Genomic DNA, 57,671 nt, shown 5'->3' with positions numbered 1-57,671 from the left:
CTGCGCGAGCTGTCGTTCCAGCTGTCCGGCACCCAGCTCGGCATCACCATCACCTCCCTGGTCGTCGGCATGCTCGCCGAGCCCGCACTCGCCGAGCTGCTGAGCGGGCCGCTGGCCGCGGTGGGCATACCCGCGGGTGCCGTGTCCGGTGTCGCCGTGGTCATAGGCATGCTGCTGGCTTCAGCGGTCCAGATGGTCGTCGGCGAGCTCGTCCCGAAGAACTGGGCGGTCTCCCGGCCGCTCCAGGTCGCCCGGTTCGTGGCCGGTCCGCAGCACCGTTTCTCCGCCCTCTTCCGGCCGGTGATCGCCCTGCTCAACTCCGTCGCCAACCGGCTGGTGCGGACGCTGGGCGTCGAACCGGCCGATGAGCTGGCATCGGCCCGCACCCCCGGCGAACTGGTCTCCCTCGCCCATCACTCGGCCCGCGCCGGCGCACTGGAGCAGGACACGGCCGACCTCTTCGTACGGACCCTCTCGCTGGGCCATCTGACCGCCCAGAACGTGATGACGCCACGGGTGAAGATGAGCGCTCTCCAGTCCGACGCCACCGCGGCGGACGTGCTCAACCTCACCCGGGCCACCGGGCTCTCCCGCTTCCCCGTCTATCACGAGCGCATCGACGAGATCGTCGGCATGGTCCACCTCAAGAACGCGCTCGCCGTACCGGCCCACGCGCGCCTGCGTACCCCGGTCGGCCGTATCGCGGTGCCGCCCCTGCTGGTGCCGGAGACCCTCCCGGTGCGTACGCTGCTGGAGCGGCTGCGCAGCGAGCAGCCCATCGCCGTCGTCGTCGACGAGTACGGCGGCACGGCCGGTGTCGTCACCCTGGAGGACATCGTCGAGGAACTCGTCGGCGAGGTCCGCGACGAACACGACGTGCACGAGGCCGACGAGCGGCCCGAGCTGGCCCCGGTCGCGCCGGAGGACGGCAGGCCCGCCTGGGAGGCCGACGGCAGCTGCCGGGTGCTCACCCTGCGGCGGATAGGACTCGATGTGCCCGACGGTCCCTACGAGACCGTCGCCGGTCTCGTGGCCGACCTGCTCGGCCGCATCCCCGCTCCGGGCGACAAGGCGGAGCTGCCCGGCTGGAAACTCTCCGTACGGCAGGTGGACCGCTACCGGGCGGAGCGCGTCAAGCTGGTGCGCACCGTCGAGGTCCCGGCCGTCATGGAGGTGGCCCGGTGAGCCTGCTCCAACTGATGTTCGCCGTGCTCCTCGTACTGGCCAACGGCTTCTTCGTCGGAGCCGAGTTCGCCCTGGTGTCGGTGCGGCGGAGCCAGATCGAACCGCTGGCCACCGGGGGCTCGGCACGGGCCCGGCAGGTGCTGCACGGCCTGGAGAACCTGCCGCAGATGATGGCCGCCGCACAGTTCGGCATCACGGTCTGCTCGCTGACGCTCGGCGCGGTGGCCGAGCCGACCGTGGCGCATCTGCTGGAGCCTCTCTTCCACACCGTCCACGTACCCGACGCCCTGATCCACCCACTGGGCTATGTCATCGCGCTGGCCGTCGTGGTCTTCCTGCACCTCGTCATCGGTGAGATGGTCCCGAAGAACCTGGCGATGGCCGCCCCGGAGAGGACCGCGCTGTGGCTGGGCCCGGCTCTGGTCGGCTTCGCCCGGCTGTGCCGCCCGGTGACCGTGGGGCTCGGGGCGTGTGCCCGGGTCGTGCTGAAGCTGTTCCGGGTCGAGCCCAAGGACGAGGTCGAGGCCGTGTTCACCAGCGACCAGCTGGGCCAGCTGGTCGAGGACGCAGGCCAGGCCGGTCTGCTCGACCCGGAGGAGCAGGAGCGCCTCGAAGACGCCCTGGAGCTGGGCAGCCGCCCGGTGACGGACGTCCTCATCGCCCGGGCGTCGCTGGTGACGGTGCCGCCGTCGGTGACTCCCCGGCAGATCGAGGAGCTCACCGTACGCACGGGCTACTCGCGCTTCCCGATCAGGGGCGAGGGCAGTGGGCCCTTCATGGGCTACCTCCATGTCAAGGACGTCCTCGACCTCGAGGAGGACGACCGGGCCGTGCCCCAGCGCGTATGGCGCCCCATGGCCACCCTGCGCGCGGAGCTCCCTCTGGACGACGCCCTGACCGTGATGCGCCGCGCCGCCACCCATCTTGCGCAGGTCGCCGACGGGTCTGGCCGGGTGCTGGGCCTGGTGGCGATGGAGGACGTGCTGGAGACGCTGGTCGGTGAGGTACGCGACCCGGCGCACCGGGCCGCCCCCGCCCCGCGCCGCCCGGTGACCGGGCCGGTCCTTGCCCCCCATCCCGGGGGCGGGCCGGTGGTCCCGGCGGACGCGGTATGGGGGTACCTGGGTACGGAGACACCGGCCCGCTGAGCCGGCGGAGTCCTAGCAGGAGCAGGAGCAGGAGCAGGAGCAGGAGCAGGAGCGGGGCCCCGCTCCTGCTCCTGCTCCTGTGAGGTCGGCTCGCCCGGCTCACGGCCCCGCGGGTTCCTGCGGGCCGCGGTCCGCGGGACCCCGGCCCGACAGGACCTCCCCGTAGGCCTGCATCAGATCGGGCAGCCGCAGCGTCGCCAGATCGTCGCGGGTCGGGGTGCCCGGGTAGCCGGTGAGGCGCAGATCGCGGTAGGCGCAGCTCTTCTCGTACAGCGTCCGCAGAAAGCGCCCGTTGCCGAGCTCGTCGATCCAGCCCTGGTCGACCACGTGCCCGCTGATCGAGCACAGCTCTTCGATCGCCTCCTCGTCCCAGCCGTCGCCATTGGCGGCGGCGAGCACCTCGCCGATCGCCGTCAGCTCCAGCGGGCGGTACGAAGGGAAGTCCACCCGGGTCGTGAACCGCGAGGACAGCCCGGGATTCGCGGCGAGCAACCGGTCCATGCCCTCGGGATAGCCCGCGAGGATCACCACCAGATGGTCGCGGTTGTCCTCGGCCCGCTTCAGCAGGACCTGGAGGGCCTCGTCGCCGTAAGCGTCGCCCTTGCTGTAGCCGCTGTTCGAGAGTGAGTACGCCTCGTCCACGAACAGCACCCCGCCGAGCGCGGAGTCGATCAGTTCATTGGCCTTCACGGCGGTCTGCCCGAGGAACTCACCCACCAGGTCGGACCGCTGCGCCTCCACCAGATGGTCACCGCCGAGCAGCCCGAGGGCGTAGAACACCCGGCCGAGGATGCGCGCCACGGTCGTCTTGCCGGTGCCGGACGGCCCGGAGAAGACGAAGTGACGCTTGGGCGGCTGGACCGGCAGCCCCTGGCCTGCCCTCAGCCGGGCCATCTCCAGCTGCGCGGACAGCGCCTTCACCTGCCGCTTCACCGGTTCCAGGCCCACCATCCGCTCCAGCTCCGCCAGTGCTTCGGCGAGCAGCGCGGGGTCCGTGGGCCCGGAGGGGTACGTGGGCGGCGCCGACTGGGCGGGGACGCCCTGCTTCTCCCGTACGCCCGGGACCGGTGCGGCCGGGACCGGCCCGCCGTACTGCGGCTGCTGCTCACCGCCGAAGCGCGGCTCGGACCCGAGCGGCGCCTCCGCTTCGGCGGGCGGGCCGTCGACCGTGTCCTGACCGTAGCCCGAGCCCGCGAGGGAGACCGCGGCGAGCCCGGCCGGTCCGCCCGGCCCCTCGAAGTCGTCCATCCCGTCGAAGCTGCCGCCGCTGTCGTACTCGGCTATCGCGGCCAGTCGCGCCGAGGTGTCCATGAACGCCGGATCGACCCGGTGCACCGCCCGGTACAACGGCAGCGCGGCTGCGGTCCGCCCGGTGCCCTCGTGGGCACGGGCCAGCCAGTAGCGCAGCTCCTTGCGCTGCGGCTGCTCGCTGCGGCAGCGCATGAGCGCCGCCGACAGCAGAGGCTCGGCCTGCCCGTACATCTCCAGCCGCACCCGGGCCATGCCCCCGAACAACCCCGCCTCGATGCCCAGCAGGGGGTCGTTGACGAGGGTTTCCGTATGCCGGACGAGCTGCTCCCAGTCCTTGACCAGATACGCACGGCAGGCGTGCAGGAAGCGCACCTGGGGGTCCGTGTCGACGGGCGGCAGCCCGGCGAGCGCCCGGTCGAGCTCGGGGACATGGCGGCCGTCCAGCCAGTGCGAGGCATGCGCGAGCAGCAGATCGCGGGGGCTCTCCAGCACCGGCTGCACCCACCAGCCCAGCCAGTACCAGGAGTTCAGCGTGCGCCGGTGCCGGGCGCGCTGCTCGCCGAAGCGCTCCTGGTGGCGGTACATCCGCAGCAGCGCCGTCGTGGTGTCGACGCGTAAGGCGTGCAGACCGAGCCAGCCGTCCGCCATTCCCGGGTCGCTCCGGACCGCGGCTCTGAACTCCTCTTCCGCCTGTGGGTACGCGCCCATGGTGTAGGCGTCCACGCCACGCAACCAGGCGAGGTCGGCCGGGGCCGTCGAGCCCTGCGTGCCGATGTCCATCCGGTCCCCCACATATGTGCCCCCGTGCCCTCCCGCCGGGCGGGCGCCCGTCGGAGCGTGCTGAACCACCGTGTCGCGGACGGGAATTGACCGCACTGAGGTGCATCGTACCTGCGCAGGAGCAGGTGAATAAGGGTGACGCGGGCGGCGGCCAGATGGTGACCCAGGGTGAGCGCGGGGGGTCGGAAGCCGTGCCGGGGCGCTGGGTGTGCGGGCAGAACGAAGCCCCCGATCACGGGGGAACAACCGGGGGCTTCGCGTCCGGGCGACTTCGTAAAGCCGCACATTGAGAACGTAAGACCTGTATGGCCCTTGGGTCAAGCGGAGTTGAGGCACTCACCACGGCCGATTTCCGACTGCTCAGTACGGTGGCTGAAGCCGATCACTTTCGGTGAGGAACTGACTCGTGCTCGCTGTCATACCAGGTCCCGGGCGCCACTCGTATCCCTCGGAACACTCCCGCACCACAGTGTCGGCGAAGGGGCGCGAAGGGTCATCGGCGAAATGGCGTGTCTCCGCCGCGGTCCACGCGTCCCAGAACTCGGTGAGCGCCGGACCGTCGCGGAGACGGCCGCGAGCCCAGGACTTCCCCCGCTCCCGGTCCATCCAGAGGAGGCGTGCGAGATGGGGGCGCAGCGCGCGCCGGCCGGCCCCGACCCCCTCGACGAGCACGACCGGTGCAGGGTCGAGCACACGCGGTGGTCCGAAGCGTCGCAGGTTCCAGTCGTAGGGCTCGTAGCGCGCGCGGCGGCCCTGCGACAGGGGTTCGATGACCTGACCGAGCAAACGGCCCGTCCAGGCGAAGAGCTCGGCGTGCGTGGCGATGTCGTCGAGATGCAGCACCGGGGCGCCCCCGAGGGCCCCGGCGAGCTGCGCCGTGAAGGTGCTCTTGCCGGAGCCGGCGTGTCCGTCGACCGCGACCAGCCGTACCGGGCCGCACGACGGCTCAAGAGTGCGCAGCCCCGCTGCGGCGCGGCCGAAATCGAGACGGGCGCCGGAATTCACAGGGCTCACCCTACGGTGCGCCCGCGTGCGTCACGCCCCCGGATCACGCGGGTGCGGAGCCGCTGTGCACCCCGTCGTTCGGGTGGCGCCGTGCGCGTCCCGGGCCGAAGGGGACGGAAGCACCCGCTGACCCGGGATAGTGGCACCGGCGCCGCGCTCCCGGCCCGTGCGCCCCGACTGCCCTGACGCGCCCGACTGTCCTGCTCACAAGACGGAGATCCCATGACCGGAGCCGCTTCGCGCAGAACCGTCCTCACCGCCGCCCTCGCCGCCGCGGCCGGAGCGGGCGGCGTCCCGTCGGCCGCACCCGAGGCGGCCGCCGCCGCCCGGCACGTGGACAACCGCTTCTGGGCCACCCACGCCGACTGGTCCGGCGGGTCCACCGCGGGCACCCGTGTCGTCGCCGGAGCCCGCCCGGGTGTGGTCATCGGCTCGCCCGTCCGCCGGACCACCTACCGCGACCCGCACACCGGTCGGACGAGCGCCTGGGAGTGCGCCAGCTGGACCTCGGCCCCGCACCGCCCCGGCGTGCCCGCGAGCGAGATCATCGTCTCCTGGAACGCCCACACCCCGGCCGGCACCTGGTTGCAGGCGGACGTGTCGGGCACCTACTCGGACGGCACGGCGATGCCCTGGTACATCATGGGCCGCTGGGCGTCCGGCGAAGCCGACATCCGCCGTACCTCCGTGGATGGGCAGAGCGACGGCAAGACCAGCGTTTCGACGGACACCCTCTCCGTGAACTCCCCGGCGAGCGGCCTGCGGATCGCCTCCTACCGGCTGCGGCTCACCCTCTACCGCACTCCGGGCACCACCCGCACCCCGACGGTGTGGCGCGTCGGAGCGATGTCCTCGGCCGTCCCGGACCGCTTCACCGTGCCCCCCTCCACGCCCGGCCTCGTGCGCGAGCTGATCGTGCCGCGCTACTCGCAGAACACGCACCTCGGCCAGTACCCCGAGTACGACAACGGCGGCGAGGCCTGGTGCAGCCCCACCTCCTCACAGATGATCATCGAGTACTGGGGCCGGAGGCCCACCGCGAAGGACCTCGCCTGGGTCGATCCCGACTTCGCCGACCCGCAGGTCTGCCAGGCGGCCCGCTACACGTTCGACCACCAGTACGAGGGCTGCGGGAACTGGCCCTTCAACGCCGCCTACGCCGCGACCTACCGGGGGCTGAACGGCGTGGTGACCCGTCTCCAGTCGCTCACCGAGCTCGAGAGCCTCGTAAGGGCCGGGATCCCGGTCATCACCTCGCAGTCGTTCCTCAAGCAGGAGCTCACCGGGGCCGGGTACGGGACCGCGGGCCATCTGATGACCGCCATCGGCTTCACCGCCGGGGGTGATGTGATCGCGAACGATCCGGCATCGCCCAGCAACCCGGCCGTCCGCAGGGTCTACCGGCGGCGCGAGTGGGAGAACATCTGGCTGCGCTCCAAGCGCCACAACGCCGGCGGAAAGGTGGTCTCCGGCACAGGCGGCGTCTGCTACCTCTACTGGCCCGAGTCCCCGACCGCCGCCCAGCGCAGCGCCCTCGCCGCCCTCGGCATCCACTGACGCGACGCTGCGCCCGCTGTGGGGCAGTGACAGCGGTCACTGCCCCACAGCGGCCCGGCTGGCACCCTGGTCCGGCCAGGCCGGGGGGCCATGACCGCGACGACGACCGAGCGAGACGCCATGACCGCGACCACCGCAACCCGCACCCGGGCCCGCACCGGAGGCCCCGAGGACAACGGTCCCAAGATCCTTGAGCACATCCTGGGCTGGACCCTCGTGGTCGTCATCGCCATGCTGGTCACCCAGACCGGTCTGCTCTGACCTTCTCCGGCCCTCTGCGGTCCCCTCCGACGGATCCGTCAGCCCACTCAGCGCGGGCAGGAGCTCACTCAGCCGCAGGCAGGCGGCCCGGCCGACGAGTGACGGACGCCCTCCGATCGGGCATACTCATCCCGCCACAGCCGCTGGTCAGCCACTTCCGTGATCCGGGAGGGCAGCATCGGCGCACCAGGTGACATCCGGCGGCGCCCGTCCCACCCCGCGCGCGCCGCCGTAGCGCCCGACAGGGAGGAGAGCGCCGCAATGCCCGACCGCGCCCCGCAGCCGGTGGACCGCATACTGCCCACCGAGGAGTCCAGGGACCTCATCGCCCTGGTCCGCGAACTCGTCCAGCGGGAGATCGCCCCCCGCGCCGCCGAGGAAGAGGAAGCGGGCGTCTTCCCGCGCGACACCTTCACGCTGCTCTCCGAGTCCGGACTGCTCGGACTGCCGTACGACTCCGAGTTCGGCGGCGGAGACCAGCCGTACGAGGTCTACCTCCAGGTGCTCGAAGAGCTCGCCGCCGCCCGTCTCACCGTCGGTCTCGGCGTCAGCGTGCACTCCCTGGCCTGCCATGCCCTGGCCAACTACGGAACCAAGCAGCAGCAGGCCGACTTCCTGCCGGCGATGCTGGGCGGCGGACTACTCGGCGCGTACTGCCTCTCCGAGCCGTCGTCCGGCTCGGACGCCGCGTCACTGCGCACCAAGGCCGTGCGCGACGGTGACGACTGGGTCATCAACGGCACCAAGGCGTGGATCACGCACGGCGGGGTCGCGGACTTCTACACCCTGCTCGCCCGCTCGGGCGGCGAGGGTCCGCGCGGGATCACGGCCTACCTGGTGCCGGGCGACGCCGTGGGGCTGAGCGCCGCGGCACCCGAGAAGAAGATGGGGATGAAGGGCTCCCCGACCGCCCAGCTGCACTTCGACGGTGTGCACGTCCCGGACGCCCGCCGCATCGGCGAAGAGGGCCAGGGCTTCGCGATCGCGCTGGCGGCACTGGACGCGGGGCGCCTCGGTATCGCCGCATGCGCTGTCGGTGTGGCCCAGGCGGCGCTGGACGAGGCGCTCGCATACGCCACGAGCAGGCGGCAGTTCGGCCGTCCCATCGCGGATTTCCAGGGACTGCGCTTCATGCTGGCCGACATGGCGACCAAGGTCGAGGCAGGCCGCTCGCTGTACCTGGCCGCCGCCCGGCTGCGGGACGCGGGTAAGCCGTACTCCCGGCAGGCCGCCATGGCCAAGCTGTTCTGCACGGACGCGGCCATGCAGGTGACCACCGACGCGGTGCAGATACTGGGCGGCTACGGCTACACCGCCGACTTCCCGGCCGAGCGGCTCATGCGCGAGGCCAAGGTGCTCCAGATCGTCGAAGGGACCAACCAGATCCAGCGGATGGTCATCGCCCGTCACCTTGCGGGGCCAGAGTCCCGCTGACCCATACGGTCTGCCGCGTCCAGGTCGGGGCTGCAGTCAGCCTGTTCCATTCCTGGTCGCGGCGGCCCGGCAGGGTCCGGCCGGCCTTCGCCCAGTTGCGCATCAGATCACGGTAGATGGGCGGATCCACCGACCGCGGAACCGATTCTTCGGCGTGTGGTGTCATCAGCCGCCGGCGGCCGGTGCCGCCCGTGGAGTGCTGAGGGGTCATGCCCCAAGAACGCGCGTCGGCCCTGCGGGGTCACCGTCTGACCGATGCGAGAGCCAGTTCGTGCTGTCCCCGTCGCGAGGTGGGGCGGCACCTGCCCTGCACCACGGGGACTCGGCGCCATGGTGCAGGGGGAGTGGGTGATCCGCGGGGCCGCTTCAGGCCGCGCGACGCGCCGGCGGGGTCTTGATCGGGCGCGAGCCCGGGCCGCCGACGTGCGAGAAGGGCTGCATCCGCCAGTCGAGGCCCTGGGGGAGCGTCAGCAGCAGCGCGGTGTCCTGCTCCTGGACCTCCAGCGACTCGTCGGCGGGGCCGGCGTCCGCGGCGGGCCGGCCGGTGCCCGCGCACACGGACAGCACGAACGGATTCCACGGCGTCGGGGCATCGCGTGCTCCGGGAGGGCGTCCTCGTCGGCCAGGAGCGCGATCGGCTGGGCGCAGTCCGGGCAGATCACCCGGTACATCTCGAAGGTGTCGAAGGTGTCGTAGTCGTCCGCGCTTCCCGCCCTGTCCGGGTTGTCGCAGTCAGAGCCGACGAAATCAACGGGCTCCGGTTCGGTGCGTCCGGAGCGCTTCACACTGTGCATGGAGAATCTCCCCCTCGGGTGGGCCGACCAGGCAGATGCGGCCTCGACCACACCAAGCACTTCCCTCGCGGCTCCCTGGATAACCGTGAGGCCTCGAAGGACACGGCCACCATCTTGTGGCATTCGTCACACGGCATCCGGGAGCGCCTGCCGCAGAGGGTTTTCCGGCCCCGTACGAGGTGGCCGACTGTGCTGGAAACCGCCTGGGGGAATAGGTTGATCCGCATGGAGGAGCTGGATCGTCAGATCGTCGAGTTGCTCGTCAAGGACGGGCGCATGAGCTATACCGACCTGGGCAAGGCCACGGGCCTGTCCACCTCGGCGGTGCACCAGCGCGTGCGACGGCTCGAGCAGCGCGGTGTCATCCGCGGATACGCCGCCGTCGTGGACCCGGAAGAGGTCGGCCTGCCGCTGACGGCGTTCATCTCGGTGAAGCCCTTTGATCCCAGCGCCCCCGACGACATCGCGGAACGGCTCGCCGGGGTACCCGAGATCGAGGCCTGCCACAGCGTGGCCGGGGACGAGAACTACATCCTCAAGGTGCGCGTCGGCAGCCCGATCGAGCTGGAGGAGCTGCTCGGTCAGATCCGCTCGCTGGCGGGAGTCTCGACCCGTACGACCGTGGTCCTGTCCACCCCGTACGAGGCGCGGCCCCCGCGTATCTAGGCTGTTCCCATGAGTGAGAGCGTGCCCCCGGGCGAACACCGCACCGTGCTGCTGCGCGGCGGAGACGTACACAGCCCCGCCGATCCCTTCGCGACGGCCATGGTCGTCGAGCGGGGGCACATCGCCTGGGTGGGCTCGGAGGGGGCGGCGGACGCCTTCGCGTCCGGCGTGGACGAGGTCGTGGACCTGGAGGGCGCCCTGGTCACCCCCGCGTTCGTGGACGCCCATGTGCACACCACGGCGACCGGTCTCGCACTCTCCGGACTCGATCTCTCGGATGCCCGCTCGCTCGCCGAGGCGGCCGAACGCATCCGCGCCTACGCGGCGGCGCGGCCCGCCGACCGCATCCTCATCGGACACGGCTGGGACGCCGCGCGCTGGCCCGGGCAACGCCCGCCCCTGCGGGCCGAGCTCGATGAGCTCACCGGGGGCCGGCCGCTCTACCTCACCCGGATCGACGTCCACTCCGCGGTGGTCACCACCGCACTGCTCGACCTGGTGCCCGGAGTGCGCGCCATGAGCGGCTTCCGTGACGGCGAACCGCTCACCGGGGACGCCCACCACGCCGTGCGCTCCGCCGCCTACGCGGCCGTGTCCACGGAACAGCGCGCCGGGGCCCAGCGCCTGGCGCTGCGGCACGCGGCCTCGCTCGGCATCGGCACCGTCCATGAGTGCGCGGGGCCCGAGATCTCGTCCGAGGACGACTTCACCGGCCTGCTGAAGACCGCGGCAGAGGGACACGGTCCCCGGGTCGTCGGCTACTGGGCCGACACGGACGTGGAGCGGGCACACGCGCTCGGCGCGGCGGGCGCCGCAGGTGACCTCTTCGCCGACGGCTCGCTCGGCTCGCACACGGCCTGCCTCCACGAGCCGTACGCCGACGCCGCGCACTCCGGGGTCGCCCACCTCGACGCGGCCGTCGTGGCCGCTCATGTCACCGCGTGTACCGAGGCCGGGATCCAGGCCGGATTCCACGCGATCGGCGACCACGCCATCAGCAAGGTGGTCGAGGGCGTCCGGGCCGCCGCCGACGTGCTCGGCCTCGCCGGGGTGCGCGCCGCCCGGCACCGCGTGGAGCACGCCGAAATGCTCACCCCCGAGACCATCGCCGCCTTCGCCGAACTGGGGCTGACCGCCTCCGTGCAGCCCGCCTTCGACGCCGCGTGGGGCGGCGACACGGGGATGTACGCCCAGCGCCTGGGCATCGAGAGGGCGCGCACCCTCAACCCGTATGCGGCGCTGCTGCGTGCCGGTGTGCCGCTGGCATTCGGCTCCGACAGCCCGGTGACCCCACTCGATCCCTGGGGGACGGTGCGCGCCGCCGCCTTCCACCACACCCCGGAGCACCGGATCTCGGTGCGGGCCGCGTTCACGGCCCACACCCGGGGCGGCTGGCGGGCGATCGGGCGGGACGACGCCGGCACCCTGGTGCCCGGCGCGCCCGCGGACTACGCGATCTGGCGTACGGGTGAGCTCGTCGTCCAGGCTCCCGACGACCGGGTCGCCCGATGGTCAACTGACCCCCGCTCCGGCACCCCCGGCCTGCCCGATCTCACCCCGGGCACGGCCCTCCCGGTCTGTCTGCGCACCGTCGTGTTCGGACAGACGGTCTATATGCGGCCTAACGAGTGAGATCGGGATTATTCGTACTGCTGCTCCATGTGCCGAACGGCTCGGGCGCCACCTGCGGATCTTCGCGCCCGACCAGCCGAATCGGCCAATCGTCGCAGATGGCACGACTGTTGACAGAGTGCCGCAGGGGGCCGGTAGGTTCGGCCGAGTCCACCACAGGACGTCCGACCGGTCGGAGCTTCCACGCAGTCGTCGAACGCCGCTGGGTCATGGGGTGGTGTGCCGCTTCGGCGCACCGCCGCTGGGAGCCAGGTTCAGCGTCCGCGCCTCGGGGGCGAGGGAAGGCCGCGGCCGGTGGCGGGTCCCCCCAGTCCGGCAGGAGCTCGGGGGAAGGTGTGACCCGGGTGGGGCCCGGCGTTCAGTAGACAACGGCATTCGGGCGACCCGCAGCCAGCGGGTCCCGGGCCGGCCCGAAGGACGCCGGGTTCCGACCCGTCCCCACCCCGCTGCGCCCCATCGCGTCACGGAGACCGATTCCGTCGCGATCAGGATCTTCCGGTGCATATCCATGGCCTGCACCGGCCCGCGGCACCCCCCTGGGGTCCTTCGGCCCCGTGCCGACGTGGCCGTGTCGCCGACGCTCGCTATGGTGGGTCTCTGCGTAGTGACGTCAAAGGGGCAGTAGTGAACGACGGTGGTCAGAGGCGGTACGGCCCGCTCGGCAAAGCCTTGGTGATCATCCCCACCTACAACGAGGCCGAGAACATCGAGCCGATCGTCTCCCGGGTGCGCGCCGAGGTGCCGGATGCGGACATCCTGGTGGCCGACGACAACAGCCCGGACGGCACCGGCAAGATCGCCGATGAGCTCTCAGGCGAGGACGCCCAGGTGCACGTACTGCACCGGAAGGGCAAGGAGGGCCTCGGTGCGGCCTATCTCGCGGGCTTCCGCTGGGGAATCGAACACGGCTACGGAGTCCTCGTCGAGATGGACGCCGACGGGTCCCACCAGCCCGAGGAGCTGCCCCGGCTGCTCACCGCGCTCAAGGGCGCCGATCTCGTCCTGGGCTCCCGCTGGGTGCCCGGTGGCCGGATCGTGAACTGGCCCAAGTCCCGCGAGTTCATCTCCCGGGGCGGCAGCCTCTACTCGCGCGTTCTGCTCGATGTCCCGATCCGCGACGTCACCGGCGGCTTCCGCGCCTTCCGCAAGGAGACCCTGGAGGGCCTCGGCCTGGACGACGTGGCCTCGGCGGGGTACTGCTTCCAGGTCGACCTCGCGCGCCGCGCGGTCGCTGCCGGGTTCCATGTCGTGGAGGTCCCGATCACCTTCGTCGAGCGCGAGCGCGGCGACTCCAAGATGAGCAAGGACATCCTCGTCGAGGCGCTGTGGCGGGTCACCGCCTGGGGCGTGAGCGCGCGAGCGAGCCGCCTGCTCGGCCGGCGTCCGGCCAAGCAGGCGCCGCCCGCATCCTGACCCGCTGCTTCCTTTACGCCGTCCGAGCGGGCGGCCAGGCACACTGGGGGCATGACGACCGGTGTACGCACTCCGACCGCCCCCCGGCGCTCCCGCGCCCGTACCTTCCTCCCTCTCGGCATCGCCGCCTGGCTGCTGCTGGAGATCTGGCTGCTGACACTCGTGGCCGGGGCGGCCGGCGGGTTCACCGTGTTCGCCCTGCTCGTGGCGGGCGCCGTGCTCGGCGCGGTGGTGATCAAAAGGGCCGGGCGCCGCGCCTTCCGCAACCTCGCCGAGACCTTCCAGCAGCAAGGGGGCGCGACACCGGCGACGCCGGCCGACCGCCAGGACCAGGGCAACGGCCTGTTGATGCTGGGTGGTCTGCTGCTGATGCTGCCCGGACTGATCTCCGACGCGGCCGGTCTGCTGCTGCTCCTGCCGCCCGTGCGCCGGAGCGCCGGGCGCTACGCCGAGAAGTCCCTGGACCGGCGGATGCGGCAGGCAGCGCCCGGCTCGCTCGGGGACGCCCTGCGGCAGGCACGCATTCACCGCCCGGACGGAAAGGTGGTCCAGGGTGAGGTCATCCGCCAGGACGCCCCACCCGCCCCGCGGCCGGGCACGGGCCAGCACCCTCCGCTGATTCCGTAGCGGGGGCCGCAGCGCGGTTGCCGCGCACGCGGAGGACGAGGGCGATATCCGGACGGCTCTCAGCCCGTTGCAGGAGGCCCCCGCCTTGCGGCGGCTGGCGGCCATCCGGTCAGGCGCTCCGCTCGGCGCAGCCCCGGCCCGTTTGACCGCCGTCGACCGGATGACCGCCGCCACGGGCGCGCCGTCACGCGTCCGGCGGGCAGCCGGGTGGGCCGGGTGGGCCGGGAAAGCGGAAAGCCGCGGGCTGCGGCACACAAGACGTGTGCGGCAGCCCGCGGCTTTCGGTCGTACGTGATCCGTACGTGTGTGGTTGCGCGCGTACGTGAGTCCTTAGGCGGACTTACGGCTGTCGCGCGGATGCACCGCGATGTTCATGGCTCCGGAGCGCAGGACCGCCAGCCGCTCGGCCAGCACCTCCTCCAGCTCCTCGCGGGTACGCCGCTCCATGAGCATGTCCCAGTGCGTACGCGCGGGCTTGCCCTTCTTCTCCTCGGGGCCTTCCCCGTCCACCAGAAGTGCCTGGGCGCCGCACGCCTTGCATTCCCACTCCGGCGGAATTTCCGCCTCTACCGAGAACGGCATCTCGAATCGATGTCCGTTCTGGCATGCGTACTCCACCGCCTGGCGCGGGGCCAGATCGATGCCGCGGTCGGTCTCGTAGCTGGTCACCACGAGGCGCGTGCCGCGAAGAGCTCGCTCACTCATGAATCGTGCCTCCCGGGCTTGTCGCCCACAGGACAGGTGTCGCTGTCGTCGTCATCCGGTCAACGTCCGGTCGGCGGTAAAGATTCCCGCGCATGTCCGTTGCGGTCCATGCGTCGTTGCCCGTCGTGCCGCCCCTTGTTGTACCCACCAGTGCCCGGTTTGTCACATCTGGCAGAAAGTGTCACCCAGCGTCCTGAGGGATTCAGCGCGCAGTAACGGTCCGCCTGGCAGGCCAAACGCGTACACTACCGGCCTTTCACTTCAACGTCTAAATCCGATGCGGCACCGGGTTTCCCGCTTCGGCCACGGCACGGCGTACCGGCACCCGGGCGAGTAGCACGAAACCGATCCCGAAGAAGATCACCAGCGAGATGATCGCATCGCGGTAACTGCCGGTGAGCTGGAACGCCAGGCCGAATACCAGCGGGCCCAGCCAGCTGAGCCCACGGTCGCTCATCTCGTACGCCGAGAAGTACTCGGCCTCCTTGCCGCGCGGCACCAGATGCGAGAAGAGCGAGCGCGACAGCGCCTGGGTGCCGCCGAGCACCAGGCCGATCGCTCCGGCGAGCGCGAAGAACCAGCCGGGGGTCTGCGCCGGAAGGAAGTAGCCGGCCCCGAGGATCAGCGTCCACACCGCCAGGGACGCGAGGATCGTGTGCTTGGCGCCGTAGGTCCTGGCGAGGCGACCCATGCCCAGCGCACCGGCCACCGCCAGCACCTGCACCAGCAGCACTGCCGTGATCAGCGTCGTCTGGTCCAGACGGAGCTCTTCCGAGCCGTAGATGGACGCCTGCGAGATCACGGTCTGCACGCCGTCGTTGTAGATGAGGTAGGCGAGCAGGAACGCCAGCGTCAGCGGATGCCGGCGCATGTCCCGGAGGGTGGCTATCAGCTGCCGCCATCCGGCGCCGACCGCACCCTCGGCCGGAGCGTGCCCGTCGGGCGGTGTCAGGGCCCGGTCCCGCAGCCGTCGCAGCGGAACGAGGGTGAACGCGCCCCACCACAGCCCCGCCGTGGCGAGGCAGATGCGCACCGCGTCCGACTCGGAGAGACCGAAGGACTCATGACCCGTGTACAGCACCAGATCGGCGACCAGGACGAGCGCGCCGGATGTGTAGCCGAACGCCCAGCCCCGGGACGACACCGTGTCGCGCTCGTCGGGCTCGGCGATCTGCGGCAGGTACGCGTTGTAGAGGACCATCGAGACCGACAGCGAGGCATTCGCCACGATCAGCAGGGCGGCGCCCAGGAGATAGCGGTCACCGCCCAGGAAGAACATCCCAGCCGTGGCAGTGGCGCCGGTGTACGCGGCGGCGGCGAGCAGCGGCTTCTTGCGCCCCGTACGGTCCGCGACCGCACCCACCAGCGGCATCACCAGCACCGCGACCACCACCGACGCCGACACGGCGTAGGCGAAGAGCGATCCGGCCCGTACCGGAATGCCAAGCGGGTGGACGTAGCCCTCCGCGTCCGCCGCCGCTTTGGCCACGGCGGTGAGATAGGGCCCGAGGAAGACCGTCAGCACGCTCGTCGAATAGACGGAGCAGGCGAAGTCGTAGAAATACCAACCGCGCTGTTCACGCCGGCGGTCGCCGTTGCCTCTTCCGGCGGTCGGGTCCTCTGTCTCAAGGGCCACTGGGCACCCCCATGCTCGTGCTGATGGAGATGCGCCACGGCCCACGGCCGCTCAGTGCCAGACTCCTCGGTCGCTGAGTACCGTGCGCAGGGTCTCCAGATTGTCGGTCATGATGCCATCCACTCCCAGGTCCAGGAGGGTGGCCATCCGGTCCGCGTCATTGACGGTCCAGACATGCACCTGGAGCCCGCGGGCATGGGCCTCCCGTACGAAGCGGCGATCCACGATCCTGACGCCGCCCTGTGCCTCCGGGACCTGGGCGCAGACCGCGCCCGTACGCAGGGAGGCCGGGATCCCCAGGGAGCGCAGCCGCAGTCCCAGCACGCCGCGCACCCCGAACGAGGTCGCCAGCCGGGGCCCCGCGAGCCGGTACGCCCGGGCCACCCGGCTCTCCGAGAACGAACCGACACAGACGCGGTCCCAGGCGTCCCTGCCGCGGATCAGGTCGACCAGCGGCTCCAGCGCTCCTTCGGCCTTGATGTCCACGTTCCAGCGGGCCTCGGGGAACTCGTCGAGCAGCTCCTCGAAGAGCGGCAGCGGCTCCCTGCCCGCGACCCTGGCCTGGCTCACCTCGCCCCAGGGCAGCTGCGCGATCCGGCCCCGGACGTTCGTGACGCGGTCCAGGGTCGCGTCATGGAAGGCCACCAGCCTTCCGTCGGCGGTCGTGTGCACATCCGTCTCGAAGTAGCGGTAGCCGGCAGCCGCCGCCCGGCGGAACGCGGCGGCAGTGTTCTCAAGCCCGTCGGCGGTACCGCCGCGATGCGCGAACGGGATGGGGGACGGGTGGTCCAGGTACGGATGCCTGGGCTGCTGTAGGCGTGTCACCCGGGCAGTATGACCTGATCGGCGGCCCGCTCCGATGTCGGTTCGGCCACTGCTCCCACCGGCCGGCTGCCGGGCTCCGTGGCCGGAACGGCGAACACCCTCAGGAAGATCTGGGCGAGTGGCCCGATGGACAGGGCGTAGGCCAGGGTGCCGATACCGACCGAGCCGCCGAGCGCGAAGCCGGTGGCGACCACCGCGACCTCGATGGCCGTGCGGACGAGGCGGATCGACCGGCCCGTGAGCTGGTGCAGACCGGTCATCAGCCCGTCGCGCGGCCCGGGTCCGAAGCGCGCCGAGATGTAGAGACCGGTGGCGACACCGTTGAGGACGATCGCGGCCACCATCACCGGGATCCGCACCGCGAGACCGTGCGCATCGGCGACGACCGCCAGGGTGGCGTCCATGGCGACCCCGACGACGAGGACGTTGGAGACCGTGCCGAGTCCGGGCTTCTGCCGCATCGGGATCCACAGCAGCAGCACGACGGCCCCGATGATGATCGAGACGACCCCCATGGTGAGACCGGTCAGCTCGGCCAGACCCTGGTGCAGCACACCCCATGGCTCCAGACCGAGACCGCCGCGGACCAGAAGAGCGGAACTCGCGCCGTAGAGAGCGAGCCCTGCGTAGAGCTGGAGCAGTCGCCGGGGGATGCGGGTGCCCTTGAGGCGTGAGTGGCCTGTGGTGTCCGCGGTGCTGGTCAAGATTCCCCCCGGGGTGGTGTGAGTGGACTGGCTCATGACACTCTGTGGCTGGGAAACCCTGGCCATCCATGGCCAATTTGACGAAGGTGGACTGACTTCCTATGGCGCAGTGGACTTCAGCGGTCGGAGCGGCTCAGCTCGCGAGACAGCTCGGCGCCCAGCAGTCGCGTCCGGCCGGCCCCGGCACCCGCAAGCCACCCGCCTATCGCGCGCTCGCCGACGGCATCCGGCTGCTGGTCCTGGAAGGCCGGGTACCCGTGGCGGCCCGGCTCCCCGCCGAGCGCGAGCTCGCGCTGTCGCTCGCCGTGAGCCGTACGACGGTGGCGGCGGCGTATGAGGAGCTGCGGACGGAGGGATTCCTCGAATCCCGCAGGGGAGCCGGCAGCTGGACCGCCGTACCCGCGGGCAATCCGTTGCCCGCACGCGGCCTGGAACCGCTGCCGCCCGAGTCCCTCGGCTCGATGATCGATCTGGGCTGTGCGGCACTGCCCGCGCCCGAGCCCTGGCTCACCCGGAGTGTCAGGGGAGCGCTCGAGGAACTGCCGCCCTACGCACACACCCACGGCGACTATCCGGCCGGCCTGCCCGTGCTGCGCCAGACCATCGCGGACCGCTACACCGCACGCGGGATCCCGACGATGCCCGAGCAGATCATGGTCACCACGGGTGCGATGGGCGCGATGGACGCGATCTGCCATCTGTTCGCGGGCCGTGGGGAACGCATCGCCGTCGAGTCACCGTCCTACGCCAACATCCTCCAGCTGATGCGCGAGGCCGGGGCCCGGCTGGTGCCGGTCGCCATGGGCGAGGGCCTGGCGGGCTGGGACATGAGCCGCTGGCGCCAGGTGCTGCGGGACGCCGCGCCCCGGCTCGCCTACGTCGTCGCCGACTTCCACAACCCCACGGGGGCGCTGGCCGACGAGGACCAGCGACGCCGGCTCGTGGACGCGGCGCGCTCGGCGGGCACGGTGCTGGTCGTCGACGAGACCATGACCGAGCTCTGCCTCGAGTCGGAGCTCGAGATGCCGAGACCGGTCTGCGCCTTCGACGCGGCCGGCTCCACGGTGATCACGGTGGGTTCGGCGAGCAAGGCGTTCTGGGCGGGGATGCGTATCGGCTGGGTCAGGGCGGCGCCCGATGTGATCCGCTCGCTGGTCGCGGCCCGCGCCTACGCCGACCTCGGCACCCCGGTCCTCGAGCAGCTGGGCGTCAACTGGCTGATGCGGACCGGGGGCTGGGAGGAGGCGGTGGCCATCCGCCGTGCCCAGGCCAGGGAACACCGCGACGCCCTGGTCGCGGCCGTACGACGGGAGCTGCCGCACTGGGAGTTCGAGGTCCCCCAGGGTGGCATGACTCTCTGGGTACGTGCGGGCGGCCTGTCCGGCTCCCGCCTTGCCGAGGTCGGCGAACGCGTGGGCGTCCGAGTGCCCTCGGGCCCCCGCTTCGGTGTCGACGGCGCCTTCGAAGGCTACGTCCGCCTGCCCTTCACGGTCGCCGGCCCGGTCGCCGACGAGGCCGCGTCCCGTCTCGCCGCAGCCGCCCGCCTGGTGGAGACCGGTGCCACGACAGGCACAGAGCCGCCGAGGACCTTCGTGGCCTGAGCCCCCGGCCCGCCGGGCCCACCCCTGGCCGCGGGGCACGCACCGGAGCACGACCCGTACCGCAGAGCGGCGTCACCGCCCCGCTGAGGTCTCCACGGCCGGGACGGCCACCCCGGGTACGTCCACCCCGGAAACCCCGGGACCCTCGGTAACCCCGACGAACCCGGAAGCATCGGGACCATCGGAAACGGGGGAGACCTCGCGACCCTCCGGCACCCCGGGCACCGAGTCCTCGCGCTCCGGCAGCAGCGCGAGCACCGCCCGCCGCTCAGCCTCCCCCGCGGCCTCGTCGAAGGGATCCGGTGTCGCCGGCACCTGAAGCCGCAGCACCCCGCCCGTGCCCAGCCGGGCATACCCCCGCCCCGGGGGCACTTCGCCGGTCGGCGTCGTGTGGGGAGGCGCACCGAGCACCGACTCGATCAGCGCGGGTGCCATGGGCCCCAGGGTCACCCGGGCCCTGGTGTGACCGAGCACCGCCTCGGACAGAGCCTCCTGGGCGCCGTCCGACTGCTCGGCCACGACCACCGTCACCGCTGCCGCCCGTCCGTGCCGCAGCGGCACCTCGAGCAGCCGCTGCGGGTCCTGACGCCCGTCCGCCGCCGCGAGATGGCCGAAGGTGCTCGGCCGGTCGACCAGGATCCACAGCGGCCTGCGGGTGTCCTCGGGAGCGGGGTGCCCCGCCTGGCGGGCCCGGTTCGCGGAGATGAGCCGGCGCTCGGTCTCGTGCGCGGCCCACTCCAGGCTCGCGAGCGCCCCCGACAGCCCGCATTCGACGGCCAGGACGCCGCGGCGTCCGGCCAGGCAGGTGTACTCGCCGGTGCCGCTGCCGTCGACGACCAGCACATCGCCGTGCGGCAGTGCCTGGAGCGCGATCGACCGCAGCAGTGTCGACGTACCGCTGCCGGGAAGACCGACGGCGAGCAGATGGGGCTCCGTCGAGCGCGGTCCGGTCCGCCACACCACCGGCGGCGCGTCGCTCGTGCCGTCCGCGTCCACCACCGGCACGGTTCGCGGCACGGCGCCTGCGTCGGTGAAGCCCAGCACCGTCTCACCGGGACCGGTGACGAACCGCTGGGCGGCGATCGTGGTGGGGAGCGGGGGCAGCACGCTCATCACCAGGTGGTTGTTCTCCTCGTCCCAGACGAAGAGGTATTCACGGCCGCGTCCCGACTTGGCGTGCAGCAGCTGTTCGATCCGGTCGCGCGCCTCAGGCTCGCCGTCGGGGAAGTAGGCCGGGTAGCGCAGCTTCAGCCGGGTCAGCCGGCCCTCGCCGTCGAAGGCGTGGTCGCTGAACGCCGTCGACCACTCCCCGCCGTGGGCGAACAGCGGACTGGGGTCCTCCGGGACCGCGAAGTACGGCACGAGCGCCTCGTAGAGCGCCTTCAGTCGTGCCAGCTCCGCCTCGTCCGGCCCTGTCTTCACCGGCGTGCGCTGACGCCCCGTCCATCCGGCCACCCCCATCACCGTGATCAGACCGAGCAAGGGTCCGTACGGGAGGAGCACCACCACCATCAGGCAGGCCGCCGCCAGGAAGAGGGTGGGTCCGCGCCGGTCCTTTGGCATGCCCGCCCACTTGCGCCGCCCGGCGGCGGCCAGCAGCCGCAGACCACGGCTGACCGTGATCAGCGGATGGAGTACGTCGGTGGCGTTGTCGGCGGCCGTCCGCGCGAACTCTCGGCTGCGGGCGATCCGGTCGGCGCCGCCGAGCGGGATGCGGGGGAGTGGTCGCCGGGCCACGTGTTTCTCCTGCTTCTCGTGCTCTGGGTGCGGTAGGGCGGCGGGGTCAGAACTTGATCCCGCCAAGGAGGCTGGCGAGGCTGGCGCCTCCCGCCGTGATGCTCGGCGCGATGGCCGTGCCCGCGAGATAGAAGCCGAAGAGTGCGGAAACCAGCATGTGGGACGCCTTCAGCCCGTCCTTCTTGAAAAAGAGGAAGACGATGATGCCCAGCAGTACGACGCCTGAGATGGACAGGATCATGAGGTGCTCTCCTGGTTGAGGGGACGGTCACCATGAGTTCTTCCAGCCTCACAGGAAGTATGTATGTGATAAAAGCTGCAAATGGGTGAAAGTTAGGGTTTTTCACCCGCGTGGCCTACGCCGGATCGTTGCCGGAGGCCCGTTGATCTTTGCCGTGCAAGGGGGCCGTCATGCCGCGCCACGGGCAGTACCCTGGCGATTCACTCTTAAGGGGCCGATCCGGAGGCACAGACTCCATCCCTCGTGGTTACCACGCGGATCCTGGGGAAGGGAGCACCCTTGGAGCCGTTCCCCGACCGGTGAACGGGTGCTGAAGACGCAGGTGAGAGCGTTGCCGTAAATGTGGTCGCGGTGGCGGAACGGCTGGGTCATCATGACGTCGGGCCCGCAAGGGGCCACCGACGAGAGGCAGAGGAAGATGGACTTCATCAAGCGGAAGACGACGGGCAGCCGATCATGTTGCCGCGCGGCCTAGGCGAACACACCCCCGGTTGCGTCGACAGCTTGATGTGAGGCACTTTCCCATGTTCGAACCAGTCATAGCGCCGAGTGGCACCCTCCTCGGCCTGCTCCAGAGAGGCCGCGGCGACGGCACGCTGCATGCGCTCGCCGCGCCCCGCGCCGAGGCCCTCGAGGCCCTCAACCGCTGTGTGCTGAGCGACCCACGCCACGACTGGCAGGTGGAGAACCGCTCCCTCTACTACGCGCGCCTCTACCTGGATCTCGGCGGCGGCCTCGAAGCGATCGAAGGCCACCTCTTCCAGGCCGACGACCACTTCGACACGGACGAGACAAGGACCGGGCTGGCCCTCGCGGTGCTCGGCCACCTGGCCTCGTACGGCAGGGACGACGCACTGACACTTCTGCGGCGCTACGCCGCCTGCGGGTCCAACTGGGCCTGGGCGCTCGACGAGCTCGCCCTGCGCGACGACGACAGCGGACTGCGCTCACTCGCCGGCCCGGTGCTGGCCCGCTTCCCGGCCACCCCCGACGGCGACGCCGAGCTGGCCGCTGCCGTGCGCGATGCCTTCGAGCCCCGGCCGTGGCGGCTGTGGGCGGAGGATGCGCGGGAAGCCGTGGGCGCACGTGTGCGGGCCGCGCAGGAGCACGGCTCCTTCGACCGCTGGCAGCGCCAGCTCAGGCCCGCGGGGCCGCGCCCCGGCTGGAGCGTGCAGGCAGTCTTCGAGTGGGCGCAGCAAGGGGACGAGCGCGGCACCCAGCTCCATGTGCCGGCGTCCCGCTGCCTCGGCGCGGTCGCCGGACCTGACGACCGCGATGTGATCATCGAGACGGCGCGCAGCGGACCCGACGCGGCCCGCTGCACCGCCCTCCACTACCTGGCCGAGTCGCGGGACCCCGCCGTGCTCGACCTCATCGAGGCAGCTGCGGTCGACACGTCCCGTACGGTCGCCGACGCCGCCGTCGCCGCCTTCGAGCGGATGTGCGGCGAGCCGGCCGTGGACCGTGCGCGCCGCTGGGTTCAGCGGCCCGACGCGCTCGGCGCCTCGGCCGCGGGTGTGCTGGCCTGCCGCGGCAGCGCCCAGGACGCCGGACTCGTCCTCGGCGCGCTCCGTGAAGCGGTCCGCGCCCAGGGACCCGACGCCCCCACTCTCTGGTCACTCGTCGACGGCGCGGGGCGGCTCGGCATCGAGGCCGCGGCCCCTGTGCTGCGCCATGTCTACCGCGAAACCGCCTCATCCCATCTGCGGGGCCAGACGGCGCGTGCCCTCGCCGCGACCGATCCCTCCTTCGCCACCGGCTTCGCCGTGGAATGCCTCTGGGACTGCGAGGAGACCACCAGGGAGATCGCCGCCCTGCACGCCGAGACAGGTGACGCGCGGGTGGCCGAGCGACTGCGCAGGCTCGCCGCCGACCCCGCGGAGGAGGCGGAGGTGCAGACAGCCGTCCGCAGCCGGATCGGGCCGGACACGCCACCGGTCTGACTCCACGTGCCCGGGTAGCGGTACGGGGCCAGGGCGTCCGCCGAACACGCCGGGCGGAAGATCGCCGGGCCGGCGCCGGCCCCACCGCGGCGGGCCCCCCCGGAGCCGTGGGACAAACGCTCATGGGACGTTCCCCGCACGGAAAGATCCCCGTTGGCCGCACCACCCCCGGCCAGACGACAACACCCGTATGCGTGTCGTCATCGTGACCGAATCCTTCCCGCCCGATGTCAATGGTGTGGCGCACTGCGCCCTGCAGACCGCCCGGCACCTCGCCGCCCGCGGTCATGACCCGCTCGTTGTCGCCCCGGCCGTCGCCGGACCCGGCGGTGAGGCGCCTTGCCCCGTGGTGCGGGTGCCCTCGCTGCCGCTGCCGGGCTATCCGCAGGTCCGCGTGGCCCTGCCCAGCCGCAGGCTCGCCGCCGCCCTGACCGCGCACAGGGCCGACGTCGTCCATCTCGCCAGCCCCTTTGTGCTCGGGGTGCGCGGCATGGGCGTGGCGGCCAGGCTCGGACTGCCCGCCGTCGCGGTCTACCAGACCGACCTCGCCGGTTATGCGCGTACGTACATGGGCACCGGTGAGAACACGGCGTGGCGCCGCATCCGCACCGTCCACACCGCCGCCGACCGGACCCTGGCACCGTCCACCGCCGCGCTGCGCGATCTGGAGGAGCACGGAGTGCCCCGGGTACGGCTGTGGCCGCGCGGCGTGGACACCGTGCGGTTCCGGCCCGAGCTGCGCGACGAGACCCTGCGCCGTGAACTGGCCCCGAACGGCGAGACGATCGTCGGATACGTCGGTCGTCTCGCTCCGGAGAAGTGTGTCGAACTGCTCGCCGGTGCCTGCGGGCTGCCCCGGGTACGCGTCGTGGTGGTCGGCGACGGCCCGAGCGGGGCGTCCCTGCGCGAAGCACTCCCGGGCGCCGTGTTCATGGGCCGGCGTACCGGAGCGGACCTGGCGCGGATATTCGCCTCGCTCGACGTGTTCGCGCACACGGGCCCGTACGAGACCTTCTGCCAGACCGTTCAGGAAGCCATGGCCAGCGGGGTACCGGTGATCGCCCCGGCCGCCGGCGGACCGCTCGACCTCGTCGACCACGGCCGCACGGGACTGCTCGTGCCGCCCCGCGACACGCGCGCGGTGACCCGGGCGGTGGCGGAACTCGTCGCGGACCCCGCGCGCCGGGGTGCGTACGGGCACGCGGGCCGGGCCACTGTCGGGGGCCGCACCTGGGCGGCGGTCGGCGACCAGCTCATCGGGCACTACGACGAGGTGCTGCGCGAACGCACGGCGGTGGCGGCATGAACGACACCATCCGCGCGGGCGGCGGCGCAGGCCTGCGCATCGTCCGGCTCGCCAACTTCGTGACCCCCGCGTCGGGCGGGCTGAGGACCGCACTGCGCGAGCTCGGCAAGCGCTATCTGGAGGCCGGGCACGAGCCCGTGCTCGTCGTGCCCGGCGATGCGGAGAGCGACACCATGACCCCGCAGGGGCGGGTCATCACGATCCCCGGGACGGTGCTGCCCGGCACCGGTGGCTATCGCGTACTCGCGGGCCGCTCGCGGCTCATCACACTCCTGGACGAGCTCGCCCCCGACCGCCTGGAGGTCTCCGACCGGACCACCCTGCGATGGACCGGGGAGTGGGCGCGCCGCCGCCGGGTCCCTTCCCTGATGGTCTCCCATGAGACGGCGGACGGCGTGCTGCGCACCTGGGGCGTGCCGGGCACGTTCGCCGAGCGCGCCGCGGACCGGCTCAACCGACGCAGCGCCTGGTCGTACTCGCGGATCGTGTGCACCACCGAGTGGGCGGAGCGGGAGTTCATCCGCATCGGCGCGCGCAACGTGGTGCGCGCACCGCTCGGAGTGGAGCTGGACCGCTGCCGCCCCGGCCGGCGCAGCACGGTGCTGCGCGCGCAGTACGCGGACGGTGCCGATGTCCTGCTGCTGATGTGCTCCCGGCTCTCTGTCGAGAAGCGTCCCGGAATGGCGCTGGATGCCCTCGCCACGCTGCGCGAGCGCGGACTGCGGGCCGCACTGGTCGTGGCCGGGGAGGGCCCGCTGCACGGCAGCCTGACGCGGCGCGCCCGGGAATCGCGGCTTCCGGTCCACTTCCTCGGCCATGTCGCCGACCGCGACGCTCTGGCGGATCTCCAGGCGGCGGCGGACATCTGCCTGGCCCCCGGGCCCGCGGAGACCTTCGGCCTGTCCGCGCTGGAGGCTCTGGCCAGCGGCACCCCCGTGGTCGCCAGCGCGTCCTCCGCTCTCCCCGAGGTCATCGGCGACGCGGGCATCGCGGCGCCCGACATGCCCAGCGCATTCGCCGACGCGGTGCGGGAGCTGCTGTCACGCCCGGAGCCGGCACGCCGGGAGGCGGCTCGCGCCCGGGCGGAACTCTTCGGCTGGGACCGCGCGGTCGCCGCCTTCCTCGCCGCCCATGACGCCCACACCAGCCGGATACCCGGAGATCCGGAGGCGGCGCTATGAACGGGGACCGGAGCCCACGGGCGGCCGCACAGGCTCCTCCTGACGACCTGTCCCTCACGGCTGCCGCTGTGCTCGACGCCCCGTCATCCGGTGCGGCCCCGGCCGTGGCCACCGGGTCCGCCACCGGCGCGGCCGTGGGCGGCGAGCACGCAGCCGTGCCGCCGGCGCGGCTGACAGGGCAGGCAGCGAGCCTCGCGGACCACGCAGGGGCCGTCATCGACGCCCGTGGCGAAACCACGACGGCGGCCCACGAGGCCACCGCATCGCACGGCTCGCCCACGGCGTCGTGCCCCGGCCGGACGCTCGCGCGCCCGCTCCGCTTCGCCGCGCTCGGCGACTCGCTCACCGAAGGCGTCGGCGACCGGGTCGACGGAGCGTGGCGGGGCTGGGCCGCGCTGCTCGCCCAGGGGCTCGGAGGGCCCTGCGGACCCGCCGAGTTCCACAACTTCGCGGTCGGCGGCGCCCTGACCCGCGATGTCGACCAGCATCAGGCACCCGGGGCCCTCGCCTGCGCACCCGACATAGCCTCCGTCGTCGTCGGGGTCAACGACACCCTGCGCCACACCTTCGACATCCATGACATCGCCGTGCGCCTGGACAGGGTGTGCGCCGCGCTCACCCCGTACGGCACCCGGATCCTGACGGCCTGCCTGCCCGATCCGGGGACGATGCTCGCACTGCCCGGACCCCTCGCGCGTCCGCTCGCCAGGCGTCAGCGGGCCGTGAACGCCGTGGTGCACGCCCTCTCCGACCGTCACGGTGCCATCCACCTCCATATCGCGGACGCCGCCTGGGTCGAGGACCGCTCCATGTGGAGCGCGGACCGGCTGCACCCCGGCGAACGCGGACACCGGATGATCGCCCGCCGCTTCCACGAGCTGCTGGCCGCCGAGGGGCTCGCCCACGGCACGCCCCCCGGAGCCGAGCCCGAGCAGCCCGCCCCCGGGCCCGCCGCCAAGGCGCTGTGGCTCGCCACCGCGGGCAGCGCGTGGGTGGCGCGCCGGTGCACGGATCTGCTGCCGCAGCTCCTGGGCCTCGCCGGTACGGAGGTGCGCCACTGGGCCCGTGGCACCAGTGTCCGGCTCGACCATGTCGCGGAAACGGCGCTGACCTCCGCCCTCGCCTCCCTGTCCCCGGGCCCGCCTCTTGCCAGAATGGGGGAATGAGCGGGCGCTGGGAGTTCTGGATCGACCGTGGCGGGACGTTCACCGACATCGTCGGCAGACGCCCCGACGGGCATCTCGTCACCCGCAAACTGCTCTCCCACAGCCCCGAGCACCACCGCGACGCCGCCGTGGCGGGCATCCGGCTGCTCCTCGGGCTCGGACCCGGCGACCCCGTACCGGCCGACCGCATCGGCGCGGTCAAGATGGGCACCACCGTTGCCACCAACGCGCTGCTGGAGCGGCGTGGTGAGCCGACCGTCCTGCTCATCACCGAGGGCTTCCGGGACGCGCTGCGCATCGCGTACCAGAACCGCCCCCGGATCTTCGACCGCCGCATCCTGCTCCCCGAAGCGGTGTACGACCAGGTCATCGAGGTCCCCGAACGGATCGACGCACACGGCACCGTCGTCACTCCGCTCCGGCTCGCCCCCGTCGTCCGGCAGCTCGAAGCAGCCCGCCGCGACGGCTTCACCAGCGCCGCCGTCGTCCTCGTGCACGGCTACCGGAACCCAGCCCACGAGTCGGCCGTCGCCGACACCGCCCGTGACCTCGGCTTCACCCAGGTCAGCTGCTCCCACGAGGTCAGCCCGCTGATCAAGCTGGTGCCCCGCGGCGACACCACCGTCGTGGACGCCTATCTCTCCCCGATCCTGCGTCGATATGTCGATGAGATCGCCACCGAACTCCACGGCGTCCGGCTGATGTTCATGCAGTCCAACGGCGGACTGCGGGAGGCGGCGCGCTTCCGGGGCAAGGACGCCGTGCTGTCAGGTCCCGCGGGTGGTGTCGTGGGCATGGCCCGTACCTCCGGGCAGGCCGGATTCGAGCGGGTCATCGGCTTCGACATGGGCGGCACCTCCACCGATGTGTCGCACTACGCCGGGGAGTTCGAGCGCGAGCTCGGCACCCAGGTCGCCGGGGTGCGGATGCGGTCCCCGATGATGAGCATCCACACCGTCGCGGCAGGCGGCGGCTCCATCCTGCACTTCGACGGCCAGCGCTACCGCGTCGGCCCCGACTCGGCGGGCGCGGTCCCGGGCCCCGCCTGCTACCGGCGCGGCGGCCCGCTCACCATCACCGACGCCAACGTGATGCTCGGCCGCATCCAGCCCGCCCACTTCCCCGCCGTGTTCGGCCCCGGCGGCGACCAGCCGCTGGACGAGGGGGCCGTACGGGAACGCTTCACGGCGCTGGCCGCCGACGTACGCGAGGCGACCGGCACCGAGCGGACCCCGGAGGAAGTCGCCGCGGGCTTCCTGGAGATCGCCGTGCTCAACATGGCGAACGCGGTCAAGAAGATCTCCGTGCAGCGCGGCCACGACATCACCCGCTACGCACTGACCAGCTTCGGCGGCGCCGGTGGCCAGCACGCCTGCGCCGTGGCAGACGCCCTCGGCGTCGACACCGTGATCGTGCCGCCGCTCGCCGGAGTGCTGTCCGCGTACGGCATCGGCCTCGCCGACGCGACCGCCATGCGGGAGCAGTCCGTGGAGGCTCCGCTGGACGAGCCCACCACCGGCCGTGTCACGCGGCTCTGCGGCGAACTCGCCGACCGTACAAGGGCGGAACTGCGGGCCGACGCCATCCCGGACGAAGCGATCACCACACGCGCACGCGTGCTGATCCGCTACGCCGGCACGGACGCCGCGCTGCCGGTGCCGCTCGGCGCGGCCCCCGCGATGCGTGAGGCGTTCGAGTCGGAGCACCGGGCGCGCTACGCCTTCACCATGGACAAGCCGCTCGTCGTGGAGGCGGTGTCGGTCGAGGCGGTGGGGGCGGCGGGGGCCCATGGCGCGGTGATGGCCGTCGAGGCGGCCCGTGCCGGCGGGGCTGCGGCACCCCGGGACACCGTGCGTGTGTTCCTGGACGGCCGCCGCACCAATACACCCTTGTACCGCAGGGGCGACCTGTCCCCGGGGGACACCGTCGAAGGGCCTGCGATCATCGCCGAGGCCGACGCCACCACGGTCCTCGACCCCGGCTGGCGGTGCGCCGTGGGCGAGCAGGGGCATCTGTTGCTCACCCGCGTGCGGACCCGTACTGCCCGCGCCGCCGCCGGCACCGATGTCGACCCGGTGCTGCTTGAGGTGTTCAACAACCTCTTCATGGCCATCGCCGAACAGATGGGTGTGCGCCTGGAGAACACCGCCCACTCCGTCAACATCAAGGAGCGTCTCGACTTCTCCTGCGCGCTCTTCGACGCCGACGGCAACCTCATCGCCAACGCCCCGCACATCCCGGTCCACCTGGGCTCGATGGGCGAGTCGATCAAGGAGGTGCTGCGCCGGAACCAGGGCAGGCTCAGACCGGGCGATGTCTACGCGATCAACGACCCGTATCACGGAGGCACCCATCTGCCCGATGTGACGGTCGTGACCCCGGTGTTCGCGGACCATCGTGGCAGTGGCAGTGGCAGTGGCAGTGGCAGTGGCAGTGGCAGTGGCAGTGGCAGCGGCAGCGGCAGCGGCAGCGGCAGTGGCAGCGACAGCGGCACGGACGGGCGCAGTCCCGAGCTGCTCTTCCTGGTGGCCTCCCGGGGCCACCACGCCGAGATCGGCGGTGTCACCCCCGGCTCCATGCCGGCCTTCAGCCGCACCATCCACGAAGAGGGCGTCCTTTTCGACAACTGGCTGCTCGTACGTGACGGAAGACTGCGCGAAGCCGAGACCAGGGGCCTGCTCACCGGCGCATCCCACCCCTCCCGCGACCCGGAAACCAATCTCGCCGACCTGCGGGCCCAGATCGCCGCCAACGAGAAGGGCATCAGTGAACTCACCCGCATGGTCGACGAGTTCACGCTCGACGTGGTCCAGGCCTACATGCGGCACGTACGGGACAACGCCGAGGAGTCGGTGCGCCGTATCGTCGCCGGGCTCAGCGACGGCTCCTGCCGCTACGAGACCGACGGGGGCGCGGTGATCGAGGTCGCGCTGACCGTGGACCGCCAGGCCCGCAGAGCGGTCATCGACTTCACCGGCACCTCACCCCAGCAGCCGGGGAACGCCAACGCCCCCACATCCGTGGTGATGGCCGCGGTGCTCTATGTGTTCCGTACCCTCGTCGCCGACGACATCCCGCTGAACAGCGGCTGCCTCGAACCCCTGGAAGTGAGGGTGCCCGAGGGCTCGATGCTCGCGCCGGTGTACCCCGCCGCGACCGTGGCGGGAAACGTCGAGACCTCACAGGCCGTCACCGGGGCGCTGTACGCCGCACTCGGGGCGCAGGCCGAGGGCTCCGGAACCATGAACAACGTCACCTTCGGCAATGACCGTGTGCAGTACTACGAGACCGTGGCGAGCGGTTCCGGCGCCGGCGACGGCTTCGACGGCGCCGACGCCGTGCAGACCCATATGACCAACTCCCGGCTCACCGACCCGGAGGTGCTGGAGTGGCGCTACCCGGTGCGGGTCGACGCTTTCGCGATCCGCGAGGGCAGCGGGGGCGCGGGGCACTGGCACGGCGGCTGCGGGGTGGTGCGCCGCATCCGCTTCCTGGAACCCATGACGGTCGCCCTGCTGACCGGCCACCGCCGTGTCGCGCCTTACGGGATGGCGGGCGGCGAGCCGGGGGAGCGGGGCGCCAATGCCGTGGAGCGCGCGGACGGCACCGTGGAGGAGCTGCGAGGAGTGGACTCGGTGGAGGTCGCCGCCGGCGATGTCCTGGTGGTACGGACACCGGGCGGCGGTGGCTACGGTACGGCCTGACCGCCCGGACGCCCCCTGACGGAGCGCCCCGCGACGAAACGCACCGGCGTTCCCGGTACGGACTGCGCCGCCGCTCCGAGATCCGCCTCATGGACCACCGCGACCACCGGATAGCCACCGGTCGTCGGATGATCGGCGAGGAACACCACGGGGCGTCCGTCCGGCGGCACCTGGACCGCGCCCAGGACCATGCCCTCGCTGGGCAGTTCGCCCGCCACGGCCCGCTCCAGCGGCGGGCCGTCGGTACGCAGGCCGATCCGGTTACTGGACGCCGACACCCGGTAGAGGGAGCGCGTCAGCGTCCGCAGCGCGGTCGGGGTGAACCAGTCGTCCCGGGGCCCGAACCGCACCCGCAGCACCAGTTCCGACGGCGGGGACGGCCACGGGGTGCCATCCAGCCGCGCAGGGTGGCCCGCAGGCGCCCCGAGCGGCAGCACCATGCCGTCGGCCAGCGGCGCGGGGCCGAGGCCCGACAGCAGATCGGCCGCACGGCTGCCCAGCACCGGGTCCACCGCGACACCCCCGGCGAACGCCACATAACCGCGCACCCCGCGCCGCGCCGCGCCCACCTCCAGCAGGGCGCCGGCCCCGACCCGTACCGGAGCACCCCAGGCCACCGCCCGTCCGTTGACGCGCACCGGGCAGGGCGCCCCGCCCACGGCCACCGTCACCGCACAGTGCGGACGCACCGCGCACCCGGTGAGCGTGGTCTCCAGCGCGGCGGACTCCTCCGGATTGCCCACCAACCGGTTGACCAGCCGCAGCGCCCCCGGGTCGAGCGCGCCCGAGCGCGGCACGCCGAGATGCGCGTACCCCGGCCGCCCCAGGTCCTGCACGGTGGTCAGGGCACCGGCCCGGACGACGGTGAGGGCCGGGTCGCTCACGCCGCTTCTCCCGTGGCCACCGGCACGAACCGCACGCGCGCCCCCGGGGACAGCAGGGCAGCGGGCTCACGCGCCGGATCCCACAGCGAGAGGTCGGTCGTGCCGACGAGCTGCCAGCCACCGGGTGACGAGCGGGGATACACCCCGGTATAGGTCCCGGCCAGCGCCACGGAGCCCGCGGGCACCGAGGTCCGGGGCGTGGTCCTGCGCGGCACCGCGAACCGCTCGCCGAGTCCGGTCAGATAGCCGAAGCCGGGAGCGAACCCGCAGAACGCCACACGGAATTCGGCTCCCGAGTGGATCCGCGCGACCTCGTGCTGGCCGACCTCCCACACCGCCGCGACCGCGGCCAGATCCGGGCCGTCGTAGCGCACCGGTATCTCGACCACGGTGCCGGATCCCGCGGTGAGCGGCGGCACGGTCCACCGGGGCAGCTCCGCCGCGAGCCGGTCGCGCGCGGCGCTTCCGCCGGCGCCGCCGGTCCCGTGGATCCCACCGGTCCCCTTGATCCCGTCGTTTCCGTCGATTCCGTCAATGAGTACGGTCCGCGCCGCGGGCACGATCTCCCGCACAGCGGGGAGCGCGCCCGCGGCCCGCCGCCGCAGCAGTTCGGCGTGCAGCGCCGCCGCCTCGGCCTCGCCGCCCAGTTCCACCAGCAGTGCCCGGTCGCCGACGGGCAGCAGCCTCATACGAAGGCCTCCACACGGAGCCCCGACGCCTCCAGCGCCTCGCGCACCCGGCGGGCCAGGGCGACCGCCCCCGGCGTGTCGCCGTGCAGACACAGCGACCGCGCACGGACACCGACGGACGTGCCGCACAGCGAGGTGACGACCCCGGTCCTGGCCATGGCGACCGATCGCTCCACCACCGCCCCCGGGTCGGAGATGACTGCGCCCTCCTGCCGGCGCGGCACGAGGGTGCCCGCCGCCGTGTACGCGCGGTCCGCGAACGCCTCGGTGACGACGGGGAGTCCCGCCTTCTCGGCCGTCGCGTGCAGCCGCGACCCGGGGAGGCCCAGCACGGGCAGCCGTTCGCCGGTGAGCAGGATGCCCTCCACGACCGCCCCGGCCTGGTCCTCGTCGTGCACGACGCGGTTGTAGAGCGCCCCGTGCGGCTTGACGTACGCGACCCCTCCACCGGCCGCGCGCGCGAACACCGCCAGCGCGCCTATCTGGTAGGCGACCTCGGCGGCGAGCTCGTCCGCGGGGACGTCCATCGACCGCCTGCCGAAACCGGCCAGATCGCGGTACGAGACCTGGGCTCCGATCCGCACCCCGCGCTCGACCGCCAGCGCGCAGACCCGCCGCATGGTGGCCGCGTCCCCGGCGTGGAAGCCGCAGGCCACATTGGCACTGGTCACGACGGAGAGCAGCTGCTCGTCGTCGGTGAGCCGCCACTGGCCGAAACCCTCGCCAAGGTCGGCGTTGAGATCGATCGAGGTCCGGGTCATGGGCGGGACCGGCCTGTGTGGGTTGCTCTCATCCGTACCTCGCAGACAGGGAGGGGTGCCGTGGGGACATGGGTGGCGACGCAGGGATTGTCGAACGAGCCCCTGCTGCCCGTCCACCGGCGTCCACCTGCTCGAACGGGGGCGGTCAGGAGCCCGGGACCAGTCCGGCGAGGTGGTTTCGGCGCTGTTTCGACCGTTGTCAGTGCGAGGACCTAGTCTGTGCACCGTGACTTCGCCTGCCTCGACGGAATTCGTTCCGCCCCAGCTCAGCGCGGGGCCGCGCCCCGCGCAGGGCCCGGCCGCCGACGAAGGGCTGGCGCGGCGGCTCCGCGCGCTCGCGTGCACCGCGCCCCTGCACGACCTCGACGTCCGCAAGGCGAATCTGGCGGGGGAGTACTCGGTCTACGCGATGGCCGAGGTCGCCCTCTCCGCCATCGACCTCGTCACGCTCAACATGGACTTCGACACCGGGGCCGACCATGAGCAGATAGTGGCCAGGCTGCTTCCGCGGATCGCCGCGCAAGCCCCCCGGCGCCCGCAGGCCGAGCACGAGCGGGTCGCGCGATGGGTGCTCGAGAACCTGATCAACGTCGGTAGCGTCGACCGGGGCTTCCGTGCCGTCTACGGCACTTTCGGCCCTGATGGTGTCTATGTCCGACGCGACTACGACTTCAAGCTCATCGAGGAAGTCCCCGGATACGGCGGCGGTGTCTACCTCCGCACGACCGACGAAGCGGTCAATGTGCTCGTCGGCGCGCTGGACACGGACGTCACCAGCGCGCAGATCGCGGCCGAGGTGAAGCTGGAGGTCCTGATCAGCAGGGGCCGTCTCGCCGACGCCCAGCTCGCCGCCGAACAGGCCCGCTATCGCACGGTGCAGTACGCCGAGACGCTGCGAAGGACCCTCGAGGCGACCCGGCGCAACGTGCGCGCGGTCGACTGGCTCAATGACGTGCCCGACATGATCGCCGAGGCGCTCGACCACGTCGCCGACCGGTACCGCCATGAGAACGCGATCCTGACCAACATCCGCAAGGCACGGGACGAAGCCGAGGACCCCGAGCACAAGCGCCGCGCGGCCGAACTCGTCGACATCGTCAAGGACTGCATCCGCCGCCACACCCAGCTCCAGTCCAGGCTGCTGGAAGCGGGACCGCTGTTCCGGGCCGAACAGGACCGGCAGGCCTTCGCGACCCCGGCCGCACGGGCCGGGATCGATCTGTACGGACACCTGGTCGCCCCTCTGCTGCCGCTACCGGTCGAGCACGCGACCCGCGTCACCGACGCGTTCTTCGCCCGGGGTACGGGACTGCGTACCCCCGCAGCGGTGCGCCTCGGCGACCTTGTCGATCTGCTGCTCACCCCTCCGGTCGAGCGCGAGCACCTCGGCGCGGAGATGCCCGAACCCGATCTGATCGCCACACCTGACGACAGCCGCTTCAGCGAGGAGCAGCTGGCGCGCGCGATGGAACTCCTCGATCTGGAGCACGACGCGCCGCGCAGGCTCTCCGGCCTGCTCGCGGAGGCGCGCCGCCGTGACCCGGACCTCCCCTATCTGGTCGCCCTCCTCGCCGTCCACGCGGCGAGCCCCCCGGTCGGCACCGCCTACCGCCAGGGCGAACAGCGGCTGCTGTTCGCCGTCGACGACGGCGCCGAGCTGGACGACCCCGAATTCGGCGGCGCGGACCTGATCGTGGGCACCGCCCTGCTGGACGCGGCCGGCATGGCGGCGGACCGTTCGGAGGCGGCATGAGGGCCACTGTCCGACCGCGGAGCGGGGCTGGATCCCACCCACGGCCCGGTCCGGTCCGCGCCGTGGACCCGCACCGCGACCTCAAGATCATCAAGCGCGAGAGCAGCAGGGAGCAGCAGTCGTGAGCGACCAGCACGCGGAGCACACCGCCGCGTGGAGCGAGCAGCCGGGAGCAGCGCCGCAGGGCCCACCGGCCGGGCCGATGTCCGTGGCCGCCACCGCCACCGTCACGCCCGCGGACGCGGCGGACGCCGCGCGTCTCGTCTCCTTCGGACTCCAGCCCAAACTGCTGCCCGCACGTGACGCCGAATACGCGGACCTGCTGCGCCGCTATCGCGAAGAGCCCGCCTTCGGGCGCCTTGCCGATGCGATCGCCACCGGACTCGGGCTGGTCGTCCTCGAAGTGTCCCCGCGCGCGGGGATGGCCGTGACCGCGGGCGAGGACTCCGTCTTCGCCGTCCGCATGGGTGACTACGCCCGCCGGGCCGCCACCGACTCAGCCGACCGATTTCTGCACGGCCTCGCCCACCTCGCCGTCGCGGCCATGGCGTTCCCGCGCCCCGAAGACCTCGCCGATGACGGCTACATCGGCCGGATCACGATCAACGGCGTCGACGCCTTCGTCCGTCAGGCCTGCCGCCGACTGGAAGCACGAGCCGAAGAGCTGGGCGAGAACACCGACCCCACATCTGACGCCCCCGGACTGGAAGCGGCCTGGCGGATCTACGCCCGCCGCAGCGCGACCGGGGCCACCAAGGACGCACGGCGGCTCGCCGGGTCCACCACGGGCATCGTCGGCAAGGCCGTCGCCTTCCTCACCGACTCCGGCTTCCTCCAGCGCACCGGTGACGAAGCCGGCGGCGCCTACCGCACCACGGCCCGCTACCAGCTACAGGTCCGCGACATGGCGGGCAGCGCCGCCATGGCCGAGCTGCTGGAGCTCGGCGTCGTCCCCGTCACCGACGGCGCCGCCACGCTCGTGCCCGCGCCCGACGCCGACGACCTGGAGCTGGCCGCCGACGCCGGCCTTCCCTTCCATGCCTGACCAGCCCTCCTGAGCACTCCGAGCATTCCGAGAAACGACGAGAGCCCTCCGCCATGTACGAGTTGTCCCGGGTCCGCCTCTACTCCATCGGGCCTGCCGGTGCTCGCTACGCCGACACCGTGCTGGACCTGCGAGGGGTCGGCGCGCCGGTGCCCAACCCGGCCCCCACGCAGGCCGAGTTCTTCGAGGAGGAACCAGTCGGCCCACCGCGCCGCCCCGCCCCCGCGGGCGTCCTCTTCCTGGAGAACGGCGGCGGCAAGTCGGTACTGCTCAAGCTGATCTTCTCGGTGATGCTGCCGGGTCACCGCAACACCCTGGGTGGTGCCAGCTCCGGTGTGCTGCGCAAGTTCCTGCTCGCGGACGACTGCGGCCATGTCGCCCTGGAGTGGCAGCACACCCTCACCGGTGAGCTGGTGGTCGTGGGCAAGGTCAGTGAGTGGCGCGGACGCCAGGTCTCCAACGACCCGCGGAAGTTCGCCGAGGCCTGGTACTCCTTCCGGCCGGGACCGGGGCTCAGCCTCGACTCCCTGCCCGTGGCCGAGGCCACCGCGGTCCGCCCGCCGGCCGAGGGAGCGTCGACCGCCCGTGGCCGCCGCCGCACCATGAAGGGCTTCAGGGACGCGATCACCGAGGCGGGCAAGGCATACCCGCATCTCGAGGTGTACTGGGAGGAGATCCACGACCGCTGGAACGAGCACCTCGGGGACATCGGCCTTGACCCCGAGCTCTTCCGGTACCAGCGGGAGATGAACGCCGACGAGGGGGAGGCCGCCGGCCTCTTCGCGGTCAAGAAGGACTCCGACTTCACGGATCTGCTGCTGCGCGCCGTCACCGACACACGCGACACCGACGGACTCGCCGACCTGGTCAGCGGATTCGGCAACAAGCTGGGACGGCGCGCCGAGCTCACCGCGGAGCGCGACTTCACGGCGGGCTCCGCGGACCTGCTCGGGCGGATCGTGGAGGCGGCCGAAGCGCGGGGCCGCGCCCGGGACATCCACGCGGGCGCCGAGCGCCGCACCCGCACCCTCGCCCGCAGGCTCTCCGCCCGCGCGGGCACCGAACGCGCCCGCACGGCGGACCTCGCCCGCCAGGTCACAGCCGCGGCCCACACCGTCACCGAAGCGGAGCAGCAGCGCGGCCGCAGTGCCCTGATCGCCGCCGAACTGGCCTACCGGCACGCGTCACTGGCGCTCACCGCGGCCGAGAAGGGCGCCGCCGCGCAGCGCCGCGAGCTGACCGACGCACGCACCCTGCACGCTGCCTGGCAGGCGGCGGAGGCCGTGCTGCGGCACCGCGCCGCCGCGGACCGCTCGGCACGGGTGGCCGCCGCCATCCGTGAGGCCGAGCGTGACGCCGCCCCCGCCCTGGCCGCCCGTGGCAGGGCCGCGGCCGACCTCGTCCGTGCCCTCCACACCGCCGCCGAAGACGGCGAGCGCCTCGCCAACGAGGGTGAGGAGCGCTCCGCCGCCCTCCAGGAGGCGGGTGAGACCGCCCACCGTGACGCCACGGCAGCCGCCACCGAGGCCCAGCGCGCCCGCAGTGAGTCAGGCCACCTGCGTCAGCGCCTCACCGAGGTCGAACAGGAGATGGCGGAGGCCGTCCGTGCGGGCTGGCTGGATGACACGGCCCCGGACGCCGATCCCGCCCGCGCCGCGCTCGCCGCGAGCGACGCGGAGAAGACCGCCGTCGCGGCTTGGGACACGGCCCGCGAGAGCGCCAGGACCGCCGCCGACCGTGCCCGCGAGGCCGCTGCCACGGAAGCCCGGGCCGAGCTGGCCGCCGCCCGCGCCGCGGACGCGGCCCAGGCCGCCGACCGCGCATACACTTCGGAGCGCCGCGCTGCGGCCTCCATCGCCGAATCCGAACGCCTCGCGGAGCTGCTCAGCCTGCCCCCGGCCCCCGTTCCCGGCCCCCGGCGCGCCGACGGCGCCCCGGGGGACACGACCGGTCCGTCGCCGGTTGCCCCGGGACCCGCCTCCGCAGTGCCCGCGGTCGACGGTTTTGCCGATGCGGTCCGGGCGACCGGTGGCCCTGGCATCGCCGCGGCGCCGGGCGCCGGTCCGGTACCGCCGGAGGGCGCAGCGGCCACGGACGCTGCTTCCGGGCCCGGTCATCGCGCGGGGGTCCACGATCCGTCGCCGGACGCCGGCGACGAAGCCGGCGCCACCGCTCAGGGAGCGGGCGCCAACTCTCCGGCGGCTGGCGCGCGAAGCACCGAGGACCCCGCCTCCGGCACGGGTGACGGCGCATCCGGGCGGTCCGCTCCAGGCCATGGCGGCCTCACGGCCGGGCACACGAGTGCCCGCGACGGCGCCGGGGCCGATCGGCGCGAGCCGCGATCGGCACCGCCGCGTGCCGCCGAAGGCCCGCTCACCGCCGAGGAGCTGGACCGGTACGCGGACGAACTGCGCGCGCTGCTCGAGCAGAGCGTCACCACGGCCGAGCGGCAGCTCTTCGACCTCAGGACCGCCGCAGCGGACGACGCGCGTATCCTCGGCGCGCTCGGCGACGGAGGGCTGCTGCCCCCGGGTCGCGACGTTCTGGCGACCGTGGAGTTCCTCGGCGAGCACGGCATCCCGGCTCTGCCGGGCTGGCGCTATCTCGCACAGGCCGTCGACCCCGCCGACCACTCCGCGGTTCTCTCGTCGCGCCCGGAGCTGGTGGACGGCGTCGTGATCACCGACCCCCTCTCCTACGTAAGGGCCCGCGAGGCGCTCTCCGCAGCCGCACTGCTGCCGCGTTCCGCGGTCGCGGTCGGCACCGCCGCCGCGCTGCTCGCGCCCGTACCGCGGCCTGGAGCGGAAGGGGACGGCCAGGTGTTCCTCGTGCCGCCGAACCCGGCCATGCACGACGAGCACGCGGCGGACGAGGAGCGCCAGGCACTGCGCGCCAGGGCGGCGGCCCGGGACGAGGAGATCCGCGAGCTGGCGGGCCGCCTCGCGGAGGACCGGGCGCTCGCCGCGCGTATCGCGTCCTGGCGTGCGGACTGCCCGGCCGGAATGCTCGCCGATCTCGATGAGGCCGCACAGCAGGCCGGGCGGACCGCCGAAGCGGCCGAGCAGACGCTCGCCGAGGCCCGTGCCGCACGGGTCGAGGCGGACGAGGCCGCCGGCGAGAGCGCAGCCGCACGCGATGAGCGTCAGGAGACAGCACAGCGCGCCCGCCGCGCCGCGGACGCCCTCGCCGGACTGGCGTTCCGGCTGCGGGAGCGGGCCGGCTGGCAGGCGAAGCTGCGTGAGCTCGCGGATGAAGCCGCCGAATCCGAGGCCAGGGCTGCCACCTTCCTGGATCGGGCCCGGGCCTCGGACGAGGACCGCAGAGCCGCGCAGCGCGCCGCCGACGACGCCCGGCGCACCGCACGGGCCCTGCGCGCCGAGCGCGCCGAGATCGCCGGTGCCCCCGAGCAGCTCCCCGAGGCGGACCCCGCGGCGCCACGCATCCCGCTGCCTGCCCTGCGTGAGGCCTACCGCGCCGCGTCCCAGCTGTACGAGAAGGTCGGCGTCGGCGCCGATCTGCGGGCCGAGCAGGCCCGCGCCGAGAGCGACGAGAGCGCGGCGCTGGGCGAGCTCGATCGCCTCACCAACAAGGTCCGCACGCGTGCCGCCCAGCTCCTGGAAGGCACCGACGGAGCCGACGGACCCTCCCGGCAGGCCGCCGCGGCCCGCGCCGAGGCGCTGGTGCAGATGCTGGAATCCCGGGCTTCCGAGGCGAGCGAGAGAATCGGGCGGCTGCGCGGCGAAGCCGAGCGCCTGGCCCCGGGCGACGGCGACGCGCACACCGAACTGCCCGGCGGGCTGCTGCCCGCCGACGCCGAGCACGCCCAGGTCCTGCTCCGCGCCGCGACGGCCGAACTCGCCGCCCACACCGAGGCGCTGGACACCGCGCGCGCCCGGCACGCCGAACTGCTGCGCGCCCACCGCGCCGCCGAGGACGCCGCCGGCGGATTCGACGAGACCGCGGCGCTGCTGCGCGATCTGCTCCGGGACCACACGGAGGAGGAGCAGGGGGACCCCGAGCCCTACCCGGGCGGTCTGGAGGAGGCCCGGCACTCCGCCGCCGAGGCCCGTCGCTCGCTGCGCGGCTGCGCATCCGATCTGACGACCGCCGAGTCCGCCGTACGGGAAGCGAGTGATGTGCTCGTACGGCACGCCAACTCCACCCGCTACGAGGCCGTCCGCACCCCGGCGCGTCAGCAGATCCGTGAACTGCCCGCTTCGGCCCTGCCCGAGCACGCCGCCAAGTGGGCGGAGGCGTTCGCCCCGCGGCTGCGGGTCCTCACCGACGAGCTCGTCCAGCTGGAGCGCAACCGTGACTCCATCGTGGACCGGCTGCGCGGTCTGGTGGAGTCCGCCCTCACCACGCTCCGTTCGGCGCAGCGGCTGTCCCGGCTGCCCGAAGGCCTCGGTGAGTGGTCCGGCCAGGAGTTCCTCCGTATCCGCTTCGACGAGCCCGACCAGGCGACGCTCGTCGAGCGGCTCGGCGAGGTCATCGACGAGGCCACCCGCGCGGCGGTCCGGAAGAACTCCGACCTGCGCCGGGACGGGATGTCCCTGCTGCTGCGGGGAGTTCAGGCCGCGCTCCAGCCCAAGGGCGTGGCCGTGGAGATCCTCAAGCCGGACGCGGTGCTCCGCGCCGAGCGAGTACCGGTCGGGCAGATGGGAGATGTCTTCTCGGGCGGCCAGCTGCTGACCGCGGCGATCGCGCTCTACTGCACCATGGCCGCCCTGCGCAGCAACGACCGCGGCCGGGACAAGCACCGGCACGCCGGCACCCTGTTCCTGGACAATCCCATCGGCAGGGCCAACGCCACCTATCTGCTGGAGCTCCAGCGCGCTGTCTCTGACGCGCTCGGCGTCCAGCTGCTGTACACCACAGGCCTGTTCGACACGACCGCACTCGCCGAGTTCCCCCTGGTCGTCCGGCTGCGCAACGACGCGGACCTGCGCGCGGGTCTGAAGTACATCAGCGTCGAGGAGCATCTGCGGCCAGGGCTGCCGCAGCAGCGCACCGAGGGCGAGACCGTACACGGCGAGATCACGGCCACCCGTATGTTCCGGCGCACGCCCGACCAGCCGGCGGACGCCGGCCAGCCGGTGGACCCGCAGTCGCGACGGGACACCGGCCGGCCGGGACAGGAAGCCGAGGCCGGTCAGGCCTGAGACAGCCGCCCGCCCGCGCCACCGCGTCGTCGTATCCGTGCGGCAACACGCGCGGCGGCGCGGGCCGTCCGCCTGGCCTGACGGCGCTCACGCCGTAGCTGCCGGGCCGTGCTGCTCGGTACGGAGACCACTCCGTACCGTTGGTTCCACACCTGCCGGGTGACCCAGACGTCCAGCACGGCCCATGTGGCCACGACCGTGCTGCCCACACTGCTCAGCACCAGCGGGAAGGCCAGCCATGAGCCCGTGACACTGAACAGGAACGCCGTCACCGCCTGGGTCACCGTCACCGCCGTCACGATCACGGCGCGCACGGCCGCGATCCGGACCGGCTCCGGCATCCGCCTGCGTCCCACCGGCTGCTCGACCCAGATGCTCCGCGGCGCACCCGAACCGTTGGTCATACTCATCGTTCGCGCTCACTCCCCACCGCTGTCCGACTACAGGGGTGGCTGCCCGGATCCAGCCCGGTTAGACAGGGGCATACGCACCCTTTGCTCCAGGCACACACCGCCCGGCAATCCCCCACAACTCCTGTTCCCCATACGGATAGACGAACGATGGGCCGGGAAGATTCCCCCATGGAGGGGAGAATTCCCGCCATGCGGGGGAGTAGCGGAATATCGCGTTCTACCTGGTGTCCTCGGCCACATCCGAGCAGCCCAACTCCTCGAATACCAGGACAAGCCATGATCAACACACCGTCACGCGGCCGAAAAACCTCCGGACGAGTCTTCGAGTTGTCACTCTGTCAGTAGTAGGCTCACGCCGTTTCGTGACGCAGATACACGTGCGGGAACGCGTTCGGTTCCTGGCGCGGAGATCTTCAGGCGAAAGCTGAGAACGCAGGGGAACGCCGACGGACGAGTGCGCACACGGACGCGCGACGGCGTTCGCGGACGCACGCAGACACAAGCACCACCACCACCCGCCCGCCGGGGGCGCTGATCTGGGGGAGGCCATGCGCTTTCGCGGGACATCCATCCGCAGGAAGATCGTGGCGTTGCTGCTGGTGCCGCTCATGTCGCTCACCGCGCTCTGGGTGTTCGCGACCGTCATCACCGGCCAGGAGGCCAAGCAGCTCCTGGACATGAGCCACATCATCGACGAGGTCGGCACCCCGGTCGAGGACACCGTCCGCGCCCTGCAGAACGAGCGCCGACTGACCCTGGTCTATCTGGCCGACCCCCGCGCTTCCAACAGCCCATCGACCCTGCGCCGCCACCGCGCGGCCACCGATGACGCCGTGACGGCGCTGCGTGGGAGCGCACAGGACTCCGGCGTACGCGACGGGATACGACCCGAAGTGGCCAGGCGGCTGGACTCGCTGCTCGGCGCACTCGACGGACTCGGCTCGCTGCGGCGCAACGTGGAACAGAGCACCATCACACGGGCCCAGGCCCTCGACTTCTACAACCGCGTGGTCGATCCCTGCTACACCTTCCTCACTTCGCTCCACGCCCTCGAGGACGTGGAGCTGGAGAAGGAGGGCCGTGCCCTCGTCGGTGTGGCGCGCGCCCGTGAACTGCTCTCCCGCGAGGACGCACTGGTGACCTCCGCGCTGATCACCGGCAGGATCACCGCCAAGGAGATCCGCGCCACCTCCGACCTGGCCGCCAACCGCTCGCTGCTCTACGGGATCAATCTCGAGTTCCTCCCCTCGTCCGAGCGTGACATCCTCGCCCGGTACTGGGGCAGCTCGAACACCCAACCCCTGCGCGATGCCGAGGAACGGCTCATCGCCGACGGGCCCGCCAAGAACCCCCTGGCCGTCGACGCGCAGCGCTGGGAAGAACTGAGCAGCCCGGTACTCGGTGATCTGGCACATCTGAACACCGAGGCGGCCGAGCGGTACCAGCAGCGGGTCGAGCCCGCCGCCTACAGCGTGCTCCTCAAGGCCGGTATCGCCGGTGTGCTCGGCTTCCTGGCCCTGCTGGTCTCCATCGTCGTCTCCGTCCGCATCGGCCGCGATCTGGTGCGCTCGCTCTCCAGGCTCCGCAAGGAGGCCCACGAGGTCTCCGGAATCCGCCTGCCCAGCGTCATGCGTCGCCTCGCCGCGGGCGAGAGCATCGATGTCGAGACCGAGGCACCTCGCCTCGAGTACGAGAAGGGCGAGAAACACGAGAAGGGCGAGAAACACGGCAAGGGCGAGAAACACGGCAAGGGTGAGAAGCGCGGGAAGAGCGGCAAGGACGAGATCCGCCAGGTCGGTCAGGCTCTGAACACCCTTCAGCGTGCGGCTGTCGAAGCCGCGGTCAAGCAGGCCGACATGCGCCGCGGCGTCTCCGAGGTCTTCGTCAACCTCGCCCGCCGCAACCAGGTGCTGCTGCACCGCCAGCTCACACTTCTCGACACCATGGAACGGCGTACGGAGGACACGGAGGAGCTCGCGGACCTCTTCCGCCTCGACCACCTCACGACGCGTATGCGTCGGCACGCCGAGGGCCTGGTGATCCTCTCCGGAGCCGCGCCCTCCCGGCAGTGGCGCAAGCCGATCCAGCTCATGGACGTGGTCAGGGCCGCGGTCGCCGAAGTCGAGGACTACGAGCGGGTCGAAGTCCGCAGGCTGCCGAGGATCGGCGTGGCAGGCCCCGCCGTCGCCGACCTCACCCACCTCATCGCCGAACTGCTGGAGAACGCGACGGTCTTCTCGCCTCCGCACACCGGAGTCCAGGTGCACGGCGAGCGCGTCGCCAACGGCTTCACCCTGGAGATCCACGACCGGGGGCTCGGCATGACCCCGGAGGCACTGCTCGACGCGAACCTCCGGCTCGCGGAGACCCCGGAGTTCGAGCTCTCCGACACCGACCGGCTCGGTCTGTTCGTGGTCAGCCGGCTCGCCCAGCGGCAGAACGTGCGGGTCTCGCTCCAGCCGTCCCCGTACGGCGGGACCACGGCGGTGGTCTTCATCCCGGCCGCGCTCCTCACCGACGCCCCCGAGACCGAGGGCACCGGCTTCCGCCTGGACCGCAGGGGTGAGCGCCAGGGCAGGGACAGGGACCGGAGCAACGGCCGCCAGGGTGTGGACGGCGGCAGGGTCACGGCCCTCGCGCAGATCCCCACGGGGCGCACGAGCCCCAAGGTGCTCGACGGCCCCGTCGAACTCGAAGCACCGGTCGGTACCCTGGGCTACGAGGACCGCCCGGCCGTCGACACCCTTGAGGTGAACACCGGCATCGGCAAGGGCATCGGCAGTGGTGACATCGAGGACACCGAGAGCGAGCGCGGCGGTCTGTTCCGCGCACGCGACTTCGTGCGGCCGTCATCCGCCGACGAGCAGCACCAGCAGGCCACGGACCAGCTCTCGCCGCGTCACCGCGGTCCGGGCCGGCATCCGACGGGCCCCACCCAGCTGCCCCGGCGCAAGCCGCCGACTCTCGTCGCCGACCACGGACGCAGGGTGGACGAGCCCGGTCGTACGCATTCGCCCTTCGCACAATCCACGGACGCGACGAAGAGTCCGGCCGCGGACCGGCCGTCGCGCCTCGACCCGGGCTGGGAGCAGCGGTCTTCACCGCCGCCCCCGCAGCAGCCTGCGTCCCCGCCCACACGGCGGATGTCACCCCCGTCCCCGGCGGGGGGTCAGGACACGACGGCGCTCGGCGGTCTCCCGCGTCGCGTACGCCAGGCCAGCCTGGCCCCGCAGCTTCGCCGCGACACTGAGGGCGGCGGCACCACCACCGGGCCCCGGGGTGGGGCGTCCGGCGAGGCGCCGGACATCGAACGGGACGCCGAAGAAGTACGCGACCGCATGGCCTCGTTGCAACGCGGCTGGCAGCGCGGACGTCGCCAGAACGCCGAAGACACCAGCACCGGCTCCGGCGAGCCAGCACAGGGAACCACACCGGAGGGGAACGGTCGATGACCGCAGCGAACGACATCACCAGGAGCGGGCAGCTCAACTGGCTCCTGGACGAGCTGGTCGACCGGGTCGGCTCCATCCGCAAGGCACTCGTCCTCTCCGGCGACGGCCTCGCGACCGGTTCGTCCAAGGACCTCACCCGTGAGGACGGCGAGCACCTGGCGGCTGTCGCCTCCGGATTCCACAGCCTCGCCAAGGGCGTCGGGCGCCACTTCGACGCCGGAGCGGTCCGGCAGACCGTCGTCGAACTCGACGACGCCTTCCTTTTCGTCACGGCGGCCGGTGACGGCAGCTGTCTCGCCGTGCTGTCCGACGCTGATTCCGACGTCGGGCTGGTCGCCTACGAGATGACGCTGATGGTCAAGCGCGTGGGCGTCCACCTCGCCACGGCACCAAGGAGCGGACTGACCTCCGGAGGGTGAGTGGAAATGAGATGAACGACGCCGGACAGCACATTCAGGAGCTCGGGGACCCCCGGGCAACCGCGGAAACCCCGGAACCGCGGCACCCGCACCACTGGTTCGACGACGACGCCGGACCCGTGGTGCGCCCGTACGCGATGACCCGGGGCCGGACCAGCAGCACGGTCCGGCACCAGCTCGATCTGATCGCGCTGGTCGTCCCCGAGCCGGACGGGGCGGGCGGGCCGGGCACGGACCAGATGCTGTCGCCCGAGCACGTCGAGATCATCGAACGCAGCAGCACCATTCCCCAGTCGATCGCCGAGCTCGCTGCCGGACTCGATCTGCCCGTCCAGGTGGTCAGAGTCCTCGTCGGCGATCTCGTCGAGCACGCACTGGTCCATGTAACCCGTCCCGTTCCACCGGCCGAGCTGCCGGACGTGAGCATTCTCCGCGAGGTGATCAATGGTCTTCGGGCGCTCTAGCCGTGAAGAAGTACGGCGGCCGGTCGAGCCGGTGACCCTCAAGCTCCTGGTGGCGGGTGGCTTCGGGGTCGGCAAGACGACTCTCGTCGGCGCGGTCAGCGAGATCAAGCCGCTGCGTACCGAGGAGACCCTGAGCGAGGCGGGCCGTCCCGTCGACGATCTGGACGGGGTGGAGTCCAAGACCACCACCACAGTCGCCATGGACTTCGGCCGGATCACCCTGCGCGAAGACCTGGTGCTCTATCTCTTCGGCACACCTGGCCAGGACCGTTTCTGGTTCCTCTGGGACGAGCTGGCCCAGGGAGCGCTCGGTGCCGTCGTGCTCGCCGACACCCGCCGCCTCGAGGACTCGTTCGCCGCCATCGACTACTTCGAGCGCCGGGGGATCCCCTTCACCGTCGGCATCAACTGCTTCGAGGGCGCCGACCGCTTCCCCGCGGAGAGCGTACGGGGGGCACTGGACCTCGATCCGGAGGTACCGCTGATGATGTGCGACGCGCGTGACCGCGAGTCGGTGAAGGCGGTGCTCGTGTCGGTGGTCGAGCACGCCCTGGTCTGGTCCACACGCCAGCATGAGGCCGCCGCGACATGAGCGACACGGCCCGCACCCCGGCGCTTTGCCGCGGGTACGGGTCCTGCACGTGCTGACGACCGGGTCCCGGCCGGTCAGCGTACGGCGACCACCGCCGAACCGTGCCCGAACAGCCCCTGGTTCGCGGTGATCCCGGCCCGCGCCCCGGCCACCTGCCGGTCGCCCGCCTCACCCCGCAACTGCCAGGTCAACTCGCAGACCTGGGCGATCGCCTGGGCGGGCACCGCCTCGCCGAAGGACGCGAGGCCCCCGCTCGGGTTCACCGGTATGCGCCCACCGACAGCCGTGGCGCCCTCCCGCACCAGCTTGGCGCCCTCTCCGGCCGCGCACAGCCCGAGGTCCTCGTACCACTCCAGTTCCAGCGCGGTCGAGAGGTCGTACACCTCGGCGAGCGACAGGTCGTCGGGCCCGAGCCCCGCCTCCTCGTAGGCGGCTCGGGCGATCGAGGCGCGAAAGCCCGGCGTGGGCGGATCGGCCGCCACCGCCGAGTCGGTGGCGATGTCGGGCAGGTCGAGCACCGTCCTGGGGTACACCGGCGTCACGGTCGACACGGCACGTATCCGCACCGGATCGGCGACCCCGTGCCGACGGGCGTAGTCGAGGCTCGACAGGACGAGCGCCGCTCCTCCGTCGGACGTGGCGCAGATGTCCAGCAGCCGCAGCGGATCGGCGACGACGGCCGACGCCGCGACCTCCTCCGCGCTCACCGCCGCCCGGTAACGGGCCAGCGGATTGAGCGCTCCCGCCGCCGCGTTCTTCACTTTGACCTGTGCGAAGTCCTCCGGTGTGTCGCCGTACAACGCCATGCGGCGGCGGGCGAACAAGCCGAAGTACGCCGGATTCGTGGCCCCCAGCACCCTGAAGCGCAGCCAGTCCGGATCATCCGGCCGGTCTCCGCCGGCCGGGGCGAAGAACCCCTTGGGGGCGGAGTCGGCCCCCACGACCAGTGCCACGTCAGCGAGCCCCGCCAGGATCTGGGCCCGGGCCGTGGCGATGGCCTGGGCCCCGGAAGCGCAAGCGGCGTACACACTGGTCACCCTGGCGCCCTGCCAGCCCAGTGCCTGGGCGAACGTGGCTCCCGCGACATAGCCCGGGTAGCCGCCCCTCACGGTGTCCGCCCCGACCACCGACTGGATCTGCCGCCAGTCCAGGCCCGCGTCCGCCAGGGCGGCCCGGGCCGCGACGCTCCCGTACTCGACGAAGCCGCGGCCCCATTTGCCCCACGGGTGCATACCGGCCCCGAGGACCGCGATGTCGCCGGTCATCGCGTGTCCACCGGGCGCCACCACCAGGTCGTCCACACGGTCTGCTCGTCCTCGTTCAGGATCCCGGGCACCACTTCGACCTCCATCCCGACAGCCAGATCCGCGACCGTCACCCCGGGGGCCGCCTGGCCGAGCACGACCATGCGTTCCGCCTCGAGTTCGACCGCGACGAGTGTGTACGGCCGCCACTCCACGGCCGGATCGGATACGTACGGCGCGGGCGGTCGGTAGCGCCCGTCCGTGTAGGACCAGACCCGGCCGCTCCTGGAGAGCGGCACCTCCACCAGCTCGCCGCCCCGGCAGCCCGGGTTGCGGCACGCGCTGTCCTCGCGGGGGAAGAACACCGAGGAGCAGGCCGCGCATCGGGTGCCCAGCAGCCGGAACGAGCGTTCGGCGTCCTCGCCGGCCGTGTCGCCGTCGCCGGTGAACCATCCGGACACCACCGGTATACGTGTGCGTGCCAAGGCCGGCCCCTCCCTGTGGACGTCCCCGCTCCTGTTCACTTTCTGATGGTGCGTCAGAATTCTGTCACGGAACGCCGTCCGCGGACAGGGCGCCCGGATCCTGGTCCCGCCCCGCCGTTCCTGATAGACGGTGCGCATGAAAGGACCTGCCCCCGCACCGCTCCGTGTCCTCGCGCCCACCGCCGCGGCCCTGCTCACCCTTGCCGCCGCGTCCCCGCCGGCAGCCCCTGGACCCCGGGCACCCCGCGCGTTCACCGCGCTGGCCATGGTCGATCCGACGATCATCCAGGAGCTGCGCTACACGACGGCGCACAACTTCATCGGCGACCCCGTCGACGGCTACCGGCAGCCACTGTGCATCCTGACCCGCCCCGCCGCCGATGCGCTGCGCACGGCCCAGCGCCGACTGCTCCGGCGCGGATACTCCCTCAAGGTCTACGACTGCTACCGGCCCCAACGCGCCGTCGACCACTTCGTACGATGGGCCGAAGACCTCACTGACGAACGCATGAAGCAGGAGTTCTACCCCCGCGTCGACAAGTCGCGGCTCTTCGAGGACGGATACATCGCGCGGAAGTCCGGGCACAGCCGCGGCAGCACGGTCGACCTCACTCTTGTGCAGCTGCCCACGCGGAAGACCCGCCCCTATGCCCCCGGCGAGAAGCTGACGCCGTGCCACGCACCCCGCGACACACGCTTCCCCGACAACTCCCTCGACATGGGAACCGGATTCGACTGCTTCGACACCCTGTCGCACACCGATGACCCGCGCGTCCGGGGCAGCCGGCGCGCCCACCGGCTGCTCCTCAAGGAAACCCTCGCTGAAGCGGGATTCGTCAATCTGCCCGAGGAATGGTGGCACTTCACCTACGGCCCCGAACCGTTCCCGGACACCTACCACGACTTCCCCGTGGCATGGAGCTCCCTGATCGGCCCCGAGACACCGACTCGCCGGCCGTGATGCCCGCCCCCGCGTTACAGTCCGCATGTGACCGAGCCCCCTGAGCACCAGGCCCCCATGTCCCGCACCGCAGACGGCCACGCGGTCGCCCCCGTGCGGGACTCCCACTGCTCGAGCTGCGGTGCACGCTACCCGCAGGGCACCACCACATGGCCCCGCACCTGCGCCCGCTGCGGTGACGTCGTCTACCGCAACCCGCTTCCCGTGGCGGTCGCCCTTCTCCCGGCGACCACGGCACACGGCACCGGGCTCGTCGTCATCACCCGGACCATCGAACCCCGGTGCGGGGAGATCGCCCTGCCGGGCGGCTTCATCGACCATGCCGAGGACTGGCAGCACGCCGTCGTCCGCGAGCTCCGCGAAGAGACCGGCATCGAGGCCGACGGCCGGCAGGTCCGGCTGGCCGACGCGCTCAGCTCGCCAGGCGGCCATCTGCTCCTGTTCGGGCTGCTCCCCGAGCGCCCCGCGGACCGGCTCCCGAGCTCGGCCCCGACCGACGAGACCGAGGGCTGGCACCTGCTGCACAAGCCCACCGAACTCGCGTTCCCGCTGCACACGCTCGCCGTGCGCCGCTGGTTCGCCGGCGAGTACTCATAGGTACGGAGGCCACCCCCTCAGCCGCACCGGCCGGCCCGCACTCACCGCACCCTGCGCCGTCACCCGCTCCACCACCACCCGGTCACCGGCCAGCCGCGAGGTGTACCGCTCGACTTCGGGCCGCTCCGACACCCCGGCACAGTCCCCGACCACCAGCCCCCCACCGGTACGCCCGGCCACCGGAGCCCATACCTCCAGCTCGACGCCGCCGTCCTCACCCCGCACCGGAACCACCGCACCCGCCCGCGCCAGCACCGGAATCCGCGACAGCGGCGCGTCCAGCAGCACCTGACCCGGCCCTTCGTGCGCCTGCCCGGTCACCGTGTCGTACCACGTCCCGCGCGGAAGCCTGACCGCTCGCCGGTCGGCGCCCCGCTCCAGCACCGGCGCGACCAGCAGCGCGTCGCCCAGCAGAAACGCGTCCTCACAGTCCCGCAGGGCGCGATCACGCGGGGCGTTCCACCACAGGGGCCTCACATACGGCGCACCGGTCAGTCGGGCCAACTGCGCAAGGGTGACGAAATACGGGTGCAGCCGCTCACGTTCGAGAAGCGCCGCCCGCGCATGCCCGAGCACCTCGGGGCCGAACTCCCAGGGTTCCCTGCGGCCCGCGTCGATCGCCGCATGCGTACGGAACAACGGCAGATGGGCACCGAGCTGAAACCAGCGAAGGTAGAGCTCCGGCGACGGGCTGCCGTCAAAACCGCCGACGTCAGGACCCGAATACGGCACCCCGCACAGTCCCAGCCCGATGACCAGCGAGAGTGAGGCGCGCAGCCCCGGCCAGCCCGTCGACACATCCCCGGACCACGTCCCGCCGTACCGCTGCATTCCCGCCCAGCCGGAGCGCGAGAACAGGAAGGGCCGCTCAGCGGGCCTCAGCCGCCGCAGCCCCTCGTACCCCGCCCGCGCCATCGCGAGCCCGTACACGTTGTGGGCCTCGCGGTGGTCGCCACCACGCCCCTCCAGCGAGTGCCGGGCGGACCGGGGCAGTGTCATGTCACCGAAGGGCACGAACGACACGGGCTCGTTCATGTCGTGCCACACCCCCGCGAAGCCCTGCGCCAGACGCTCCTCGTAGAGCCCGCCCCACCACTCGCGCACCCGCGGATCCGTGAAGTCCGGATACACGCACTCACCTGGCCACACCACCCCCCGCACCCGCCGGCCCCGGGCGTCCCGCACGAACGCGTCGGCCGCCGACCCGGTGTCGTACACCGCGCTCCCAGGTTCCGCCTTCACGGCCGGATCGACGATCGACACCAGCCGCACCCCGTCGTCAGCCAGGTCCCCGGCGAGACCCGGCAGATCAGGGAAGCGCTCCTTGTCGACGGTGAAGACCCGATGGCCGTCGTAGTGGTCGATGTCGAGATGCAGCGCGGACAGCGGAAGCCCCCGCTCCCGATAGCCCGCCACCACCCGTCGCACCTCCCGCTCACTGCCGAAACCCCAGCGCGCGTGCTGCGGGCCGAGCGCCCACGACGGAGGAAGCGCGGGCGCGCCCGTGAGCGCCGTCCAGGTACGCAGCAGACGCGCCGGCGTACCCACCACCACCCAGCAGCGCAGCGGACCCCCGCTCATCCGGACCTCCACCGTGCCCGGCCGGTCGTGCCCGGAGCCCGCTCCCTCCTCACCCTCGCGCAGCGCCACGCGGCCGTCCCAGGTGTTGTCGTAGAACGCCAGATGCGCGCCCGCGTCCGCAACGACCAGCTGCACCGGCATCGTGATGTACAGCGGATCGTCACCGGGACCGAAACTGCCTCGCGGGTCCGTGTTCCACAGCCGGTAGGTGCCGTCCCGCAGCCGCGGCCCCGACGAGCGTCCGCCCAGTCCGAAGTACCGCGCGTCCGCGCACACCTCGGCACGCTGCAACCAGCGCGCAGGTCCCCCGTCCACCGGCTCCCACCAGCGCGGCGGCAGGTCCCTGCGCAGCACCACGCCACCCGGGGTGCGCACCTCGACGGCACCGTGGCGCGTCACCGCCACGGTCACCCGCTGCGACACCACCCGCCAGCCGCCGTCCATGTCGGGCTCCAGCTCCGCGCGCGGATCGGCCTCCGGCGGAGGACCGGCCAACGCGTACGACGGCTCCGGCTCCGCACCGTCCCAGCCCCAGAACACACTGCCGCCCACCGCCACCCGCACCCGCAGCCGGGAGCGCGTGAACCGCACGACCCCGCCTCCCGGCAGCGGCTCCGCACCGACGACCATGCCCGGCACCCGCGCCCGCTCGGCACCCCGCGGCGGCAGACCCCACGCGTCCGTACGCCTGCGGCGCCACGCCGAACGAACGGCCCGCAGTCCCTGCACCGTGCCGAACACCTTCACCGAGCGCACCAGCTCACGACCGTCCATGCCGCTCACCCTGCCATCCACCAGGGCATCGGCGAGGATGGTTCAACTCCCGTTCACCCGCGGCGGGAGCACAGCGGAAGCGCACCACGACCCCGTCCGGCACGGGCCGGCCACGGGCGGGGAGCCCTGGTGCGGAAGACGATCACATGGCATCGTCCTGTCAGCATCAGCCGCGTCACGCGCACACCCATGCCCGTGCGCGGGACACACGCCCACCACGCGTACAGCGAGAGACACAGCCGCCGGGAGCCGCTCCATGACCGCAAGCCCTGCCCCGCTCTGGCAGCCCGACGCCGACCGCGTCGCCGCAGCCCGGATCACCCGGTTCCAGGCCTGGGCCGCGGAGCGGTACGGAGCCCCGGCCGAAGGCGGCTACGTGGCACTGCACCGCTGGTCCGTCGACGAGCTGGAGACCTTCTGGCGGGCGGTCGCCGACTGGTTCGACGTACGGTTCTCCACCCCGTACGAGCAGGTCATCGGGGACCGCTCCATGCCCGGCGCGCAGTGGTTCACCGGAGCCACGCTCAACTACGCCGAGCACGCTCTGCGCGCCGCCGAGGATCCCGCCCGCGCCCAGGAACCGGCCCTGATCCACGTGGACGAGACCCACGAGGCGACCCCGGTCAGCTGGTCCGAGCTCCGCCGCCAGGTGGGGGCACTCGCCGCGGAGCTGCGCGCCCTCGGCGTACGGCCCGGGGACCGAGTCAGCGGCTACCTTCCCAACATCCCGGAGGCGGTGACCGCACTCCTCGCCACCGCCGCCGTCGGCGCGGTCTGGACCTCCTGCGCCCCCGACTTCGGCGCTCGCAGCGTCCTCGACCGCTTCCAGCAGGTCGAGCCGGTCGTCCTGTTCACGGTCGACGGCTACCGATACGGCGGCAAGGAACACGACCGCCGCGACACCGTCGCCGAACTGCGCCGGGAGCTCCCCACCCTGCGCGCCGTCGTCCACATCCCCCTCCTCGGCACCAGCGCCCCCGAAGGCGCCCTCTCCTGGGCGGACGTGATCTCCCCGGACGCCGAACCCGCCGAACCTGTCTTCGAGCAGGTGCCGTTCGACCACCCGCTCTGGGTCCTCTACTCCTCCGGCACCACCGGACTCCCCAAGGCCATCGTCCAGTCCCAGGGCGGCATCCTCCTCGAACACTTCAAGCAGCTCGGCCTGCACTGCGACCTCGGCCCCGGAGACCGCTTCTTCTGGTATACGTCGACCGGCTGGATGATGTGGAACTTCCTCGTCTCCGGCCTGCTCACCGGCACCACCGTCATCCTGTACGACGGCAGCCCCGGCTACCCCGGGACCGGCGCCCAGTGGGCCATCGCGGAGCGCACCGGCGCCACCCTCTTCGGCACATCCGCCGCCTACGTGATGGCCTGCCGCAAGGCCGGAGTGCACCCCGGCCGCGACCACGACCTCTCCCGCGTCAAGTGCGTCGCCACCACCGGCTCCCCGCTGCCCCCCGACGGATTCCGCTGGCTCCACGACGAGGTACGCGAGGACCTGTGGATCGCCTCCGTCAGCGGCGGCACCGACGTGTGCAGCTGCTTCGCAGGCGCCGTACCCACCCTGCCCGTCCACATCGGCGAACTCCAGGCAGCCTGCCTCGGCACCGACCTCCAGGCCTGGGACCCGCACGGCAAGCCCCTGACCGGCGAGGTCGGCGAGCTCGTCGTCACCAACCCCATGCCCTCCATGCCGATCCACTTCTGGAACGACCCGGACGGCAGCCGCTACCGCGACAGCTACTTCGAGATGTTCCCCGGCGTCTGGCGGCACGGCGACTGGATCACCATCACCGACCACGGCTCGGTGGTGATCCACGGCCGCTCCGACTCCACCCTCAACCGCCAGGGCGTCCGTATGGGCTCCTCCGACATCTACGAAGCCGTCGAACGGCTCCCCGAGATCCGCGAGTCCCTCGTCATCGGTCTCGAAGAGCCGAACGGCGGCTACTGGATGCCGCTCTTCGTCCACCTCGCCCCCGGCGCCGCCCTCGACGACGACCTGCGCGAACGGGTCAAGCGCACTATCCGGGAGCAGCTCTCCCCACGCCACGTCCCCGACGACATCATCGAGGTCCCCGCCATCCCGCACACCCTCACCGGCAAGCGGATCGAAGTCCCGGTCAAGCGACTGCTCCAGGGCACACCCCTGGCCAAGGCGGTCAACCCCGGCTCGGTGGACGACATCGAGCTGCTGCGGTTCTACGAGGAGCTGGCCCGCACACGCGGCTGACCACCGGATCGCCCCGCCCCGCCCCGTTTGTCAGTGCTCGCGGTTACGGTGAGTGAGCACTGATCAACAGGCTCACGGGGACCAGGGGGAACCATGACCAGCACCCGACACCACGAGACACCGAAGCGCCGCACCGGCCATACCAACAGGCGGCGCCCGCCACGGCGGTCACCACGGCGCGCCCTGCGCCGGGACGTACCGTCCACCGTCGGCCTGCTCGTCGACGAGCAGGACTTCGCCGCCATGCGGCACTACCGCAGCTTCACCTTCTCCGACCATCCCGGCTATCTGCACCAGGTCGAAGCCCTCCTCAGATCACTCTCCCGGCAAGGCGGCCACACCTCCGTCGCGCTGTTCGACCCGGCGGGCTTCGCCCACTACTGCACCGAGACCGGACTCGACCCGGACAGCTCCGCCAGCCGCAGCCGCTACACGGCGGAAGTCGCCGCCGCAGGACCCACCGTGGCCTATACGGGCCAGCCCATCGACCACCTCGTGCCACTGCTCGTCAACAGCTCGGTCCGGCAGGCCACCTGGGACTACGCGAGCTCCCTGCTCAATGACCTGGGCACCTGCGCCGACTGCGGAGAGGACATCGGGCGCGCCGCCTTCGACCAGGCCTCGGAGCTCCTGCTGCGACTCATCGAGTGCGCGGGCACCGGGACGCACCACCTCGTGTGCAGCGTGCCCGTCAAGGGCGAACAGCTCCTGGCCGCCCTTGACGCCGTGAACGGCAGCGGGAGCACGGCCACACTCGACTCATCCGAAGGCGCGGAGTTCGTGGCCGTACTCGCAGCGGGCCTCGCACTCGAAGGCCCTGGCGGAGTGGTGTTGCGGACCTGCACAGACGACGCCCCCGACCAGCTCCGGGGCTGGCGCCTCCAGCGCGGACGGATGCTCCCTCTGACCGAGGGCGAGGTGTTCACCGCCTATTGCACGGACGCCGATACCGGCGACCCCATCGGCCCGGACCCGGGGGCCGAATACCGCGCGGGATTCGATCTCGGCGACCCGCCCCGCCCCAGCGCGCACGACTGAAAGAGCATGAAAAGGGGCACGGAAGGCGCGCAGAACGGCGTCAGGGGCTTCCCGACATGACGGGAAGCCCCTGACACCAGCGAAGAAGCCCGGCTACTCGCCGGAGAGCACTCCCCGGGCCGCCGCCCGAGCCTCATCGGCACCGTCAGCGGCACGGGCGGCCGCTGCCGCTCGCTCACACTGCGCCAGCGTGTACTTCGCCAGCGCCGCACGCACATAGGGGATCGACGCCGCACCCATCGACAGGGAGGTGACACCGAGACCGGTCAGCGCACACGCCAGCAGCGGATCCGCCGCCGCCTCGCCACACACACCGCAGCCCTTGCCCTCGGCCCGGGCCGACTCCGCCGCCACCGCGACCAGGTCGAGCAGTGCGGGCTGCCACGGATCCTGTAGCCGCGACACCGCACCCACCTGACGATCCGCTGCGAAGGTGTACTGCGCCAGATCGTTGGTGCCCAGAGACAGGAACTCCACCTCCTGAAGCACCGACCTCGCCCGCAAGGCAGCCGAGGGGATCTCCACCATCACGCCGAATTTCGCCTTCAGCCCGGCCTCGCGGCACGCCTGAGCGAACGCCCTCGCGTCACTGCGGTCCGCGACCATCGGAGCCATCACCTCCAGATACACCGGCAGGCCCTCGGCGGCCTTCGACAGGGCCGCCAGCTGGGTCCGCAGCACCTCCGGATGATCAAGCAACGCCCGCAGCCCACGCACGCCGAGCGCCGGATTCGGCTCGTCGGCCGGCGTCAGGAAGTCGAGCGGCTTGTCCGCGCCGGCATCCAACACCCGCACGACCACCCGCCGCTCCGGGAACGCCTCCAGTACCTGCCGGTACACCTCGACCTGCTTCGCCTCCGACGGCGCCCTGGAGCTGTCATCCAGGAACAGGAACTCCGTACGGAACAGCCCGATCCCCTCGGCCCCGGCCGCCACAGCCGCGGGTACGTCGACGGGCCCGCCGATATTGGCGAGCAGCGGCACCTTGTGCCCGTCGGATGTCGCACCCGGCCCCGACACCGCCTCCATGGCCCTCCTGCGCTCCGCCGCCGTCCGCGCCAGCTCCGCACGCTCCTCGCCATCAGGCTCCACGAACACCTCGCCCGTACTGCCGTCGACGGCGATGACCGTCTCCTCGCCCAGCTCGCAGGCCCCCGCCAGCGCCACCACGGCCGGCACCCCCAGAGCCCGCGCCAGAATCGCACTGTGGCTCGTCGGGCCGCCTTCCTCGGTGACGAAGCCCAGCACCAGGCCGGGGTCGAGCAGCGCGGTGTCGGCCGGCGCGAGATCCCGGGCGATCAGTACGTACGGCTCGTCGCTGTCCGGCACACCCGGCATGGGCACACCCAGCAGCCGCGCCACGATGCGATTGCGCACGTCATCCAGATCCGCCACCCGACCGGCCAGGTACTCGCCGGCTCCCGCCAGCAGCGCCCGGTAGGAGGCGAACGCGTCGTACACCGCGCGCTCGGCCGTGCTCCCGACCGCGATCCGCCGCTCCACGTCGGCCATCAGCTCCGGATCCTGCGCCATCAGGGCCTGCGCCTCGAGCACATGCTGGGCCTCGCCGCCGGCCAGATGACCGCGCGCGTTGAGATCGGCCGCCACCGCGTCGACCGCCTGACGGGCCCGCCCCTGCTCCCGCTTGGCGTCCCCTGCCGGAATCTGCTTGGCCGGCGGCTCCAGCACGGCCGTCCCCATGTGCCGCACCTGCCCGATCGCCACCCCATGGCTCACACCGAGGCCCCGCAGCGTTGTCTTCATGTCAGCTCCAGCTGAACAACTCGTCGCCGATCTTCACATCCCCATCCTCGCGGAGACCGGCCAGCGATCCCGCAGCGCCCTCGAGCGCGACCACCGGACAGATGGGCGACTTACCGGCCTCTTCGACGGCTCGGGGGTTCCAGCGGACGATCGCCTGGCCGCGGGTCACCGTGTCGCCCTTGTTGATGAGGAGCTCGAAGCCCGCGCCGTTGAGCTGCACGGTGTCGATGCCGAGATGGATGAGCACCCCGTGTCCCTCAGCGTCCACGACGACGAAGGCGTGCGGGTGGAGGGAGACGACGACGCCGTCCACGGGGGACACGGCATCCGAGAGCTCACGTGGGGGATCGATCGCGGTCCCGGGACCGACCATCGCTCCCGAGAACACCGGATCGGGCACTGCGGCGAGTCCGATCGCGCGACCGGGCAGCGGCGACGTCACGACTGTCATGGGAGCCTCCCGAACTGGACGGCCTGCTGTTCAGAGCGTATGCCACCGGAACTTCAGGTTCCGCCTGAGCGCCCGCAGTTGACGGACGCCGGTACCCGCCAGGGACGATTTGCCTCACCCGCGGACGACATGTACTGTCGTAGATCTGCCTGGCCGCGAGCGCCACTACGACGCGTAGGTCGGCAGCACCTAATCAAGCTTGATCCTCTATCTCCTCAAAACCACCGCTCTGTGTTGTGCACACTCGTGTGCGCTGAATGCGAGTGAGGTGGGATTGGTCAGAGGGCAGGGAAAAGGCTGGTAAGGTTTGAAACACCGGAAAGGGAATTCGCGAAAGCGGAGGAACGGCCCGGAAGCCCGCTCCAGCGGGTGGCGGAAACGGGAAATCGGATCTGCTAGGCTGG

General features: G+C 72.1%; 43 protein-coding genes and 1 pseudogene (1 of these 44 running past the window's edge). 26 read left to right on the top strand and 18 right to left on the bottom strand.

Annotated elements, in window-relative coordinates:
- On the top strand, positions 1-1,185 hold the 3' portion of the coding sequence (locus tag ABZ532_RS25035) for a hemolysin family protein (RefSeq protein WP_361287898.1). Its footprint begins 159 nt before the window's first position; the window shows 1,185 of its 1,344 coding nt (coding positions 160-1,344); its start codon lies beyond the left edge, outside the window; it ends in the stop codon at positions 1,183-1,185.
- The gene (locus tag ABZ532_RS25030) at positions 1,182-2,333 is read left to right on the top strand and encodes a hemolysin family protein (protein WP_361287895.1); all 1,152 of its coding nucleotides are present in this window, start codon (positions 1,182-1,184) and stop codon (positions 2,331-2,333) included. Before ABZ532_RS25035 ends, ABZ532_RS25030 begins: the two co-directional genes overlap by 4 nt.
- Positions 2,334-2,432: 99 nt before the next feature.
- Here ABZ532_RS25030 and ABZ532_RS25025 read toward each other — a convergent pair whose 3' ends face one another.
- Entirely contained in the window at positions 2,433-4,364 is a 1,932-nt protein-coding gene (locus ABZ532_RS25025; RefSeq protein WP_361287892.1) for an AAA family ATPase, read from the bottom strand.
- A gap of 360 nt (positions 4,365-4,724) precedes the next feature.
- Complete coding sequence (locus ABZ532_RS25020; RefSeq protein ID WP_361287889.1) at positions 4,725-5,369, bottom strand: hypothetical protein; 645 nt, start codon at positions 5,367-5,369, stop codon at positions 4,725-4,727.
- Between the two features lie 222 nt (positions 5,370-5,591).
- On the opposite strand from ABZ532_RS25020, the gene ABZ532_RS25015 reads away from it, so the two are divergent.
- From ABZ532_RS25015 to ABZ532_RS25005, 3 genes are all read left to right on the top strand, one after another.
- Positions 5,592-6,926 (top strand): peptidase C39 family protein, encoded by a 1,335-nt coding sequence (locus tag ABZ532_RS25015; protein WP_361287886.1) that lies wholly within the window; start codon positions 5,592-5,594, stop codon positions 6,924-6,926.
- A gap of 120 nt (positions 6,927-7,046) precedes the next feature.
- Positions 7,047-7,187, top strand: coding sequence for an SCO1431 family membrane protein (locus ABZ532_RS25010; RefSeq protein ID WP_361288040.1), 141 nt, complete (start codon positions 7,047-7,049; stop codon positions 7,185-7,187).
- Between the two features lie 261 nt (positions 7,188-7,448).
- Positions 7,449-8,621, top strand: a complete 1,173-nt coding sequence (locus tag ABZ532_RS25005) for an acyl-CoA dehydrogenase family protein (RefSeq protein WP_361287883.1) — start codon at positions 7,449-7,451, stop codon at positions 8,619-8,621.
- Positions 8,622-8,987: 366 nt separating this feature from the next.
- On the opposite strand, the pseudogene ABZ532_RS25000 reads toward ABZ532_RS25005, so the two are convergent.
- A pseudogene (locus tag ABZ532_RS25000) lies at positions 8,988-9,415 on the bottom strand (hypothetical protein).
- Positions 9,416-9,640: 225 nt separating this feature from the next.
- Between ABZ532_RS25000 and ABZ532_RS24995 the strand changes: the two are divergent.
- The 4 genes from ABZ532_RS24995 to fxsA all read left to right on the top strand — a co-directional run bounded on the left by ABZ532_RS24995 (position 9,641) and on the right by fxsA (position 13,753).
- Positions 9,641-10,081: an Lrp/AsnC family transcriptional regulator gene (locus ABZ532_RS24995; RefSeq protein WP_361287880.1), complete on the top strand. Its 441-nt coding sequence runs from the start codon at positions 9,641-9,643 to the stop codon at positions 10,079-10,081.
- Positions 10,082-10,090: 9 nt separating this feature from the next.
- Entirely contained in the window at positions 10,091-11,713 is a 1,623-nt protein-coding gene (locus ABZ532_RS24990) for an amidohydrolase (RefSeq protein ID WP_361287877.1), read from the top strand.
- A 624-nt stretch (positions 11,714-12,337) separates the two neighbouring features.
- Complete coding sequence (locus tag ABZ532_RS24985) at positions 12,338-13,126, top strand: polyprenol monophosphomannose synthase (RefSeq protein WP_361287874.1); 789 nt, start codon at positions 12,338-12,340, stop codon at positions 13,124-13,126.
- Positions 13,127-13,177: 51 nt separating this feature from the next.
- Complete coding sequence (gene fxsA / locus ABZ532_RS24980) at positions 13,178-13,753, top strand: FxsA family membrane protein (RefSeq protein WP_361287871.1); 576 nt, start codon at positions 13,178-13,180, stop codon at positions 13,751-13,753.
- Between the two features lie 330 nt (positions 13,754-14,083).
- Here the strand turns inward: fxsA and ABZ532_RS24975 are convergent, their stop codons facing one another.
- The 4 genes from ABZ532_RS24975 to ABZ532_RS24960 form a co-directional block, all read right to left on the bottom strand.
- On the bottom strand, positions 14,084-14,458 hold the full coding sequence (locus tag ABZ532_RS24975) for an RNA polymerase-binding protein RbpA (protein ID WP_030757047.1): 375 nt from the start codon (positions 14,456-14,458) through the stop codon (positions 14,084-14,086).
- A gap of 268 nt (positions 14,459-14,726) precedes the next feature.
- Complete coding sequence (locus ABZ532_RS24970; RefSeq protein WP_361287867.1) at positions 14,727-16,094, bottom strand: MFS transporter; 1,368 nt, start codon at positions 16,092-16,094, stop codon at positions 14,727-14,729.
- Between the two features lie 51 nt (positions 16,095-16,145).
- On the bottom strand, positions 16,146-16,919 hold the full coding sequence (locus ABZ532_RS24965; protein ID WP_361287864.1) for a glycerophosphodiester phosphodiesterase: 774 nt from the start codon (positions 16,917-16,919) through the stop codon (positions 16,146-16,148).
- Positions 16,916-17,659: a hypothetical protein gene (locus ABZ532_RS24960; RefSeq protein WP_361287862.1), complete on the bottom strand. Its 744-nt coding sequence runs from the start codon at positions 17,657-17,659 to the stop codon at positions 16,916-16,918. The genes ABZ532_RS24965 and ABZ532_RS24960 overlap by 4 nt, the downstream gene beginning before the upstream one ends.
- A 65-nt stretch (positions 17,660-17,724) precedes the next feature.
- Here ABZ532_RS24960 and ABZ532_RS24955 point away from each other — a divergent pair, with 65 nt between their 5' ends.
- Entirely contained in the window at positions 17,725-19,224 is a 1,500-nt protein-coding gene (locus ABZ532_RS24955; protein WP_361287859.1) for a PLP-dependent aminotransferase family protein, read from the top strand.
- 72 nt (positions 19,225-19,296) lie between these two features.
- On the opposite strand, the gene ABZ532_RS24950 is transcribed toward ABZ532_RS24955, so the two are convergent.
- Positions 19,297-20,961 carry an ABC transporter ATP-binding protein gene (locus ABZ532_RS24950; protein ID WP_361287856.1) on the bottom strand — a complete coding sequence of 555 codons (1,665 nt, stop codon included), beginning with the start codon at positions 20,959-20,961 and terminating at the stop codon, positions 19,297-19,299.
- 46 nt (positions 20,962-21,007) lie between these two features.
- Positions 21,008-21,202: a hypothetical protein gene (locus ABZ532_RS24945; protein ID WP_338675385.1), complete on the bottom strand. Its 195-nt coding sequence runs from the start codon at positions 21,200-21,202 to the stop codon at positions 21,008-21,010.
- A gap of 524 nt (positions 21,203-21,726) precedes the next feature.
- Between ABZ532_RS24945 and ABZ532_RS24940 the strand changes: the two genes are divergently transcribed.
- From ABZ532_RS24940 to ABZ532_RS24920, 5 genes are all read left to right on the top strand, one after another.
- Positions 21,727-23,145 (top strand): HEAT repeat domain-containing protein, encoded by a 1,419-nt coding sequence (locus ABZ532_RS24940; protein WP_361287852.1) that lies wholly within the window; start codon positions 21,727-21,729, stop codon positions 23,143-23,145.
- 190 nt (positions 23,146-23,335) lie between these two features.
- Entirely contained in the window at positions 23,336-24,451 is a 1,116-nt protein-coding gene (locus ABZ532_RS24935) for a glycosyltransferase family 1 protein (protein ID WP_361287849.1), read from the top strand.
- The gene (locus ABZ532_RS24930; RefSeq protein WP_361287846.1) at positions 24,448-25,632 is read left to right on the top strand and encodes a glycosyltransferase; all 1,185 of its coding nucleotides are present in this window, start codon (positions 24,448-24,450) and stop codon (positions 25,630-25,632) included. Before ABZ532_RS24935 ends, ABZ532_RS24930 begins: the two co-directional genes overlap by 4 nt.
- A complete protein-coding gene (locus tag ABZ532_RS24925) occupies positions 25,629-26,798 on the top strand; it encodes an SGNH/GDSL hydrolase family protein (RefSeq protein ID WP_361287843.1) in 1,170 nt (389 codons plus the stop codon). The genes ABZ532_RS24930 and ABZ532_RS24925 overlap by 4 nt, the downstream gene beginning before the upstream one ends.
- Positions 26,795-30,502 (top strand): hydantoinase B/oxoprolinase family protein, encoded by a 3,708-nt coding sequence (locus ABZ532_RS24920; protein ID WP_361287840.1) that lies wholly within the window; start codon positions 26,795-26,797, stop codon positions 30,500-30,502. Before ABZ532_RS24925 ends, ABZ532_RS24920 begins: the two co-directional genes overlap by 4 nt.
- Here the strand turns inward: ABZ532_RS24920 and ABZ532_RS24915 are convergent.
- Genes ABZ532_RS24915 through ABZ532_RS24905 form a run of 3 tightly spaced genes read right to left on the bottom strand, consistent with a single transcriptional unit; the run spans position 30,487 to position 32,836 of the window.
- On the bottom strand, positions 30,487-31,386 hold the full coding sequence (locus ABZ532_RS24915; protein ID WP_361287837.1) for a biotin-dependent carboxyltransferase family protein: 900 nt from the start codon (positions 31,384-31,386) through the stop codon (positions 30,487-30,489). The two genes, ABZ532_RS24920 and ABZ532_RS24915, sit on opposite strands and share 16 nt — an antisense overlap.
- Positions 31,383-32,075, bottom strand: a complete 693-nt coding sequence (gene pxpB, locus ABZ532_RS24910) for a 5-oxoprolinase subunit PxpB (protein ID WP_361287834.1) — start codon at positions 32,073-32,075, stop codon at positions 31,383-31,385. The genes ABZ532_RS24915 and pxpB overlap by 4 nt, the downstream gene beginning before the upstream one ends.
- Complete coding sequence (locus ABZ532_RS24905) at positions 32,072-32,836, bottom strand: 5-oxoprolinase subunit PxpA (RefSeq protein WP_361287831.1); 765 nt, start codon at positions 32,834-32,836, stop codon at positions 32,072-32,074. Before ABZ532_RS24905 ends, pxpB begins: the two co-directional genes overlap by 4 nt.
- 226 nt (positions 32,837-33,062) lie before the next feature.
- On the opposite strand from ABZ532_RS24905, the gene ABZ532_RS24900 reads away from it, so the two are divergent.
- The 3 genes from ABZ532_RS24900 to ABZ532_RS24890 all read left to right on the top strand — a co-directional run bounded on the left by ABZ532_RS24900 (position 33,063) and on the right by ABZ532_RS24890 (position 40,796).
- Complete coding sequence (locus ABZ532_RS24900; RefSeq protein ID WP_361287828.1) at positions 33,063-34,589, top strand: hypothetical protein; 1,527 nt, start codon at positions 33,063-33,065, stop codon at positions 34,587-34,589.
- 121 nt (positions 34,590-34,710) lie between these two features.
- Positions 34,711-35,634, top strand: coding sequence for a hypothetical protein (locus ABZ532_RS24895; protein WP_361287825.1), 924 nt, complete (start codon positions 34,711-34,713; stop codon positions 35,632-35,634).
- A 53-nt stretch (positions 35,635-35,687) separates the two neighbouring features.
- A complete protein-coding gene (locus ABZ532_RS24890; protein ID WP_361287822.1) occupies positions 35,688-40,796 on the top strand; it encodes a hypothetical protein in 5,109 nt (1,702 codons plus the stop codon).
- Here the strand turns inward: ABZ532_RS24890 and ABZ532_RS24885 are convergent.
- Positions 40,787-41,206 carry a hypothetical protein gene (locus tag ABZ532_RS24885; RefSeq protein WP_361287819.1) on the bottom strand — a complete coding sequence of 140 codons (420 nt, stop codon included), beginning with the start codon at positions 41,204-41,206 and terminating at the stop codon, positions 40,787-40,789. The genes ABZ532_RS24890 and ABZ532_RS24885 overlap by 10 nt on opposite strands.
- A gap of 551 nt (positions 41,207-41,757) precedes the next feature.
- On the opposite strand from ABZ532_RS24885, the gene ABZ532_RS24880 reads away from it, so the two are divergent.
- The 4 genes from ABZ532_RS24880 to ABZ532_RS24865 are packed head-to-tail and all read left to right on the top strand — an operon-like array spanning position 41,758 to position 46,136.
- Positions 41,758-44,661: a nitrate- and nitrite sensing domain-containing protein gene (locus tag ABZ532_RS24880; RefSeq protein ID WP_361287816.1), complete on the top strand. Its 2,904-nt coding sequence runs from the start codon at positions 41,758-41,760 to the stop codon at positions 44,659-44,661.
- Entirely contained in the window at positions 44,658-45,080 is a 423-nt protein-coding gene (locus tag ABZ532_RS24875) for a roadblock/LC7 domain-containing protein (RefSeq protein WP_361287813.1), read from the top strand. Before ABZ532_RS24880 ends, ABZ532_RS24875 begins: the two co-directional genes overlap by 4 nt.
- A gap of 11 nt (positions 45,081-45,091) precedes the next feature.
- On the top strand, positions 45,092-45,544 hold the full coding sequence (locus ABZ532_RS24870) for a DUF742 domain-containing protein (protein ID WP_361287810.1): 453 nt from the start codon (positions 45,092-45,094) through the stop codon (positions 45,542-45,544).
- On the top strand, positions 45,525-46,136 hold the full coding sequence (locus ABZ532_RS24865; RefSeq protein WP_361287807.1) for an ATP/GTP-binding protein: 612 nt from the start codon (positions 45,525-45,527) through the stop codon (positions 46,134-46,136). Before ABZ532_RS24870 ends, ABZ532_RS24865 begins: the two co-directional genes overlap by 20 nt.
- 74 nt (positions 46,137-46,210) lie before the next feature.
- Here the strand turns inward: ABZ532_RS24865 and ABZ532_RS24860 are convergent, their stop codons facing one another.
- Both ABZ532_RS24860 and ABZ532_RS24855 read right to left on the bottom strand, forming a co-directional pair.
- Entirely contained in the window at positions 46,211-47,401 is a 1,191-nt protein-coding gene (locus ABZ532_RS24860; RefSeq protein WP_361288037.1) for a lipid-transfer protein, read from the bottom strand.
- On the bottom strand, positions 47,398-47,865 hold the full coding sequence (locus tag ABZ532_RS24855; protein WP_361287804.1) for a zinc ribbon domain-containing protein: 468 nt from the start codon (positions 47,863-47,865) through the stop codon (positions 47,398-47,400). The genes ABZ532_RS24860 and ABZ532_RS24855 overlap by 4 nt, the downstream gene beginning before the upstream one ends.
- Positions 47,866-48,001: 136 nt before the next feature.
- Here ABZ532_RS24855 and ABZ532_RS24850 point away from each other — a divergent pair, with 136 nt between their 5' ends.
- Together ABZ532_RS24850 and ABZ532_RS24845 are read left to right on the top strand one after the other, a co-directional pair.
- Positions 48,002-48,826 carry a M15 family metallopeptidase gene (locus tag ABZ532_RS24850; protein ID WP_361287801.1) on the top strand — a complete coding sequence of 275 codons (825 nt, stop codon included), beginning with the start codon at positions 48,002-48,004 and terminating at the stop codon, positions 48,824-48,826.
- 57 nt (positions 48,827-48,883) lie between these two features.
- Positions 48,884-49,423, top strand: a complete 540-nt coding sequence (locus tag ABZ532_RS24845; protein ID WP_361288034.1) for an NUDIX domain-containing protein — start codon at positions 48,884-48,886, stop codon at positions 49,421-49,423.
- Here ABZ532_RS24845 and ABZ532_RS24840 read toward each other — a convergent pair.
- Complete coding sequence (locus ABZ532_RS24840; RefSeq protein ID WP_361287798.1) at positions 49,418-51,778, bottom strand: glycoside hydrolase family 31 protein; 2,361 nt, start codon at positions 51,776-51,778, stop codon at positions 49,418-49,420. The genes ABZ532_RS24845 and ABZ532_RS24840 overlap by 6 nt on opposite strands.
- Positions 51,779-52,034: 256 nt before the next feature.
- On the opposite strand from ABZ532_RS24840, the gene ABZ532_RS24835 reads away from it, so the two are divergent.
- Positions 52,035-54,014, top strand: coding sequence for an acetoacetate--CoA ligase (locus tag ABZ532_RS24835; protein WP_361287795.1), 1,980 nt, complete (start codon positions 52,035-52,037; stop codon positions 54,012-54,014).
- Between the two features lie 93 nt (positions 54,015-54,107).
- Positions 54,108-55,052, top strand: a complete 945-nt coding sequence (locus ABZ532_RS24830; protein WP_361287792.1) for a hypothetical protein — start codon at positions 54,108-54,110, stop codon at positions 55,050-55,052.
- 93 nt (positions 55,053-55,145) lie between these two features.
- Here the strand turns inward: ABZ532_RS24830 and ptsP are convergent, their stop codons facing one another.
- Both ptsP and ABZ532_RS24820 read right to left on the bottom strand, forming a co-directional pair.
- Positions 55,146-56,816, bottom strand: coding sequence for a phosphoenolpyruvate--protein phosphotransferase (gene ptsP / locus ABZ532_RS24825; RefSeq protein ID WP_361287784.1), 1,671 nt, complete (start codon positions 56,814-56,816; stop codon positions 55,146-55,148).
- Position 56,817: 1 nt separating this feature from the next.
- Positions 56,818-57,267, bottom strand: a complete 450-nt coding sequence (locus ABZ532_RS24820; RefSeq protein ID WP_361287781.1) for a PTS glucose transporter subunit IIA — start codon at positions 57,265-57,267, stop codon at positions 56,818-56,820.
- Positions 57,268-57,671: the final 404 nt, after the last annotated feature.

Source organism: Streptomyces sp. NPDC019396 (assembly GCF_040632375.1).
Taxonomy (GTDB): Bacteria; Actinomycetota; Actinomycetes; order Streptomycetales; family Streptomycetaceae; genus Streptomyces.
The sequence above is the reverse complement of the archived record's forward strand: the minus strand, read 5'-3'. Positions and strand labels throughout refer to the sequence as shown.

Coding starts and splice junctions, on each gene's coding strand:
- ABZ532_RS24890 (WP_361287822.1), top strand. CDS start 35,688: ATGTACGAGTTGTCCCGGGTCCGCCTCTACTCCATCGGGCCTGCCGGT.
- ABZ532_RS24835 (WP_361287795.1), top strand. CDS start 52,035: ATGACCGCAAGCCCTGCCCCGCTCTGGCAGCCCGACGCCGACCGCGTC.
- ABZ532_RS24945 (WP_338675385.1), bottom strand. CDS start 21,202: ATGATCCTGTCCATCTCAGGCGTCGTACTGCTGGGCATCATCGTCTTC.
- ABZ532_RS24930 (WP_361287846.1), top strand. CDS start 24,448: ATGAACGACACCATCCGCGCGGGCGGCGGCGCAGGCCTGCGCATCGTC.
- ABZ532_RS24960 (WP_361287862.1), bottom strand. CDS start 17,659: ATGAGCCAGTCCACTCACACCACCCCGGGGGGAATCTTGACCAGCACC.
- ABZ532_RS24920 (WP_361287840.1), top strand. CDS start 26,795: ATGAGCGGGCGCTGGGAGTTCTGGATCGACCGTGGCGGGACGTTCACC.
- ptsP (WP_361287784.1), bottom strand. CDS start 56,816: ATGAAGACAACGCTGCGGGGCCTCGGTGTGAGCCATGGGGTGGCGATC.
- ABZ532_RS25005 (WP_361287883.1), top strand. CDS start 7,449: ATGCCCGACCGCGCCCCGCAGCCGGTGGACCGCATACTGCCCACCGAG.
- ABZ532_RS24870 (WP_361287810.1), top strand. CDS start 45,092: ATGAACGACGCCGGACAGCACATTCAGGAGCTCGGGGACCCCCGGGCA.
- ABZ532_RS25015 (WP_361287886.1), top strand. CDS start 5,592: ATGACCGGAGCCGCTTCGCGCAGAACCGTCCTCACCGCCGCCCTCGCC.
- ABZ532_RS24885 (WP_361287819.1), bottom strand. CDS start 41,206: ATGAGTATGACCAACGGTTCGGGTGCGCCGCGGAGCATCTGGGTCGAG.
- ABZ532_RS24990 (WP_361287877.1), top strand. CDS start 10,091: ATGAGTGAGAGCGTGCCCCCGGGCGAACACCGCACCGTGCTGCTGCGC.
- ABZ532_RS24840 (WP_361287798.1), bottom strand. CDS start 51,778: ATGGACGGTCGTGAGCTGGTGCGCTCGGTGAAGGTGTTCGGCACGGTG.
- ABZ532_RS24995 (WP_361287880.1), top strand. CDS start 9,641: ATGGAGGAGCTGGATCGTCAGATCGTCGAGTTGCTCGTCAAGGACGGG.
- ABZ532_RS24940 (WP_361287852.1), top strand. CDS start 21,727: ATGTTCGAACCAGTCATAGCGCCGAGTGGCACCCTCCTCGGCCTGCTC.
- ABZ532_RS24905 (WP_361287831.1), bottom strand. CDS start 32,836: ATGACCCGGACCTCGATCGATCTCAACGCCGACCTTGGCGAGGGTTTC.
- ABZ532_RS24845 (WP_361288034.1), top strand. CDS start 48,884: ATGTCCCGCACCGCAGACGGCCACGCGGTCGCCCCCGTGCGGGACTCC.
- ABZ532_RS24925 (WP_361287843.1), top strand. CDS start 25,629: ATGAACGGGGACCGGAGCCCACGGGCGGCCGCACAGGCTCCTCCTGAC.
- ABZ532_RS25025 (WP_361287892.1), bottom strand. CDS start 4,364: ATGGACATCGGCACGCAGGGCTCGACGGCCCCGGCCGACCTCGCCTGG.
- pxpB (WP_361287834.1), bottom strand. CDS start 32,075: ATGAGGCTGCTGCCCGTCGGCGACCGGGCACTGCTGGTGGAACTGGGC.
- ABZ532_RS24865 (WP_361287807.1), top strand. CDS start 45,525: ATGGTCTTCGGGCGCTCTAGCCGTGAAGAAGTACGGCGGCCGGTCGAG.
- ABZ532_RS24880 (WP_361287816.1), top strand. CDS start 41,758: ATGCGCTTTCGCGGGACATCCATCCGCAGGAAGATCGTGGCGTTGCTG.
- ABZ532_RS24830 (WP_361287792.1), top strand. CDS start 54,108: ATGACCAGCACCCGACACCACGAGACACCGAAGCGCCGCACCGGCCAT.
- ABZ532_RS24850 (WP_361287801.1), top strand. CDS start 48,002: ATGAAAGGACCTGCCCCCGCACCGCTCCGTGTCCTCGCGCCCACCGCC.
- ABZ532_RS24875 (WP_361287813.1), top strand. CDS start 44,658: ATGACCGCAGCGAACGACATCACCAGGAGCGGGCAGCTCAACTGGCTC.
- ABZ532_RS24975 (WP_030757047.1), bottom strand. CDS start 14,458: ATGAGTGAGCGAGCTCTTCGCGGCACGCGCCTCGTGGTGACCAGCTAC.
- ABZ532_RS24860 (WP_361288037.1), bottom strand. CDS start 47,401: ATGACCGGCGACATCGCGGTCCTCGGGGCCGGTATGCACCCGTGGGGC.
- ABZ532_RS24955 (WP_361287859.1), top strand. CDS start 17,725: ATGGCGCAGTGGACTTCAGCGGTCGGAGCGGCTCAGCTCGCGAGACAG.
- fxsA (WP_361287871.1), top strand. CDS start 13,178: ATGACGACCGGTGTACGCACTCCGACCGCCCCCCGGCGCTCCCGCGCC.
- ABZ532_RS25010 (WP_361288040.1), top strand. CDS start 7,047: ATGACCGCGACCACCGCAACCCGCACCCGGGCCCGCACCGGAGGCCCC.
- ABZ532_RS24820 (WP_361287781.1), bottom strand. CDS start 57,267: ATGACAGTCGTGACGTCGCCGCTGCCCGGTCGCGCGATCGGACTCGCC.
- ABZ532_RS24935 (WP_361287849.1), top strand. CDS start 23,336: ATGCGTGTCGTCATCGTGACCGAATCCTTCCCGCCCGATGTCAATGGT.